The organism is Nonomuraea rhodomycinica, assembly GCF_013363995.1.
Taxonomy (GTDB): domain Bacteria; phylum Actinomycetota; class Actinomycetes; order Streptosporangiales; family Streptosporangiaceae; genus Nonomuraea; species Nonomuraea rhodomycinica.
Genome location: NZ_JABWGO010000001.1, coordinates 900,987 through 956,828, shown reverse-complemented (window position 1 = coordinate 956,828; position 55,842 = coordinate 900,987). Strand labels below are relative to the sequence as shown.

The following is a 55,842-nucleotide window of genomic DNA, read 5'->3' as shown; positions in this document are numbered from 1 at the left end:
CTGCACCTGGACCACTTCGGCAGCTTCCGCGAGCCGGTGAGCGTGGACTTCTCCGACACCGAGTACTTCGCGCTCGTCGGCCCGACCGGCGCGGGCAAGAGCACCATCATCGACGCGATCTGCTTCGCCCTGTACGGCACCGTGCCGCGCTGGGGCCGGGAGGGCGCCGTCGCCCACGCCCTGGCGCCGTCCGTCACGGCCGGCAAGGTGGCGATGGTGTTCGACAGCGACGGACGGCGTTACGGCGTGGTCCGCGCGATGGTGCGCGACGCCAAGGGCGCGGTGCGCACCAAGGAGGCCAGGCTCGACGAGCTGGACCCGGCCGCCCCGCTCCCCGAGGCGTTCGAGGCGGTGGTCAGGCCGCTCGCCGAGGGCGAGAACGTCACCGCCGAGGCCCAGCGGGTGACCGGGCTGGAGTACCGCTTCTTCACCCAGTGCGTGGTCCTGCCGCAGGGCCGCTTCGCCGAGTTCCTGCACGCCGCGCCCCGCGAACGGCAGGACCTGCTGGTGCAGCTGCTCGACGCCGACGTCTACGAGCGGATCCGGCAGCGGGCGGCCCGCGAGGAGGAGAGCGCCAAGCAGGACGCCTCCTTCGCCCGCGACCAGCTCACCAAGCTGTCCGGGGCGACGGCCGAGGCCGAGCGGGAGCTGACCGAGCGGCTGGCGGCGCTGCGACGGCTGGCCGGCACCATGGGCGCCGACCTGGACCTGCTGCGCGCCCGGGAGTCCGACATCCGCCTCGCCGAGCAGGAGCGGGCGGCCGTGGCCGAACGGCAGGCCGTCCTGTCCGAGCCGCGCATGCCCGCCGCGGTCCCGACCCTGGCCTCGGCCCGGCGCGCCGCTGCGGAGTCCGTCGAGACGCTGACCGCCGACGTGGCCCGGCTGGAGGCCGACGAGCACGAGGCGTACGAGGCGCTGGCCGCGCTGGGCGACCGCGGCGCTCCCCGGGCGGCGCTGGCCGCGCTGGACGCCCGCGAACGCCTCGCGGCCGGCGCCGCGCGGGCCCGCGCCGCCGCCACGTCGGCCGCCGCGTCCCTGGAGGCCGCGGCCGGCGAGCAGGTCGCGGCCGAACAGGCGCTCGCCGTGGCCGAGGACCGGCGCGAACGCCTGCGCGACGCGCACGCCGCCGCCCACCTGGTCAACCGGCTGGAAGTGGGGCTGCCGTGCCCGGTCTGCCGTCACCCGGTCGCCGAGCTGCCCCGCCACGAGCCGCCCGCCGACATCCGCGCCGCCGACCGCGCCCTGGCCGGCGCCCGCGAACGGGCCCAGCGCGCCAGAGCCGCCTGCGCCAAGGCGGAGACGTCGGCGTCGATGCACGCCACGGAGGCGACCCGGCTGGAGGCGGAGTTGGCCGCGCTGCCCGCCCCCGGCGACCGGGCCGAGCTCGAAGCGCGGCTCGCCGCCGTCGCCAAGGCCGACGAGCTGGCCGCCCAGGCGCGTGACGCCGTACGCGCCGCCCGGGGCCGGCTGGACCGGGCCCGCGCCGAGGCCGACAAGGTCGCCCGTCAGGCGGAGTCGGCCTGGCGCACGCTGGAGGCCGCCCGCGACCGGCTGCTCGTCGCCGGCGCCCAGGACGACCCGCCGCCGCCCCTCGCCCGTGAGGACCTGCACCGGGCCTGGAGCGAGCTGCTGGCCTGGCGCGACCGGGCCGCGCAGGCCGCCCGCGCCGCGCTGGCCGAGCGTGAGGAGCGGCTGGCCCAGGCCCGCGCCCGGCTGGCCGCCGACCGCGGCAGGCTGGCCGAGCGCCTGGCCGAGCACGGCGTCCACGCCCCGCGCGACGCCTCCCCGGACCAGTTCGGCGCCGAGGTCGCCGCGGCCGTCGCCCGCGCCGACAGCGCGCTCGACCGCCTCAAGGAGGAGCGCCGGCGCGCCGCCGACCTGGAGAACCGGATCACGATGAAGGAGCACGAGGCCAAGGTCGCCCACGAGCTGGCGCTGCGCCTGCGCGCCAACGCCTTCGAACGCTGGCTGTGCGCCGAGGCCCTCGAGGTGCTCGTCGCCTCGGCCTCCGACACGCTGCGCGAGCTGTCCGACGGCCAGTACGAGCTGGCGCTCGCCGACAAGACCGGCGACATCGAGGTCATCGACTACGGCGAGGCCGGCATGCGGCGCAGCGCCCGCACACTGTCCGGCGGCGAGACCTTCCAGGCCGCGCTCGCCCTGGCGCTGGCGCTGTCCGGCGCGGTCGCCAGGCGGCTGGACTCGATCTTCCTCGACGAGGGCTTCGGCACGCTCGACCCGGCCACCCTCGACACGGTCGCCACGACCCTCGAACGCCTCGCCGCCGGCCAGGAACGCATGATCGGCGTCGTCACCCACGTGCCCGCGCTGGCCGAGCGGGTGCCCGTGCGCTTCGAGGTCAGGCGCGACGGGAAGGGCTCCCACGTCCGGAAGGCCGGGATCGCATGACAGGCTTCACCGTCGACCCGTGGGATCCCGGCTACGCCGCCGCCCTGGCTGTCGAGAACCTCTCCGAGATGGGCGCCACCAGCGCCGAGCTGGTCCTCGACGTCGAGCGGCCGGCCGCCGACTGGAAACCCGTCACGCCCGGCGCGGACGCGTCCGCCCCCGAGACGCTGCTCGTCGCCGACGGCGTGCGCAGGATCGACGCCCGCGTCTGGGTGCACGACCCGGACACGCCCATGCCCGTGCCCGGCATCGCCGCCTCCTATGCGGCCGGGATCGTCCGTTGCGGGCCGGACGGCGCCGACCTGGCGGCGATCGAGGTCAACCGGTCGCTGATCTCCGCCTCGCCGCACGCGCCCGAGGTGAAGACCACCCACGCCGTCTACCAGCCGACCAAGGCCGCCGACGCGAGCTTCGAGGAGCTGTCGCTGGCGCTGCAGCGGCAGGTCACCCAGCTGGAGGTGGACCTGGCGGTGCGGCACCGCGCGCGGGGCGACGACCTGCTGCTGGTGGACGGGCCGCTGCGGGGCCGCACGCATCTGCCGCGCACCGTCGGCTACATCAAGACCCACCACACCGCCTATCTGCCGCCGCCGCAGTCGGCCGTGGTGGCCGCGCTCACGCCCGGCCAGCGCACGCCGGTGTTCCTCATGGGCACGAGCTGGCGGCGGCACTCCTGGTACGTGCGGCTCCCCGTCCAGTCGCCCGCGCCGTGGGCGGGTGTGGCGCGCTGCGAGGCCAGCGCGGACCTGGACCCGGCCCAGGCGGTACGGCTCGCCGACGAGGTCACCCTGGCCCTGCCTCCGCTGGCCGGCGTGGACTACAAGGACCCGCGCGCCCCGCAGAACCTCGTCCCGATCGGGGGACTGGAGAAGCTGCTGCGCCACCACCTGGGCGACGCCCGCCTGCTCTACCGCGCGCTCCGCACGGCCGCCGCCGCCGGATGAGGGCCCGCCGCCCACCGCTCGCGCGGGCCGCCCGAGCCGTTCACGGCTCCTCGGGCGGGCCGTCCGGGCCGCCGAGCGACCGGGCGGCGGCGGCCAGGCGGGCGGAGAGGACGAGGAGGCGGCCGGCCAGCTCGGGCGGCTCGTGCACGTCGAAGTCGACGTCCATCAGCGCCACCCAGACGGCGAGCTCGTCGAGGTCGTTCGCGCCGCTGGTCAGCGTGCAGGACCGCGCGTCGATCGGCTCGATCGCGGCGACGGTGGCCGGCATGCGCCGGGCGACGACCTCGGCCGGGGCGTGCATGGTGAAGCGGCCCCGGTACCGGTAGGGCGCGCTGGAGATCGACCGGGACAGGTAGGCCGCCACGTCGGGGTCGGGAGGGTCGCGGGGCACGAAGCGGGGGCCGTTCGGCGTCCGCAGGCTCAGGCGGTCGACCCGGTAGGTGCGCCAGCCGGCCCGGCCGGTGTCCCAGCCCAGCAGGTACCAGTGCCGCCCCGAATGGACCAGCCGGTACGGCTCGGCGGCGCGCGGACCCTCCCGCCCCTCGTGCGTGCGGTAGTCGAAGCGCAGGGTCTCGTGGTCGCGGCAGGCGGAGGCGATCGCGGTCAGGCACGCCGGGTCCACCGCCGAACCCGCCCCGCCCATCGGCACGGTCATCGACCGCAGCGCGTGCACGCGACGCCTGAGCCGTGACGGCAGCACCCGCTCCAGCTTGGCCAGCGCCCGTACGGACGTCTCCTCGATGCCCGTCACCGAGCCGCCGGCCGCCGTCCGCAGCCCCACCGCGACCGCGACCGCCTCGTCGTCGTCCAGCAGGAGCGGCGGCAGGTCCGTGCCGGCGCCGAGCCGGTAGCCGGGCGCGCCCGCGGTGGCGTGCACGGGATAGCCGAGCTCGCGCAGCCGGCCGACGTCACGGCGGACGGTCCGCGTGGTCACGCCGAGCCGTTCCGCCAGTTCCGCGCCGGACCACTGCCGGTGGGTCTGCAGGAGCGAGAGGAGCCTGAGCAGCCGGGCCGATGTCTCCAACACATCCTCCAGACTGCCCTACCGCTAGGACCGGCCCTGTCCTAGCCGGTCCCTAGCGTGTCTCCCATGACGTTCACCCCGCAGATCCGGCCGTTCCGCATCGACATCCCGCAGTCCGAGCTCGACGACCTGCGCGACCGGCTGGCCCGCACCCGCTGGCCCGACGAGCTGCCCGGCGTCGGCTGGTCGTACGGCATCCCCGTCTCGTACGTGCGGCGGCTGGCGGAGTACTGGCGCACCGGATACGACTGGCGGGAGCACGAGGCGGCGCTCAACGCCTACCCGCAGTTCACCACCGAGATCGACGGCCAGGACATCCACTTCCTGCACGTGCGCTCGCCCGAGCCGGACGCGCTGCCGCTGATCCTCACCCACGGCTGGCCCGGCTCGATCGCCGAGTTCATGAAGGTCATCGGCCCGCTCACCGACCCCCGCGCCCACGGCGGCGACCCCGCCGACGCCTTCCACGTCGTCGCCCCGTCCATCCCCGGCTTCGGCTTCTCCGGCCCCACCCGCGAGGCCGGCTGGGACCTGGGCCGGGTCGCCCGCGCGTGGGCGGAGCTGATGAGCCGCCTCGGCTACGAGCGCTACGGCGCCCAGGGCGGCGACAGCGGCTCGGTCATCTCGCCCGAACTCGGCCGCGTCGCCCCCGACCGGGTGGCGGGCGTGCACGTCAACGGCGCGCTCGGCTTCCCGGCCTTCGACCCGGCCGAGACGGAGGGCCTCAGCGAGGCCGAGCGGGCCCGCCTGCGCGTCTACGCCGACCACGACCGCTCCGGCTACGCGGTGATCCAGGCCACCCGGCCGCAGACCGTCGCCTTCGGCCTGCACGACTCGCCCGCCGCCCAGCTCGCGTGGATCGCGGAGAAGTTCAAGGAGTGGACCGACCCGGCCCACGACCTGCCCGAGGACGCGGTCGACCGGGACCAGCTGCTCACCGACGTGTCGATCTACTGGCTGACCCGCACCGCCGCCTCGTCCGCCCGGCTCTACAAGGAGGGCTCGGCGCAGTGGGGCAAGCCGGTCGAGCGCTCCGAGGTGCCGCACGGGGTCGCGGTCTTCCCCGGCGACGGCGGGGTCCGGCGGGTGGCCGAGCGCGAGCACAACGTGATCCACTGGTCGGAGTTCGACCGGGGCGGCCACTTCGCCGCCATGGAGGCCCCCGACCTGCTGGTCGGCGATGTCCGGGCCTTCTTCCGCAAGGTCCGCTGACCACGGGCTCGCGGGCGGCCGGTCACGACGGGACCCTGACGGTGCCGGGGCGTCCCGGAGGGCTCGGGGGCGGTGTGAAAGGATCTGTCCGCGATGGGTCCGTTCTCGGTGATGAGGTGGGTGCGCGCGGCCGGCTTCGCCGCCACGTGCGCCGTCCTCGCCACGCTCGGGCACCTCGCCGGTGGCGGCTCCTTCGACCCGAAGGCGGCGCTGGGCGGCGTGCTGCTGCTCATGGTCCCCGCGCTGGCGTTGACGGGCCGGGAGCGGGTGCTGGGCGAGATCGTGCCCGCGACCGCCCTGTCGCAGGTCGTCCTGCACGCCCTGCTCGGCCAGGGTGCCGCCGAGCACCCGATGCCCGCCCTGCCGGACATGGCGCACCTGCACCACCAGCCGCAGCCGATGTCCATGAGCACCGGGATGCTGGTCATGCACGCGCTCGGCGTGCTGGTGACCTCCGCCTGGCTGCGGTGGGCGGAGGCGGGCCTGTGCGCCCTGGTCCGGCAGCTGGCCGGCTGGGTGCTGCGCCCCCTGCTGGCCCTGCTGCTCCTGGCGGCCGGATGGGCGCACCCGCGGCCGGAGCCCGTCGCGTACGCGCGCGAGGACGAGACCGCCCGCGTCCGGCTGTTCCTCAGGCACGCGCTCGTCCGGCGCGGACCGCCCGGCCGCCGGACGGGACCCGCGGCGGTCGCGTGACGACCGGGTGACCACGGGCCGGCCCTCCGGCCCCTCCCAGACGTGCCTCCGGGGCGCGGCGCCATCGCCGCACGCCCGGGAACCGGCCGTCTCCCTCGGCATGCGCTGATCGCCTTTCTCGGCATGCGCTGACCGCCTGTCTCATCGCTGCTCGCCGCGGTCCCCTCCCACGACAAGCCGGGCGTCGCCGCGCCGGTCACCTCCGTGGCCGGCGCCGCGACGCGTACCTCCGAACCGTGGAGAGCACGAGAACCGATGAGACCTACCCGTTCGCCTCGCCTCGTGGCCGCCGCGCTGAGCGCGCTCGCGGTCCTGGCCGCCGCCGGCTGCGGCGCCGCCCCCGAGGCGTCCTCCGCCGGCGCGGCGCAGAGCGCCGCCTCCGGCGGCCGGACGAGCTACCCCCTGACCTTCGACAACTGCGGGACGAAGGTCACCTTCCACCGGCCGCCCCGGCGGGTGCTGATCCTCAACGGGACCAGCGTGGGAGAGGTGGAGAGCTTCATCCTGCTCGGCCTGGACAAGAGCGTCCTGGCCAACGCCCAGAGCTACGGCGTCTCCGACGACCCGTCGATGGTCGCCAGGATCAGGGCGCTGCCGACCGGCGGCCTGACCATGAACAAGAACTTCGACGTCCCCGCCGAGCAGGTGCTCAAGCTCAAGCCGGATCTGGTGGTGTCCACCTGGTCCGGCGGGTTCGACGCCAAGAAGGGCTTCGCCACCCGCGAGCAGCTCGCCGCGGCGGGCATCACCTCCCTCGTCAACCCGGTCAACTGCGCGATGGGCAAGCCGGAGGCGACCCCGGAGGAGCGGCGCGCCTACCGCAACCAGTCGATCAACTCCTCGCTGGAGTTCATCGGCCTGCTCGGGCGGGTGTTCGACGTGCAGGAGCGCGCGCTGGGCCTGATCGGCGAGCTGCGCGCCCGCGTCCAGGCCGTACGGGCCCGGGTGGCCGACCGGCCCGCCAGGAAGGTGCTCGTCGCCTATCCCGGCATGGCCATGATGAACGCCAACGGGCTGCCCGCCGTCATGACCGGCGGCATCTACGACGACGTCATCAGGGCCGCCGGCGGCGTCAACGCGTTCGCCGGCCAGACCGCCGACATGACCCGCACCCTCAACAAGGAGCAGCTCGCCACCGCCCAGGTCGACGTGCTCGTGGTGGGGCTGTTCACCCCCGAGGAGGACGCCGAGCGGGAGGCGGCCAAGCTGTTCGCCGCCTACCCGCACTGGGCCGCGTCGAGGTCCAGGACGTACACGGCGGTCTCCGACGGCGTGTACCTCGGCCCGCTCAACGCCTGGGCCGTGGAGAAGATCTCCAAGGTGGTGCACCCCGGTGACTGACACGCTGACCCGCGTCCAGGTCCGAGCCGCCCCGCCGCGGCGCCCGCACCCCGTCTCCGGCCCCGCGACCGGCCTGCTGCTGGCGGCCCTGGCCGCCGGGCTGGTCACGGCGCTGGTCGCCGGCATCTCCGCCGGCTCCGTCACCCTGCCCCTCGGCCAGGTCTGGGGGGTCGTCCTGGCCCACCTGAGCGGGCGGGGCGCGCAGGCGGACCCGCTGCTCAGCCAGGTCGTCTGGGACATCCGCACCCCCCGGGCGCTGCTGGCGGCGCTCGCCGGGGCCGGCCTGTCGGTGGCCGGGGTCGCGTTGCAGGCCCTGGTGCGCAACCCGCTGGCCGACCCGTACGTGCTGGGCGTGTCCTCGGCGGCCTCGCTCGGGGCGGTGCTGGTGCCCGCGCTGGGCGGCACCGCCCTGGCCGGGCTGACCGGCGCGCTCGGCGTCACCGGCGCCGCCTTCGCCGCCGCCATGCTGTCGGCGCTGCTGGTGTACGTCCTGGCCCAGCGTTCGGGACGGCTGCTGGACTCGTGGCTGGTGCTGACCGGGGTCGCCATCGGCTACCTGTGCACGGCGGCCACCACGTTCGTGCAGCTCCAGCTCAACCCGACCGAGCTGCAGGGCATGATGTTCTGGCTCATGGGCAGCGTCGCCGGCGCGTCCTGGACCGACCTCGGCGTGCCCGCGCTGCTCGTCGGCTCGTGCCTGGCCTGGCTGTGGCTGCAGGCCCGCTCCCTCAACGCGCTGCTGGCCGGCGAGGAGGCGGCCATCGCCATCGGGGTGCCGGTGGCGACCCTGCGGATCGGGCTGCTGGTGGCCGGGTCGCTGCTGACGTCCACGGTGGTGAGCGTCGTCGGCGGCATCGGTTTCATCGGGTTGATGGTCCCGCACATGGTCCGGTTCGTGGTCGGCGCCGACCACCGCCGGGTGCTGCCCGTGTCGCTGCTGACGGGGGCGCTGTTCCTGGTGCTGGTGGACCTGGCGGCGCGGGTCGCCGACCGGCCCGACGAGCTGCCGGTGGGGATCTTCACCACGGGGCTCGGCGTGCCGTTCTTCCTGTGGCTGCTGCGCCGCCGGGCGCGTGGAGGCTCCGATGCGGCTTGACCTCACGGGCGTCAGCGCCCACATCGACGCCCGGCCCATCGTGGACGGGGTCGACCTCACCGCCGGTCCGGGCGAGTTCGTCGCGCTGGTCGGCCCGAACGGCAGCGGCAAGTCCACGCTGCTGCGAACCGTCTACCGGTCGCTGCGGCCGTCCGGCGGCGTGGTCCGGCTCGACGGGCAGGACCTGTGGCGGATGCGGCCCCGCCAGGCCGCCCGCCACCGCGCCGTGCTCCCGCAGCACAGCCAGGTCGCCGAGGGGCTGTCGGTCGCGGAGGTCGTCGCGACCGGCCGCCACAGCCGCAAACGGCCGCTCGAACGGGACAACGACACCGACCGGGCGGTGGTCCTCACCGCTCTGCGGCGGGTCGGCATGGAGGGGACGGCCGACCGCCTGCTGACCGCCCTGTCGGGCGGCGAGCGGCAACGCGTGCTGCTGGCCCGCGCGCTGGCGCAGGAGGCCCCGCTCCTGGTGCTGGACGAACCCACCAACCACCTGGACGTGGGATCGCAGCTCCTCCTGCTGGACCTCATCCGCTCCCTCGGCCTGACCCTGCTGGCCGCGCTGCACGACCTCGACCAGGCCGCCGCCTACGCCGACCGGGTCGTCGTCCTGCGCGACGGCAGGGTCGCCGGGCACGGGCCGCCCCTGGAGGTGCTGACCCCGGCCTTCATCGAGGAGGTCTTCGGGGTCCGCGCCCACGTCGGCCCGCACCCGATCACCGGCCGCCCGCACATCGCCGTGGCCTCGGTCATCGGGACGTGAGCGGCGGCACCGCGGCCACACCGCCGCCACACCGCCGCTCCGTAGATTCGGATCCGCCAAGCGATCCGAGCGAACGGAGAACGACGCATGCCGACCCAGAACGTGGAGATCCCGCAGTTCACGCTGGCCGACAAGAGCGCGCCCAGCGTGACGACCGACGCCCCGCACGAGCGGGCCTGGCAGCCGGAATTCCTCTCCCCGCGCGGCGAGTGACGCGCTGACCGGGTGACGGAGTGACCGCCGGCCGGCGGCGGACGGTCCGCCGCCGGCCTCCCCCCTGGCTGAACCGAGGAGACGCCACGTGACCGCCGTACCTCCCGACGACCTGATCTCCCGCATCGACCTGGCCCTCGGCTCGGACCCCAGGTTCGCCGACGCCCCGGCCATCGAGGCCAGGAACCTGGCACGGTACCGGCTGGGCCTGCGGATCCTCGCCCGGCACCACCCGGGCGCCGCCGACCGGCTGGAGCTGCTGAGCCGGGCCGGGGACGACGAGCTGCGCCCCGTCATGTACGACCCGGTGCTGCGCAACGCGTTCGAGAACGACATGGTCGCGCTGGAGACCGGCAAGGGCCCGTCCGACGCGCTGGCCGGCTACCTCGTGAGCGGCGCGGCCGACCCGTCCGGCGGCGCGCTCGACGGCCTGGGGCCGTGCGAGCGCCTGTCCCGCCCGCACGTACGGCCGTGGCCCCGGCACTCCGGCTCGTGGGTGTGGACCGACCTCGACGGCGCCGCCCGCCCGCAGCAGGCGCTCACCGCCCGTCTGGAGGAACTGCTCGCCGGGACGCTCTCCAAGGACGGCTCGGACAACCGGGTCGTCCCGGACGCCGCGCTGCTGGCGGCCCTCAGCCGGGGTGCCGGCCTGCTCACCGAGCTGCTGCCCAGCGCGGGCACGGGCGTGCTGCCGCACGTCTCGCTCATCGGGTTCGCCCGCTACGACGACGGCGACGAGACCCTGAACTCGGTCTCCGGCGGCGACCCGCTCCCGTCGGCGCTCTTCCTGGCGCCGGCCCGGCTGGACGACCCCTGGACGGCCGCCGAGACGCTCTTCCACGAGGGCCTGCATCTGAAGCTGTTCGACGTCCTGCGCACCGGCTCCATGGTGGCGGACCCGGACCGGCTCGTCCCGATCCCGTGGCGGACGCGCTCGTGGACGCTGACGCGCGTGCTGTTCGCCATGCACGTCTACGCCCACCTGCTGCTGTTCCGCGCCGCCGCCGCCGAGGCCGGCCCCGGCCTGCGGGCAAAGTACGGGCCACCGCCCGCGACGGAGGACGTCGACCAGGCCACGCCGGGCAGCGAGGCGGCGGCGCGCGGCGGCTACACGACCAGCCTGGAGCGGGTGACGTACCTGGCGCGCCAGGCGGCCGAGGTGCACGGCGACATGCTGACCGCCGAGGGGCGGGACTTCATCGGCTGGCTCATCGGCGCCGTGACGCCGCTCGCGCCCGGCATCCTCTCCGAGGGCGGCCCCGTGGCGGGCCCGCCCGCCGCCGTCCCGGCCGTCGAGCCGCCGGCGCCGCTGGAGCCGCGCGGCTACCGGCAGGCGCGCCCCGTCCACGTGTGCCCGATCCCCGAGCAGCGCCGGCTCGTGGCCGTCTCGCCCGGCACGCCCAGGTTCCGCTGGCTGAACGACCACGCCTGGCTGATCTACGCCCTGTGCGACGGCCGGGACCTGGCGGCGCTGCGCGAGGGTTACCTGCGGGCCGCCGGGCAGGGCGCGGAGGACGGGCTGCGGCACGGGGTGGCCGGCCTGCTGTCGGCCGGCCTCATCGAACCCGTCGGCGCGTGAGCCGGCCCGCTGAGGCAAGCTCCCGAGCCGGGGGCTCGGCGTCGCTCCCAGATGGGCCGGTCAGGCGGTCACCCCCAGCTCGGTGAAGATCCGCCCGGCGGCGCCGCCGTGGTGGCGGGCGGCCACGTCGTCGCCGCGGCGAGCGTGCAGCTCGCCGAGGTCCCGGTGGGTCTCGGCGAGCCCCCTGCGGTCGCCGATCTCGGAACGGACGCGCAGCGCCTCGGCGTAGTGCGCGAGCGCCTCCTCCTCCCGGCCCAGCAGGTGGTACAGGCCGCCCAGGTCGTGGGCCACCTGGCCCTCGCCCCTGCGGTCGCCCGTCTCGCGGTGCGCGGCGAGCGCGCGCCGGAGGTGGCCGAGCGCGCGGTCGCGCCGGCCGAGATGGATCTCCATGAGGCCGATGTTGTTCAGGGCGCGCGCCTCGCCCCGCCGGCTGCCCGCGGCCCGGCGCAGCGCCAGCGCCCGCCGGTACAGGCCGAGGGCCACGGCGTGGCGGCCCCGCTCGGCGTGGATCACGCCCAGGTTGTTCAGCGCGTTGGCCTCGCCGTCGCGGTCGCCCGCCAGCCGGTGGGCGGCCAGGGCGCGCTCGTACCAGGAGACGGCCTCGTCCATGCGGCCCAGGGTGCGCAGCACGATGCCGATGAGGTTGTACGTCCGCCCCAGAGCGCCCTCGTCGCCGGCCGACTCCATGACGTCGCGGGCCTCGTACAGGTGGGCGAGGGCGTCGTCGTAGCGGCCGAGCAGCCAGTGGACGGTGCCGACGCTGCGCAGGGCGGCGCCCGTGCCGCGCCGGTCGCCCAGCCGCCGGTGCAGTTCCAGCGCCGCACTGTGCTCGGCGAGTGCTTCGGGGTAGCGGCCCAGGCGCTCGTACGCCTCTCCCAGATGGTTGTGGGCCGTGGCCGCCTCGCGCGGGCGGCCGGCCCGCCCGGCGGCGGTGACGGCGAGGGCGTGCAGCTCGGCGGCCCGAGCCGGGCTGTGGGCCAGCGCCAGCGTACGGGCGAGCGCGGCGGGCAGCCGCCAGGCCGCCTCCGCTCCGTCCTCGGCGGCGCGGCGGGTGACGGCCAGCACGTTGTCCAGGTCGTCGTGCAGGGCGAGCGGGTCTCCGATCGTGGCGTACCAGCTCAGCAGCCGGTCCACGGCCCGCTCCCTGACCGGCGCCGCGTCCTCCGCCTCGGCCCGGTGGCGGGCGTAGTCGAGGAGGAGGTCGTGCAGGTGGTACCGCTCGGCCCGCGCCCGGCCGGGGCGTGCCTGGACGAGGCTCGCCGCCAGCAGGGCGTCCAGCCGGGCGCGGGCCTCGGCGGGCGGCACGCCGAGCAGCGCGGCCAGCGCCCCGGCGGTGAACCCGCCGCCCGGCGCCAGGCCCAGCCTGCGGAACGCGGTCCGTTCGGCCGCGCCGAGCGCCCGGTACGACAGGTCGAAGGTGGCCTGCACGGCCGCGGCGGAGGCGTCGTCGTCCACGCCGCCGAACGCGTCGCGCAGCCGCAGCGCGGCCAGCCGTCCCCGCTCGGCCAGGTCGTCCAGGTAGACGGAGATCCGCCGGTGGGCGTTGCCCGCCAGGTGGGCGGCGGCGATCCGCAGGGCCAGCGGCAACCGCCCGCACTGGCGGGCCAGCTCCGCCACCGCGCCCGGCTCGGCGCGGGCGCGCGGGCCGATCACCTCCGTCAGCAGCGCGACCGCCTCCGGCTCGGACAGGACGTCGAGGCCGACGGCGCGCACGGCGTGGCGCAGCGCCAGGCCGGACAGCCGGCCGCGGCTGGTCACCAGCACCAGGCAGCCCTCTCCCGCCGGCAGCAGCGGCTCCACCTGCGCCGGTCCGGCCGCGTCGTCCAGCACGACGAGCACGCGCCGGCCCGCGAGCAGGGTCCGGTACGCGGCGGCCAGCTCGTCCTGCCCGGCTGGCACCTGCCCGGCGGGCAGGCCCAGGGCGCGGACGAACCTGTCGAGCGCCTCCCTCGGCGTCACCGCCTCCCGCGGCCGGTGCCCCCGCAGGTCGGCGTAGAGCTGGCCGTCGGGGAACCGCCCGGCCATCCGGTGCGCCCAGTGCAGCGCCAGCGCCGACTTGCCGACGCCCGGCATGCCGCTGACGACGGCCACCCGGGGCGCCCCGGGCTCGGTCAGCGCGGTCAGCTCCCGGAACGTCGTGGCGCGCCCGGTGAAGCAGGCCGGGGCGGGCGGCAACTGCCGCGGCACCACCGCCCCCGCGGGGCGCTCGCCGTCCCCGAGCCCCGGGGCCGCCGCCGCGGGCCGCTCCTCGCCACGCCGCAGGATGCGCTCGTGGACGTGGCGCAGCTCCGGCCCCGGGTCCAGGCCCAGCTCCTCGGCGAGCACCCGGCGTGCCCGGTCGTAGGCCGCCAGCGCCTCGTCGGGCCGTCCCGAACGGTCGAGGGCCACGATCACGCGCGTCCACAGCGACTCGCGCAGCGGATGCTCGGCCAGCACCTCGCCCAGCCGCGCGGCGACCTCTGCGGGCCGGCCCGCCTCCGCCAGCGCGTCGGCGTACTCCTCCCACACCGCCAGCCGCAGCGCCTCCAGCCGGGCCCGTTCCGCCGCGACCGCCGGCGAGTCCGGCACGTCCACGAGGGCGGCGGCCCGCCACAGGTCCAGCGCCTCCCGGTAGTGCCGCGCGGCCTCGCCGGGCGTCCCGCTCTCCGCCGACTCGCGGGCCCGCCCGGCGAGCCGCTCGAAGGCGTGGGCGTCCACGGCGGCGCCCTCCAGGCCGAGCCGGTAACCGCCCGGCTCCTTGGTGATCGCGCTCACACCCTTCGCGCGCAGCCTGGAGACCAGCGAGTGCAGCGTGCTGTCCACGCTGCGCGGCGGGCTGCCGCCCCACAGCTCGTCCACCAGCCGCCGCGCGGGGACCGGCCGTCCGGCGGCGATCAGCAGGACGGCGAGCAATGCCCGCTGCTTGGGCGCCGTCAGCCGCACCGGCGAGCCGTCGAGCCGCAGCTCCAGAGTCCCGAGGACGCGGAACTCCACGTCACCCCCTTCAGCTCTCCAGCCCGTCGGCGCTTCGCCGCGCAAGATCGGCGCAAGCCCGGCCTGGAAGTCTAGATCGCGTTTCGACCTGTCCGGTAGCGGTGTTTTCGCCGATCCAGTTCTGGAGGTGGTCGTCGATGGTCGTGTCCGTGTCCGGCGCCCGGGTGCGTCTCGGTCTGCTCGGCCCGCTCCAGGTGGTGCGCGGTGACGGCCCGGTCGCCATCACCGCGCCCAAGCATCGCGCCGTCCTCGCCATCCTGGCGATCAACGCCGGTCGGCCGGTCTCGGCGGAGCGGCTCACCGAGGAGCTGTGGCAGGGTTCGGAGCCGGCGTTCGCCCGCAAGACCGTGCAGGGCTACGTCTGGCGGCTGCGCAAGGTGGTCGGCGACGTCCTGCGCACCCGGGCGGGCTCGTACGAGCTGGACGGCGACGCCCCGGAGAGCGACGCCGCCCGCTTCGAGCGGCTGCTGGCCGACGGGCGGCACGCGCTGCACGAGCGCCGGCCGGAGCGGGCGCGGGCGTCACTGGAGGCGGCGCTGGCCCTGTGGCGCGGTCCCGCGCTCGCCGACGTGCCGGCCACGCCCGTGGTGCGGGCCCACGCCGACCGGCTGGAGGAGGCCCGGCTGCTGGCCCTCGAAGCCGTGCTGGAGGCGGACATCGAGCTGGGCGCCACCGCGGCGGCGCTGCCGCGGCTGCGCGAGCTGACCCGCGTCCACCCGCTGCGCGAGTCGCTGCACGCGCTGCTCATGCTCGGCCTGTACCGGTCGGGACGGCAGGCCGAGGCGCTGGCCGTGTACGGCGCGCTGCGGGCGACGCTGGTCGCCGAGCACGGACTGGAGCCCACCCCGGCCGTCCGCGACCTGCACCGGAGGATCCTCGCGGCCGACCCCGCCCTCACCGGGGCGCCCATAAGGTGATCGTCATGAAGATCCTGGCCGCCCTCGCCCTCCTCCTCGCGGTGTGCGGAGCGGACGCGCACGCGGTCCGGCCGGCCACGTGGCGGCTGACCTACGCGCTGCAGGGACCGACCGGCGAGGTGAGCTCCACGGACTTCGGCGCGATGGGCGTCACGGGACAGGGACAGGCGTGGGCCCTGCTCCAGGAGAACCGCGGCCGCCGGTGGACGATGCTCCACTGGGACGGGGCCTCCTGGCGCCGTGCCGCGCCGCCGGAGGGCGTCAGCGGCGGCGACGCCGAGTTCGCCGCCTCCCCGGCGGGCGACGACCTGTGGATGTTCGCCGGGAACCGGCCGTTCCAGCTGACCGGCGGCCGGTGGGTGCACCGTCCGTGGCCCGGCCGGTTCGCGCGCGGGTCCGTCGCCGCCGGGGCGAGGGACGACGTCTGGATCGCCGAGTACGGCGGCCCGGACGACTATTCCGAAGCCGGGCTCAGCCACTGGGACGGCCGCTCGTGGAGCCCGGTTCCCGGGCCGGGCTCCCATGACCACGAGCTGTCGCGCGTGGCCGCCTCCGGAGAGGGCGAGCTGTGGGCGGTGGCCGAGGCCATGGGACAGGCCAGGGTGACGCGGCGCGACGGCTCCGGCTGGGCCGCCACCCCGCTTCCGCCCGCGCCCGGCTGCCCTCCCGCGCCCGCCGGCGGCTTCCACGGCATGGCGGCCCGCGCCCGCGACGACGTGTGGCTGATCACGCAGGGCGCCGCCCGGAGGTCCGGGTCCTGCGCGGTGCCCGACCGCGGCCTGGTCGCGCGCTGGGACGGCGCCGCGTGGAGGTGGCTGGACCTGCCGCTGGCCGGCACGTGGCTGCCGACCGTGCGCGCCGACCGGGTCGGCGGCGTGTGGATCGCCGCCAACCCCGCCCACGGGCAGCCGTACGTGCTCAACTTCCGCCACGGCCGCTGGACCCGGTCGGCGCTGTCCGCGGACGGCGGGTGGGCGGGGTTCGTGGACGTCGTCCCCGTGCCCGGCACCACCCGGCTGTGGGCCCTGGCCCGCCGCGGCGACGGCACCCTGCTCATCTACGAACTGTCCTGAAGGGGGCTGGACTCAGGAGTGCGGGCGCTCGTCCACGACCTGCACGAGCTTGCCCGTGCGCGGGTGCGTGGCCAGCCCGGACGGCCGTACCCACTCGATGACCAGCGGGTGGACGAACCCCTGCTCCACGCAGTCCGGGTAGAGCGGCCGGGCCGCGTGGACCGCTTCGACCAGCCGCTCGGTCAGCCCGGCGGGCGGCTCCCCGGCGCAGGCCAGGCGCAGCACGAGCCCGTCCTTGCCGTCCCAGCGGCGCTCGACCATCTGCATCCCGGTCATCGTCCCGCCCGGGTCGGCGGCGGCCAGCGCGGCGCGGACGTCCTCGTAGGACATGGCGACGTTGGCCACCCTGGCGCCCTCGACGGTCCGGCCGACCAGGCGGAAGCGGCGGCACCCGGCGTCCACCCACTCGGCCAGGTCGCCCACCGGGTAGCGGATGATCGGCATGAGGGTGCGGAACAGGTTCGTGACGACCACGCGGCCGCGCACGCCCGGCCCGGTGACCGGCTCGCCGGTCACCTCGTCGACGAGCTCCACCACGGTCCGCTCGGGGAACGCCTCGTGCACCCGCACGTCGTCACCCGGCACCGGCCCGCCGACCAGGCCGGCGTCCACCGTGGCGTACCCCAGCGACGCGATCGCCGCGCCCGGGAAGGCCTTGGCCAGGCGCGGGCGCAGGTCGTCGAAGAGCAGGTCGCCGGCGAACAGCAGCAGCTCGACCGAGCACGCGTCCACCTCCCTGGCGAGCACCGCCTCGGCCACCCCGCCGAGCTTCATCGGCGTGCCGGCCAGCACGTTGACGCCGAAACCGGCGATCAGGTCGGCGACGTCCTCGTCCGGCGTGTGGCCGGCGACCGGCAGCCGCACGTTCTCCACCGGCGCGTTGTGCAGGGCGGCCTCGATGTAGAGGAAGCCGCCGTACAGGTGGCCGGCGAAGAACAGGTTCGCCACCCGGTGCCCGGGCCGGAGCCCGGCCCGGACCATGCCCGCGCCGAACGCGGAGGTGGAGTCGAAGTGCTCGGTGCGGGTCCACGGGGACACCTTGGGGGCGCCGGTGGTGCCGCCGGAGGTGTACACGCCGGCGTCGGTCAGCGGGCCGGTCAGCAGGCGGTTGTCCGGCCAGGTGTTGGCCGCCCAGAAGGCCGCCTGGTCGATGATCGGCAGCTGGGCGAGGTCCGCGACGCCCTCGGGCACGTCACGGTAGAGCTCGGCGTAGAAGGGCGAGTTGCGCCGGGCGAAGTCGATCAGGTCACGCAGTGGTCTTGCGGGCATCTGGTTCTCCTCGATGAGTTTCAGGCCGGATCCGGCTCCACGGCCTGCGGAAGGCGGCGCTACGGCCGGCCGGACACGGCGACGCTCTGGCCGCGGAACTCGGCGACGACCTCGCCGCCGGGACGGCGCACGGTGACGTCGTAGACGCCGTGCCTGCCGTGGCGGACCCGCTCCTCGGCCTCGGCCAGCAGGTCCTCTCCCGGCGCCGCCGGGCGGACGAAGGTCACCTGGGCGCTGTGCGCGAGGGTGACCGGGCCCCGGTTGTTGCAGGCGTGGGCGAAGGCGGCGTCGGCGAGCAGGAACACGTAGCCGCCGTGGGCGACGCCGTGCAGGTTGACCATGTCGTCGGTGATCCGCATGCGGGCCCGGGCCCGTCCGGGGCCGAGGTCCTCGAGCGTGATGCCGAGCGAGCGGCAGGCCGGGTCCTCGGTGGGGCGGCTCATTCGGCGGCCCCGATCCAGGTACGGGCCAGGGCGCGCACGGCCGAGCCGTCGGCGTCGGCGAGCTTGGCGGCCAGGTAGCCGGACACCCAGGCGCTGGTGGCGATGCGGAAGGGCGGGTCCTCGGCGGTCAGCGCGCCGACGATCACCTCGGCCACCTCCTGCTTGGACTGGCCGGCCCCCTCCCAGCCCGCGCCGCGCACCCAGTCGATGTAGCCGGCGAAGGTCCGGGCGTAGGGGCCGGAGGCGGCCTGGATGGTCTTCCGGTTGATGTCCGGAAAAATCCCGAACCGGGTGTCGGAGACGTAGCCGGGCACGACCACCGACACCCGCACCCCCTGGGAGGCCGCGACCGGTGCCAGGCTCTCCATGAACCCCTCGACCGCGAACTTCGCCGCCGCGTACGCCTCGTTGAACGGCTGCCCCACGACGCCGTGCACGCTGCCGACGCTCACCAGCCGCCCGCCCGAGGCCCGCAGCAGCGGCATCGCCAGCCGGCTGACGGCGATCACCCCGAAGAAGTTGACCTCCAGGTTGGCCCGCAGGGCCTCCATGGTGGACATCTCCATCGTGGGGTCGAAGTTGGACACGCCCGCGTTGTTGACCAGCGCGTCCAGCCGTCCGTAGTCCTCCCGCACGCCGCGCAGGCAGGACTCGGCCGACCCGGCGTCGGTGACGTCGAGCCGCCGGACGTCCACCTCGACGCCCGCCTTCCCGGCGGCCTCCAGCAGCTCGCCGGCCCGGCCCGGGTCGCGCATGGTCGCCACCGTGGCGAACCCGGCCCGCGCCGCGGCGACCGCGGTGGCCAGCCCCACGCCCGACGACGTCCCCGTGATCAGCACCGTCCTCATGAGGCGCTCCCCGCCCCCGCCGGCTCGCCCTCCCGCTCCGCCCGGTCGAGCAGCGGCTGGATGCCGAGCGCGGGCAGGAACGACAGCGCCGCGAGCAGCGTCCCGCCCGCCATGACGACCCGGGCGGCGTCGAGCACGCCCAGACCGGGTGTGAGCAGGGTGACCGCCGAGCCGCCCGCCAGGGCCGCCAGCGGGATCACGCCCCAGGTCGCGGTGCGGAACGCGGCGTGCATCACGCCCTGGTTCTCCGCCGGCATCCGCGACTGGCGGATGGGCGCGCTGCAGACGTTGATGCAGGACATGAAGAAGCCGTAGCAGCCGATCGTCACGCCGATCACGAGCGGCGGCGGCAGCGCGGGCGCGGCCAGCACGCCCAGGCCCACCAGGCAGTGCAGCAGCAGCGCCCACGCCATGGTGCGGCCCAGCCCCAGCCGGCCGCCGATCCTGGGCGCCGCGAGGGCGCCCAGCACGGCTCCCACGGCCGCCGCCGACATCGCCGCGCCGTACGCGGCGACCTGGACGCCCAGCCCCTGGTAGGCCAGGACGGGCAGGACGGTGACGAAGACGGGGCCGCCCGAGTTCAGCGTCACGGCGGCGACGACCACCCGGCGCAGCACCGGATCCGCCCAGTTCAGCCGGAACCCCAGCGCCAGCCGCGAGCGGACCGAGCCCTGGTGGACCGTCGCGGCGCCCCACGGGCGCATGGAGGTGAAGCAGGCGGCCGAGACCAGGTAGGTGGCCGCGTCGACGAGCAGCGCCGCCGCGCCGAGCGCGTGGTAGAGCCCGGCGGCGATCGACGGCCCGGCCACCTCCGACACCGTCCGGCTGCCCTCCAGCCTGGAGTAGGCGTGGACGAGCCGGTCCTGCGGCACGGTGGCGGGCACGGCGACGAGATAGCCGACGTTGAAGAAGATCGTCGCCCCGCTGACCAGCGCCACGCAGACGAACAGCAGCGGCGTGGTCAGCGCCCCCGCCCAGTAGGCGATCGGGACGGCCGCGATCGCCGCCAGCCGCACGAGGTCGCAGACCAGCATGGTGACGCGTTTGTCCCACCGGTCCACCAGCACGCCGGCGATCGGCCCGAGCAGGGGGATGCCGAGGTACTGCGCCATGGAGACCACGCCCACCTCGAACGGCGAGGCGTCCAACGCGAAGATCATCAGCGTCGGCACGACGAACACGGTGATCCGGTCGCCGACGAGGCTCACCGTCTGGCCGGACCAGAACAGCGCGAACTCGCGCCCCAGGGACAGCCTCACTCCGCCTCCCTGACCACGAAGCTCGCGGTCTTGCCGGTGCGCTCGTTGCTGACCAGCGCGTCGACGACCCGCACGCGGAAGGACTCCGGGTCGTGCTGGAAGGCCGTGCTCAGGGTGAAGGTCGCGGCCATCAGGTCGCGCCGCAGCCGCTCCGCCAGGCCGGGAGGCGCGTCGCCGCCGGCCAGCAGCAGCACCTCGACGGCGGAGACCCGGCCGCGCTGCTCGGTGATGACGATCTGCGCCCGCGCGACGCCGGGCTCCCGCTCGGCCTGGGCCACGATGTCGTCCACGTGCAGGCCGAGGCCGCGCACCTGCACCACGGAGTCGCGGCGGCCGAGGATCCGCAGCGCCCTGCCCCCGGCCCCGCACGGGCAGGCGACGAACCGGCCGGCGTCCCCGGTGCGGTAGCGCAGCACGGGGTTGAGCATGTCCGGGTTCAGCGTGGTGAAGTCCAGCAGCTCGTCCTCGCCCACGTGCACGAGCTGCTCGGGCAGCGGGTGGAACACGTCGGCCGGGCAGTCCGGCGTGTTCGTGCCCGCCACCCAGGTCTCGGTGCTGCCGAACATGCCCCACCGGCGCGCGTCCGGCGCGACCACGGCCAGGTCCTCGTCGAGCTGCGGATGCCACGCCTCGCCCAGCCAGAGCACCTTGCGCAGGCTCGGCAGGCGGACGCCGGTGGCGCGGGCGTGGGCGAACCACAGCCGCAGCACGCTGGGCGTGCCCCCGAACGCGGTCACGCCCCGGGCCGCGAGGAACGCCAGCCAGTCGCCGTACTCGTCCCGGGTGACCGAGCCGAGCGCGATGACCTGGCAGCCGGACAGGTCGGCGAACGCGGCGGCCAGGAAGTGGGCGCCCCACATGCGCCCGGCGCCCCAGCCGTTGACGAAGACGTCGTCGCGGTCCAGCGGCCGCCACTGGGCGTGCACGCCGGCCATGTAGAAGCCGGTGGGTGCATGGCCCACCTTGGGCGCGCCGGTGCTGCCGCCGCTCTGGAACAGCCAGGTGGCGCCGCGCTCGGCCCTGGGGTTCAGGTGCGCCAGCGCCACGTTCAGGTCGTCCTTGACCAGCGTGGGCAGCGCCGCCAGGTCCCGCAGCGAGAGGATCTTGTCGTGGGCGGCGTAGCGGAGGGCGAGCGCGGGGACGGTCTTCAGGCGCTCCAGCGCGCGCTGCGCGACGCGCAGGTCGGGGTCGTGGGACAGCGAGAAGTCGGTCATGATCTCTCCAGCCATCGGGTGTGGGCGTCGCGGTAGGCGCTCCAGCGGGCGCGGGTGACGTCGCGCTGGAGGGTGCGGGCGGGATCGCCCCAGTCGGGCGCGATCACGCCGTCGGGCTCCAGCTCCGAGAACCAGAACCGCTCGCCGTCGAAGAGGAAGTCGACGCAGAAGAACGGGATGGGCAGCCGGTCGGCGAAGTACGCGGTGGCCGCGGCCAGCTCGGCCGGGACCTCCGGGAACTCCATCGCGCCGCCCCTGCTGGCGTTGGCGACCGGCGAGCCGGGCTGCGGGATCCGTTTCATGACGGCGTACGGCTCGCCGTCCACGACGTAGACGCGGTAGTCGACCGTGCCGTCACCCAGGTAGGGCTGGACGACCAGCGCGGTGTCGCCGCCCTGCGCCAGGCTGGCCAGGCCGCGAATCTCCTCGGCGTCGCGCGCCAGGTTCACCCCGCCCCCGCCGCACCACCCGGACGGTTTGACGATGACGGGGTACGTCAGCTCGCCCAGCGCCGCCTCGTACAGGTACTTGCCGGTGTCCCGGCCGGTGCCGATCCGCACGGTGGGGACGGGCGGCACGGGGGAGTCGCGCAGGAACAGCACCGTGGCCAGCTTGTCGTTGGCGATGGGCGACAGCCACGCCGGGAACGGCAGGTAGAAGCCGGCCTGCTCCAGCACGGCGTAGAGCGCGTACTGGTTGAAGACGTCCATCGACTGGTACGGCAGGGAGTACAGGGCGGTGATGAACAGCGTGTCCTCGGGCGTGACCCGCTCCTGATCCACGTAGACGCGCGGCTTGCCGGTGTCGAGGCCGTCGACCGTCACCGCGTCGGGCGCGTGCCGGCACCAGGTCAGGCCGAGCTCCGCGGCCACGTCGGCGTACAGGTCCCAGAAGAAGGGGTGCCACATCGCCTGGGCCCGCGTGGACTCCCGGTCGGGGAAGATCCAGCACATGCGGCGCAGCGAGCTCATCGTTGTCCTTTCCACCAGAGGCGGCCGGGCTCGGGCAGCGTGTCGATCGGGTCGTAGAAGGGGAAGCGACGCCCGGGGCCGGGCGGCTCGCCCAGGCCGATGCCGTGGTTGACGGTCCAGTAGGAGATGCCGCGCGCGCGGTCGTAGCCGGTCACCTGGTGCACCCATCGCTTGCCGACGTACGGCACGTCGCACACGACGCGCGGCGTCGCGTACCCCGGCAGGTAGCCCATGATCGCTTCCTGGAGGCGCTGGCCCTGGTGGAGCGGGATCCGCCAGTGCTCGGCGTTGGGGATCATGTCGCAGAGGTAGAAGTAGTACGGCAGGATGCCGGCCTCCCCCTGCAGGGCGAAGCACAGGTCGAGCAGGTCGGCCGCGGTCGTGTTCACTCCCCGCAGCAGCACGCCCTGGTTGCGCACGTCCCGCACCCCCGCCTCGAACAGCGCCCGGGACGCCTCGGCCACCAGCGGCGTCACCGACTGGGCGTGGTTGGCGTGGGTGTGCACGGCGAGGTTCACGCCGCGGCGGCGGGCGAGCCGGGCCACCCGGCCCATCCCCTCCACGACGCGCGGCTGGAGCCAGTGCTGCGGCAGCCCGACCAGCGCCTTGGTGGCCAGCCGGACGTCGCGCACCGACTCCAGGTCCAGCAGGCGCAGCAGGAACGACTCCAGCCGCGGCCAGGGCACGTTCGCCACGTCGCCGCCGGAGACCACCACGTCGCGCACCTGCGGGGTGCGCTTGAGGTAGTCCAGCATCAGCTCCTCCCGGTCCACCGGCTTGAGCGTCAGCCGCGCCTTGGTGACCTGCGGGGTGGAGGAGCCGACCAGGTCCATCCGGGTGCAGTGCCCGCAGTACTGCGGGCAGGTGGACAGCAGCTCGGCCAGCACCTTGGTCGGGTACCGGTGGGTCAGCCCCTCCACCGCCCACATCTCGGCCTCGTGCAGGGAGTCGCGCCGCGCCCGCGGATGGCTGGGCCACTCGGGGTGCCGGTCCGAGGCCACCGGCAGCAGGTACCGGCGGACCGGGTCGGCCAGGAACGCCTCGGTGAAGGCGGCCGGCCGCGTCGGCGCGCCGGGCGCCATCACGTTCAGCAGTTGCGGCGTGACCAGCATGGACATGGTCGCGAAGCGCTCCGCGTCGGCCTGGAGGTCGGCGTAGAAGGAGTCCTGGAGCAGGTCGCCGGCCACCGCGCGGAGCTGGCCGGCGTTCTTCACGCAGTGGGCGCGCTGCCACTGGGCGTCGCGCCACTGCGTCTCGGTGACGCCGCGCCAGCCCGGCAGCCGCCGCCAGTCCGGCTCCACGAGGGGGCGGCGCGCGTACCTGTAGAGCGGGACGGCGGCGCCCTGGAGCCGGCCGCCGGCCTCGTGGAGCGGGTCGCCGGCCTCGCGGGGCGGGCCGGCGGCGCCGGCAGGCATCGGGTGGCTCATGCGGCGAACAGCGCCGCGTGCCGGGTGCGGAGCTCGCGCTTGAGCACCTTGCCGGTGGGGCCGAGCGGGTAGTCCTCGCCCGTCCTGGCGATGACCACCGCGGCCAGCGTGGCCAGGCCCGCCTCGGCCAGCGCCTTGTTGGCCCGGTCCCGCACCTCCTCGGCGGTGGCGTCCGCGGCCTGCGCCTGCGGCCGCACCACGGCGATCGGCCGCTGTCCCTCGCCCGGCGGCCCCGGCACGCCGACGACCGAGCAGTCCTGCACCAGGTCCGCGCAGTCGGCGATGAGGACCTCCTCCAGGGGCAGGCTGTAGACCGGCCCGGCCAGGGTGTCGATGACGTCCACGGTGCGGTCGAGGTGGTAGAACCTGCCCTCGGCGTCCCGGCGGGCCACATCGCCGGTCAGCCAGAAGCCGTTGAGCTCGAAGCTCTCGGTCAGGCGCCGGTCGTTCCAGTAGCCCGGGGTGCGGGAGGGGGTGATCACCCCCAGCAGCCCGACGGTGCCGTCGGGCACCTCCTCGCCGTTCTCGTCCAGCACCGCGGCCCTGATGACGGCCTCCTGCGCCCTGCCCACGCAGCGGTCGTCGCGCGGCGTCTCGGGCGTGAACACCATGCCGAACAGCGCCATGCCCATCTCGGACGAGCCCAGCCCGTCGATGAACTGCGAGCCCGGCAGCGGCCCGTCGGCCGAGGCGCCGGCGGGCAGCAGCCACGGCTTGATCAGCCCGGCCGGACGCTCGCCGAGCTGCACCAGGCGCCGGATGTGCCCGTAGTGGGCGGCGTCGCCGGTGTTGAACCAGGAGTGCACCCGGGCCGCGCCCTCGACCGGCGGCTCGCCGGTGGCCAGCTCGACGAACGTGCGCGGGAACGAGGCGACCATGGTGGGCTGGAACGCCTCCATCACCGGCTCCACCACGGCGCGCCGCCAGTCCGACATGACCACGGTCGGCAGGCCGAGCAGCACCGCGGTGAGGAAGTAGCTCAGGCCGCCCGCGTGCGTGTGCGGCATGAGCGACATGAGCCGGTCGTACGGCTCCGCCGGGAAGCGCTCCATCCTGGCCTGCTTGCCGTCCCAGAAGGACCGGTGGCCGATCGTCGTCGACTTGGGCACCCCGGTGGTGCCGGAGGAGTGGATCAGCCCCACGATGTCGTCCGGCTCGTGCCGGTGGGGATAGGAATCCGGCAGCGTGCCCGAGGCGGCGTCGAAGGCGCGGACCTCGGAGGCGAGCGCGACGAACCGCGGCCGGTTCTGGGGGTCGTCGCGGTAGGCGAGCTGGAGCCGGGTGGTGTCGTCGGCGACGACGCCCACCACGCCCACGTGGTTGAGGTAGCGGACCATGACGTCCGGCCGCATCGCGTCGTTGACCATCGCGGGCACGGCGCCGAGCGCGGTGAGCGCCAGGAAGTGGATCAGCGGCTCCAGGCCCTCGGCCACGACGATCCCGACCGGGTCGCCCGGCCGCACGCCGTTGGCGTGGTACCAGCGGGCGTAGCCGTCGCGCATCCGGGCCAGGTCCAGCAGGCTGTGGCCGCGCAGCACGACCCGGCCGCGGTGGTCGGTGCGGTGGGTGTGGACGAAGGGCACGTCCCGGTGGGGGTTGCCCTCCAGAGCGTGATCGAGGAAGTTGCCCGCGCCCAGGCCGGGCTCGGTCATGAACCGCCGGCGGACGGGCAGGGGGGCGATCGAGGTCATGGTGTTTCCCTCCAGGTGATCTCTGCGGCCACGCGGTGACCTGACCGGATGGCGCCTTCCATGAGGCCGAAGAACTCGGTGCTGGTCTCGGTGCCGGCCCAGTGCACGCGCCCGTGCGGCGCGGTCAGCCCGGGGCCGAGGCGCAGCCAGTCGCCCGGGCCGAACAGGGCCGCGTAGCAGCCCCGGCTGTACGGCTCGTGGACCCAGTCGGTGAGGTGGAACGCGGTCGGCGGCGGCAGTTCGGGGAACAGCCGCGCGGCCTGCGCCACCGCCAGTTCGCGCTGCCCGGAGGCGGGCAGCGCGGCGTAACGGACGGCCTCGGCGCCGGTGACGAAGCCGGTGAGCACGCCCGCCCGCCCGCCGGCGGGCGAGTCGTCCACGGTGGACAGCAGGGGACCCTCGGCGCTGACCGACCAGCCGGACAGGCCCAGCCCCCGCCAGAGCGGCGACGGGTAGACCAGGTGCACCTTCACCGCGCAGCCCGGGCCGGTCACCGGGGTGGAGCGGGGCGCGGGCGGCCCGGGCCGGTGGTCGATCGCGTCGGCGAGCACCGGGGGGACCGCCACCACGGCGTGGGCGCCCCGCACCCGGCCGCGCGGGGTGACGGCGGTGACGCCGCCGGCGTCCTGGTGGAGCGCCAGGACCGGCTCTCCCAGGCGCACCCGCTCGCCCAGCCCGGCGGCCAGCCGTTCGCAGAGCTGATGCGCGCCGCCGGCGATCCGCCACTCCTGCGCGCCTCCCTCGAACGCGTTGAGGTAGCGGATCCCGCCGCCCGAGCGCAGGTAGAAGGCCATGTGCAGGACCGACACGCGGGCCGGGTCGGCGGCCATCATCTCGCCGAGGAACAGCGGGAGGAACAGCCGCGCGTCCGGGTGGCGCAGGCGCTCGGCCGCCCACCGCTCCACGGTCACGCCGTCGAGCCGGGCGGCGTCCTCCGTCAGCCAGGGGGCGTCCGGCCGGACGAGCCGGGTGACCTCCTCCAGCGCGTCGAACATCTCGCCCAGCGCCACCGCGGACAGCGGCGGGAACCGGCCGGGCCGGGTGCGGCCGGCGTCGCGGAGGGCGAACCGGCTGGCTCCCGCCACGGTGGCCGGCGTCGTCTTCAGGTCCAGCTCGGCGAGCAGGGCGGTGAGCGCGGTGTGCCGCTCGCCCAGGTACGCGGCGCCCGCGTCCACCCAGCCGCCCGGCTCGACCTCCAGGCCGCGCGTCCGGCCGCCCACCCGTTCCCGCGCCTCCAGCACGGTGACCTCGGCGCCGCGCGCGACCAGCTCGGCCGCCGCGGTCAGGCCGGCCAGACCGGCTCCCACGACGACGACGTTCACGCCGCCCCCGCGATCTTCTTGGAAAGGGCGCCGGGAGTGGGCGCGTCGAGGAGGTCGTCGAATTCCAGCTCCACGCCGCTCGCTCGCGCGACGGCGCTCAGCACGCGGGTGGCGAGCAGCGAATCCCCGCCCATAACGAAAAAGTCAGAATCAGCGTTGATCTCGGAAATTTCCAGAACTTCGCGGAATACCGCGGATACGGCGTCGACATTCATGGAAGGGGTCTCCTTAAACGGCGGCCGACCGGTATCGCCGGTGCGATCCGGCGCGGTCGACTTTCCCGCTCGCCGTGTGGACGAGCTCGGGTACGACGGTGATCCGGTGCGGAACGAGATGAGCCGGGACGTGCTCGCGCAGGTAGTCCAGGACCTCCCTGGCCAGGGACCCGGTCATGGCGGGGGACGCCGGCCCGGCGGGGGAGCGGGGCACCACGTAGGCGGCGAGCGTCGTGTGGCCGGCGACCGGGACGCCCACCACGGCCACCGCCCCGACCCGCGGATGGCTGGCGATCTGGGCCTCCACCTCGCCCGGGTCCACCCGGACGCCGCGGACCTTGAGCTGGTGGTCCAGCCGCCCCTCGTGGACGAGCGCGCCGTCCGGGCGCCGGCTGACCCGGTCGCCGGTGCGGAAGTACCGGCGCGGCCCGTCGCCGCCTGGGGTGAGGTCGTCCAACTCGACGAACCGCTCGGCGGTGGCCTCCGGCCGGTCCCGGTACCCCAGGGCCAGCGCGGGGCCGCCGACCAGCAGCTCGCCCTCCTCGCTGATCCGCTCGACGACGTGGGGGAGGGGCCGGCCGATCGGCACCCGGTCGTCCGGCGCGCCGGCCGCGGCGTGCGGGCCGTGCAGGTCGACGGCGTGCGTGATGAGCGTGGTCTCGGTGCACCCGTACGTGTTGAGCAGGCGGACGCCGTCCAGGCCGAGGGCGCGCCAGTCGGCCAGCCGTACCGGACTGACCGCCTCCCCGCCGACGACGACCAGCCGCACCGACGGCGGCAGGGCGGCGCGCTCGGCCGTCAGGTGATGGACCAGCTCGTGCCAGAACGCGGTGGGCAGGTCCAGGACCGTGACGCGCTCGGCGTCGATCATCCGCAGCATCCGGTGGAGCGACCCCGCGTACGCGTGGTCGTGGAAGACCAGCGTCGCGCCCGAGGTCAGCGCGGGCAGGATCTCCTCCAGGCAGGTGTCCCAGTTCAGGGAGGCGAACTGGAGCACCCTGTCCTCCGGGGTGATCCCGAACAGCTCGCGCAGCCCGGCCGTCACGACCGAGATCGCGCCCCGTGGCGTCACCACCGGCCGGGGCTCGCCGGTGGAGCCGGAGGTGAACAGGATGTACGCGGGGTCGTCCGGCGAGACCGCCACGCGGCCGGCGACGGCGCTGCCGCCCGGCTCCTCGCCGCGCCCATCCGCGTCGAGCAGGCCTGCCGGGCCGGGGAGCGGCGTCAGGCCGACCCCGGGCGGCACGGCGGAGCCCGGCTCGCCGATCACCACGCGGCAGCCGCTCGCCGCCATCAGCGCCTCCCGCCGCGGCCACGGGTACGCCGGGTCGATCGGGCAGTAGACCCCGCCGGCCGCCAGCGTGCCGAGCAGCGCGGCGACGGTGCCCGCCGAACGCGACGTCAGCACCCCGACCACCCCGGGGTCCGGGCCCAGCCGGCGCGCCGTCGCCCGGACCCAGGCGTCCAGCTCCGCGTACGTGACCGTCCGGTCATGCCGCGTCACGGCCGGGCGGTCCGGATGAAGGCGGGCTGTTTCGGAAAACGCTTCCATCACGTCACGAAATGGATAGGACACGCTTACCCCTTTCCAGAGATGGCCGCATACGGCGCGATACGCAATCCGAAGGCTGTTGCGGTACGAATGCGGGGAAATCGTGTTCATGGTGTTGGAGAGCACTGGATGCGAGCTTGTTTTGGACAGGATGCGCGCTGGACTTCGTCCGGTATCTCCCGCATCACGCGCTGTTACAACGATGTTTCAGACGGAGAGCGATATGTCAGCTGAAACAGACCTGGCAGGTCTGGAGCAGGCCGTGAGAATCGGACTCCTGGGAACGGTCCGGGCGTCGCGGGGACGCCACGAGATCCCGCTCGGCACGCCACGCCAGCGCGCCGTGCTGGCGCTGCTCGCCCTCGACGCCGGACGCACGGTGTCGATGGAGCGGCTGATAGCGGCGTTGTGGGGGGAACGGCCGCCGGCCGGCGCGCGGGGCCTGGTGCAGGGCTACGTGTCGCGGCTCCGGCAGGTCCTGGCCCGGGCGGGCGTCACGATCGTCCACGGCCCGCAGGGCTACCTGCTGGGCCTCGCGGCCGAGCAGGTCGATCTGCACGAGTTCCGGCTGCTGGTGGCGCGGGCGCGCACCATGGAGACGGACGAGGCCCAGGCGGCCGGGATGCGCAGCGCGCTGGCGCTGTGGCGCGGTGAGCCGCTGACCGGCATCACCGGCGGGGAGCTGCTGGACCGGCTGCGCGACACGCTGAGCGAGGAACGGCTGGCCGTCACCGAGGAGTGCCTCAACGCCGAGACCCGCGCCGGACGTGACGCGGTGCTCATCCCCGAGCTGATCGCCCTGGTGGCGACGCACCCCCTGCGCGAGGGGCTGGTGGGCCTGCTCATGGTGGCGCTGTGCCGGGTCGGACGCCGCGCCGACGCGTTGGAGCGTTACGAAAGCACCCGGCGGCACCTCAGCGAGGAGCTGGGCCTGGACCCGGGGCCCGAGTTGCGCCAGCTCCGCCAGCGCATCCTGCGCGGTGACGTGCGCATGGCCCGCGTCCCGCGCCCGGCGGCCGCGGCGCACGCGGCCGTGCCCGCCCAGCTCCCGCCCGAGGCGGGCCCGTTCACCGGCCGCCACCAGGAGCTGAGCGTGCTCGACGAGATCGCGGTCCGCGGCGAGACGGCCGCCGTCGCCATGGTCACCGGCGCGGGCGGCGTCGGCAAGACCGCCCTGGCCGTGCACTGGGGCCACCGGGTCCGCTCGCTGTTCCCCGACGGCCAGCTCTACGTCAACCTGCACGGCTGCTCGCCGGAGCGCCCTCTGCCGCCCATCGAGGCGCTGGGGCGGCTGCTGCGCGCGCTCGGCGTGCCGCCGGAACGGGTGCCGGACACCGTGGAGGAGGCGAGCGCCGCCTACCGCAGCCTGCTGGCCGACCGGCGCGTGCTGGTGGTGCTGGACAACGCCGGCGGCGTCGACCAGGTCCGCCCGCTCCTGCCCGGCGGCCGGCGCTGCGTCACCGTCGTCACCAGCCGCGACCGGCTGACCGGCCTGGTCGCCCGCGACGGCGCGATCCCGGTGCCGCTCGGGATGCTCATGCCCGACGAGGCGGTCTCGCTCTTCGACGCGATCCTCGGCAGCCGCCGATTAGCGGCCGAACCCGCCGCCGCGCTGGAGCTCGCCAGGCTCTGCGGGTACCTGCCCCTGGCGCTGCGGATCGCCGCCGCCGCCATCGTCGCCGCGCCGGGCAGGGACATCGCCGGACAGGCGCGCCGGCTCACCCGGGCCCGGCTGTCCATCCTCGACCTCCACGACGACCCCCAGGCAGCGGTCCGCGGCGCGTTCGCCCTGTCCTACCGCCGCCTCGACCCGCCGTCCCGGCGGCTGTTCCGGCTGCTGGGCCTGCTGCCCTGGCCGGCCTTCACCCGCGAGGAGGCCGCCGCGCTGATCGGCGCCGGCGCCGAGGCGGCCGACCGGCTGCTGGGCCGGCTCGCCGCCGCCCACCTGATCGAGGAGTGCGGGCCCGGCCGCTACACCTTCCACGACCTGATCAGGGAGTACGCGCGCGAACGGGCCTTCGCCGAGGACAGCCCCGTCGCCCGGGACCACGCCCTGGCGGCCCTGCACGCCCTGCTCGGCGAGGAGCCGCCCGCGCCCCGCGCCGGCGACGGCCGGCTCACCGTCGTCGCGGGCATCGCGCCGGAGGCACCCGTACGGCCGCCCGCCCTGACGGACGGCGCCCTGTCGCTCGCGGAGGCGCCGCCGGCGGTTCGGGCGGACGGCGCCCTGTCGCTCGCCGAGGCGCCGCCCGCCGCCCGGGCGGCCGGGCATCACGCCGGCGGGAGCGTGGACCCGCTGGCGCGGTGGGTCGCCATCCGGCGGGCCGGGGTGAGAATGGTCTTCTAGCCGATCAGCGCACGGCCCGTCCGGCGGCGGCGCCGCTCGTCCGAGGGGACGGGCGAGACCGGGCGGGCCCGCCGCTAGATTGCAGGAGTGACGTCCCGGCTGCGGGAGTGACGTCGGTGGTGCGGTGATGGGGGGAGACGGTGCGCGACTCGGCCGCCGGACGGCTGTCCGTGGACTCGGCCGCCGGACAGCTGTCCGTGGACGATCCGGTGGTGGAGGCGGTGCTGACCGCGAGCCGGGCGCTGGTGGCCGTGGCGGCGCGCTCCATCGCCGCCGCCGGCGGCGAGGTGACCCTTCCCCAGTACCGCACCCTGGTCCTGATCGCCGCGCGCGGGCCGCAACGGCTGGCCACTCTGGCCGAGGCGCTCGACGTGAACCAGTCGACCGCCTCGCGCATGTGCGACCGGCTGGTGGCCAAGCGCCTGGTGCGGCGCAGCCGGTCCGCCACCGACAGGCGCACGGTCCGCATCGCCCTCACATCGGAGGGACGAGCCCTGGTCGACGGGGTGACCCGGCACCGCCGCGGCGACCTGGCGCGGATCCTGGCCCAGCTCACCCAGGAGCAGCGAGACGCCATGGTGGCGGCCCTCAACACCTTCAGCCTGGCGGCGGACGAGCAGCCCATCGCCGACAGGCAGTTCCTGGAGGAGCTCTGAAGCCGGGCCGCCGTCTAGGGGAGGTCGCCGCGGCGGGGCGGCCGGGCCAGCTCGCTCAGCGCCTCGTCCAGGGTGGGCGTCATGGCGTCGGCGACGTACGCCTCGACGTGCTCGCCCCCGCCCGCCACGACGAGCCGGCCGCCGGCCTGCGCGGCGTACCGCACCGCGTGCGCGAGCAGGTCGCCGCCCGCCGCGTCGACGGCGCTCAGCCGGTTCGCGTCCACCACGACCAGCGGCGGGACGCGCCGGGCGAGGGCGCGCACCAGGGGCCGCTCCAGCGCGTGCGCCGTCGCCTGGACGAGGGCGCCGCCGAGCGTGAGCACGATCACGGGGCCGGCCTCCCACTCCTGGACCCGAAGGGAGGGCGGCTCCGGCGGGCGTGGCGGGTTCGGGCTCACGGTTGTCCTTCGAAAGGGCGCGACACGACGATGCCGACCAGACTTCCCGGCTCACCGTCGCCGACGGTAGCAGATCCTTGCCCTGTGCAAGAAATGTAGTGGGACATCACCAAGGGCGCGGGCACGGGTAGAGACGGGGGACGACTTCGCCGAAGGAGGCCGCCATGGTGGCTCACGCCGGGGAGAAGGCCCAGAAGACGGGCGTCTTCCACTGCGCGACATGTGACGCGAAGGTCTCGGTCAAGGAGGGGGAGAAGATCCCGAAGTGTCCGAACGGGCACACCCGGTTCGACACCCGCACCCATGAGCCGGGCAACAAGTAGCCGCCGTTGGGCCGGCTGGCGAGTAGCCGCCGTTGAGGCCGGACGGCGAGCAGCCGCCGTTGAGCCGGACAACTAGTAGCCGCCGTTGGGCCGGGCAACGAGCAGCCGCCGCGGGGATCCGGCGCCGCGGCCCCGTCCGGTGGCCGCCGTACCGTGATTGCTCCGTGCAAATCTTGCACACTGCGCTGAACCCTCGGCTGCGGCGCGGGCGTATCCCGGAGTGACCAGCATCACTCGGCAGGGCCTCCCGCGAGGCCCCGGAAGGGATGACGCGCATGAGACTCGGCCGAAGCCGCGGGGTCCTCGTCAGCTGCGCCGCCGTCGCGCTGTGCGCGCTGGCCGCCTGCGCCCAGTACACGCCTACGCCGCGCTCCGGCGCCGCGGGGCTCGGCACGGCGCCGCCCGCCGCCGGGACCGGTCCGGCCGGCTCGCCCGTCCCCGCCCCGGTCGCGGCGGAGGCCGCCGCCGACGCCGGCACCCGGGAGACCAGGTGGGGGCCGTTGTCGGAGACCGACCGCGACCTCATCAAGAAGGTCCGGCTGGCGAGCCTGTGGGAGATGCCCATGGCCCAGGACGCGATGCAGCGCGCCAGCAGGGCGAAGGTCCGCGAGGTCAGCAGGCGGATCGCGGCCCAGCACCACACGCTGGACGAGCAGGTCCGCGACCTGGCCGCGAAACTGGACGTCACGCTGCCGGTGAAGCCCACGGACGAGCAGCAGACATGGATGAGCGACATAACCGGCAGATCCGGATCCGCCTATGACGTGACCTACGTCAAGTGGCTCCGCCTGGCCCACGGCAAGATCTTCACCCTGATCGGCACCGTGCGCGGCACCACGCAGAACACCCTGGTCCGCCGCTTCTCCGAGCAGGCCAACGCCGCGGTGCTCAACCACCAGCGGCTGCTGGAGAGCACCGGCCTGACCACACCCGAGAGCTTTCCCGCGCCGCCCGCCTGACGGGGCCGCGCGGCCGGTGATCGTTCCGGCTCGCCAGGGCGGCCCGTTGTTGGCATAGTGGACAACAACACTGTTGGCAGAGTGGACAACAACTCTCGCCCGTCCTGGAAGGGAGCGACGTGGCCGAACGACGGCGCCGACGGCGGGCCCCCGAGCAGTCACGCGAGGAGATCCTCGACGCCGCGACCGAACTGATCGCCCGGCACGGGCCGAACGGCGTGGGCCTGCGCCGGGTCGCCGACGCGGTCGGCGTCACGCACGGGCTGGTGACCCACTACTTCGGCACCTACGACGCGCTGGTCCAGGCCGTGCTGCGGCGCGAGAACGAGCGTCAGCGCGAGCGGTTGCGCGAACGCATGCGCGCCGACCAGGGCGTGCCGTACTCCGAGGGCATGACGCGGGTGCTGTTCGAGACGCTGGCCGACGAGCGCTACGTCCGCCTGTGGGCCTGGTCGATGCTGCACGCGGAAGGCCCGGGCAGCGTGTCGGAGGGATTGTCCGGTTTCGTGGACGCGATGGAGGCCGGCATCCGCATCGTCCTGCCCGCGGACCGGATGCCGGACCGCGCCCGGATCGAGGCGGTGGTGCTGCTCGGGCTGTCGGCGTCCTACGGGTTCGCGCTCGGGAAGCGGTCCTGGCTCACCGGGCTCGGCCACGACCCGGCCGAACCGGCGCACGAGGCCGCATTCCGTACGGCGCTGGCCTCGGTGCTGGCCGGCCACCTGGAAGGGAAGTCCTGATGGCGGGGTTCGCGGCGTTACTCGCGGCCGGAACGGCGGTGGCCGGATCGGTGGCCGAAGACGCGGACGGCGCCGGGCGGCTGCCGGTGTTCGTCGGCCTGTTCGTGGTCGTGGTGGTCGTGGTGACGAGGACGCGCGGACGGGAGCTCCGGCCCGTCAAGCTGCTGGCGCTGCCGATCATCCTGCTGGCCGCCGGTCTCGCGCCGGTCCTCCCGCTCCTGCCGGAGGTGGAGCTGCACGGCATCGACTACCAGCTCATCGCCGCCGACCTGGCGGTGTCGGTCGGCCTGGGGGTCGTCCGCGGGTTCACCGTGCAGATCTACCCCAAGCTCGCCGCGACGTGGTACCGGTACGGGCCGGCGACCGTCGCCCTGTGGTGCCTGTCCATCGGCCTCCGCTTCCTCCTCGGGGGCTACGGCGCCGGCCACGCCGCCACCGCGCTGTCGACGAGCGCGAGCGTCATCTTCATGCTCGGCCTGACCTTGTTGTCGCAGAACGTGGTCGTGATAGCCAGGCGTCGATCCGGCGTGGGCGTGGGCGTGAGCGTGAGCGGGTAGCGAGGTCGGCCCGGTACGGGTGCGGGGCCCGTCCGGAAATGGCATGGCCGCCGGCGACGCCGTTTCCGGACGGGCCGCCTCGGTGGCGTCGGCGGCCTCGGTGGTGTCGGCGGCCTCCCGCCGGGAGGCCGTCTCCCCGGCCTCGGCCGGCGCCTCCCTGCGGGCGAACCCGCCAACTACGCCCACGCCCGCATGACGGCCCTGTGGTTCATGCCGGCGGGAGTCGCCCCTTCGGCCTCGGACCGCTCGCCAGGAGAACGGTGATCAGCGCCGGTGCGCCGCCCGCCGACACCGGGGTGGGCTGCCTAGCCGACATCCGATGGACTCGCCTGGTGCTCGGCGTCCAGATCTCACCCCTGGATCCCGTGTCAGGGAGGCCGGCCGTTGATCGTCCTGGGAACGCCGGCGCCGGCGGCCACGCGAGACCGGTCGTCCTGATCCGGACGATCCACGCCGCCCGTCCGCGCCGCTGTGCCCGTCCGCGCCGCTGTGCCCGTCCGCGCCCGCTGTGCCCGTCCGTGTCCGCCCGCGCCCGCCCCCGCCGGTCCGCGCCCGCCGTGCCCGTCCGCGCCAGCGCTCGCCCGCGTCGGCGGCCCCCTCGGCCGACCCGGGACCAGTGCCGGTGCCGGTGCCGGTGGCTGTCAGGTCTCCGTGGCGGGGCAGGTGGCGCAGCAGGCGTCGCCGCGCCAGCTGTCGCGTCCCTCCTTCACCGCCACCGCGGCGATGACCAGCGCGGCGACGGGATCAGCCCAGCTCAGGCCGAAGAGGCTGTTGAGCGCCAACCCCGCCAGCAGCACGGCGGACAGATACGTGCACAGCAGGGTCTGCTTGGAGTCGGCCACCGCCGAGGCGGAGCCGAGCTCGCGGCCGGCGCGACGCTGCGCGTATGACAGGAACGGCATGACGACCAGCGAGAACGCGGCCAGGATGAGGCCGGGCGTGGAGTGCTCGACCGTGGCGGCGCCGAGCAGGGCGCGGACGGCGTCGAAGGTCACGTACGCGGCCAGAGCGAAGAACGACAGGGCGATGACGCGCAATGCCGCGCGCTCCCGGCGCTCGTGGTCGGTTGCCGAGAACTGCCAGGCCACCGCGGCTGCCGAGGCCACCTCGACGACGGAGTCGAGCCCGAAACCGATCAGCGCGGCGGACGAGGCGGCCGCGCCGGCGGTGAGGGCCACCACGGCCTCGATCACGTTGTAGGTGATGGTCGCCGCCACCAGCAGCCGGATCCGGCGGCGCAGCGCGGCCCGCCGGGCCGGGGCGGGGCCGAGAGTGATGCCGGGCAGGTCCGAGGCGCTCATGACACCGGCTCCCCACCGACCGGGGGCTGCTTGTCGGCCAGCGACTCCCCAGCGGCGAGCGGCTCCCCAGTGGTGAGCGGCTCTCCAGGGGCCAGCGGCTCCCCACCGTCGAGCGGCGCCCCGCTGGTCAGCAACTCGCCGCGGTCCCCGCCGGACACCGCCTTCTTCGCGCCGCGTCCCCGCCGGACACCGCCTTCCCGCCTGGCACGGTGCACGGCCTTCCCACCAGACGCCATCTCCCCGGCGGGCGCCGGCTCGGCTCTGTCGCCAGTGAGCACGTGGACGGGGCGCAGAGCGACCGTGTGCCCGGTGGCGGCCAGCAACTGCTCGGCCGAGGCGAGCATGTCCAGCAACTCCGGACGCGTGAGGGAGTAGAACGACTGGCGTCCCTCGGCGCGGTAGTCGATCAGGCCGCAGTCGCGCAGGCAAGCCAGGTGCTTGGAGACCGTGGACTGGGCGAGGCCGAGTTGGGTGGTGAGGTCCACCACGCGGGCCTCGCCACGGGCCAGCCGCCGCACGATCCGCAGCCGGGTCTCGTCGGCAAGAGAGTGGAACAGCGCCGCCGCGGGCAAGACCCCGGCCGCGATCTCCGCACTGACACACCGGCCGCCGTCGTCGGTATTCATCGCCATATGGCGATGATAGCCCGGGTTTGTGATTTATAGCGGCACCGCGCACATGTTCACTTTTTGTCACGGATTTCGTAACGCAAGGCGCTTTGCCCCGAACGGGAGCGCGCTTACTCCCCTGATCGCAGCTCTATGATGTGTTTATGATGTACACGCAAGAGCTCGGCGGGCGGTGCTGATGCACGAGACCGTCATCCCGATCCTCCCGTGCCGGGACATCGACGAGGTGGCCGCGTTCTACGGCATGCTCGGCTTCGACACGACCCACCGTCAGACCCGCCCGAACCCGTACCTCGCTCTCCGGCGCGACGGCATCGAACTGCACTTCGCCGGCATCGCCGGCTTCGACCCGGAGCAGTCGTACGGCTCCTGCATCGTCGCCGTGGACGACACCGCGGGCCTGTTCGAGGACTTCGCCGCGAGCATGCGGGCCGCCCACGGAAAGCTGCTGCTCACCGGCATCCCGCGCATCACCCGGCCGCGGAAGCGGAAGAACACCGGCGACGTCGCGGGGTTCACCGTCGTGGACCCGGGCGGCAACTGGATCCGCATCTTCCGCTCCAAGGCCGAACCCGCCCCCGCGGACTCCGGCGACGCGGCGAGCGGGCCGTTGGCGCGGGCGCTGGAGAACGCCATCGTCCAAGGGGAGGCCAGGGGCGACACCCGTCAGGCCGCGAAGATCCTGGACGGCAAGCTCGCCGGGGCCGACGACGCCACCCCGGTCACCACCCTGGTCGAGGCCCTCGTCTACCGGGCCGAACTGGCGGTCCGGCTCGGCGACCTCGACACGGCCGAGCGCCTGCTGGCCCGCGTCGCGGCCACGCCCCTGGACGACTCACAACGGGAGCGCCTCTCTGACGCCCTGGCCAACGCGGCGGACCTGGAGCTCGCCGTACGGCCCGCAGTTCTCTGACCTGGTCGCCGCCTTCCGCCACCGGCTCCGTTGCGGGGGTCTGTCGGCTGGCGGACCGGGAAGTGCCCAGACCGGCGAAGAAGCGGTGGGTGTCGAGCATGGCGAGCATGTGGTCCGCGGTGGGGCCGCGCTCGGTCATCCGGCGGCCGGTGGTGAGGTCATGCGCGTCCAGACGGTGCCCGTGGTGGGGGCACGGGCACCGGTGCGGTACGCCGTCCCTGCGCGGCGGGGTGCAAGACGGCCAGATAGCGGCCAGATATACGATGTGCCTCTCTGAAGCGTCATTCGCCGCAAAAGCCGCAAAGGAGGGCAGTGGATCTCGTCGAGCAGGGCGACGCCTTCGCCGCCTTCTGGCAGGAGCGGCATCTGTGCACGCTCTCCACCGCCCGTCCCGGCGGCCCGCCGCACGTCGTCCCGGTGGGTGCGACGCTCGACCTGCGGACCGGTGTCGCCCGGGTGATCACCTCGGGCGCCTCGGTCAAGGCGCGGCTCGTCGGTGAGGAGGGCGCGTCGGTGTCGCTCTGCCAGGTGGACGGCCGCCGCTGGTCCACGCTGGAGGGCAGGGCGGTGCTGCGTACCGGGGCGGAGGAGGTGGCCGACGCCGAACGGCGCTACGCCGCCCGCTACAAGCCGCCCCGCCCCAACCCGTCGCGCGTGGTGCTGGAGATCAAGGTGACCCGTGTGCTGGGCAACGTGTGACCACCGTCGTCGCGTCGGGGCGGACGGCTGAGACGGGCACGGGCCTCCGACTTCAGGAGTACCGCTCGCACACGGTGAAGCTGGTGCTCTTGGCGGCCTTCGTAGGGGTGAGCAGGCGGAAGACGACGGTGTGCCTGCCCGGCTCGAACGCGCCGAACGGGTTGCGCTGGTTCTTGGCCGTCCCTTTCACCCAGTCCGTCTTCCAGCCCTCGTCCTGGCCGTCCACGATCCACCGGTAGCCGTACTCGGTCAGTTTCCCGGACGGCCCCTGGAGCACGGCGACCGGGAAGAGACTCGGGGACCAGCAGCCCTTCTCCGTCTTCAGGCCGTCCAGCGTCAGGGACACCAGGCGGACGCCGCCGCTCGCGGCCGCGGTCGCGCTCCTCGTGGGAGTGGCCCGCTGTCGGGAGGCCGTCGGCGCGGGGGTGGTCGGTTCAGCGGTGGTGGGCTTGGCGGTGGTCGGCTTCGGGGTCCTGGAGGTCGGCCTGGGGGTCGGCTTCCGTCCGGTGGGCGTGGTCTTGGGGCGGACGGCCGGGGTGGAGCCGGTCGTCGTGGCCGTCCCGTCCTTCGTCCCGGCCGTGGCGGTCGGGGTCTTCGTGCCGGTCGTGGCGTTCACGGACGCCGTGGCGCCGGACGGGCGGGCCGGGGACGCGGTCGTCGCCGGAGCGGGCATCCAGATGATCGCCCCGGCCACCAGGGCAGCGGACACCGCCAGCGCCCCGGCGCCCGCCAGGATCGCCCTGCCGGGCCGGCGGTTCACGCCACGGGTCGCCGCACCGTCATGACGTCCGGCCGCGAGGGGCGCAGGAGCGTAGCCTCCGGCCGTCAGCTGCGGGGGAGGGTGGCCTCCGGCCGTGAGGTGCGGGGGAGGGTGGCCTCCCGCTGCGAGCTGCGCGTCGGCGTGGCCTGCCGCCGCCGGGTGCGGGCGAGGGTGAGGTCCCGGCGCCGGGCTCGCGGGAGGGGCGGGCCGGGACCCGATGAGCCAGAGCAGCACGTCCTGCATGGCGGGCCGGGCGGACGGGTCCTTGGCCAGGCACGCGAGCACGACCGGGCGCAGCGGCGCGGGGAGGTCGCCCAGGAACGGCTCGTCATGCAGGATGCGGCGGATCACCGCGGGCAGCGAGTCGTCGCCGAACGGCGGCGACCCGGTCGCGGCGAACACGATCACCGACGCCCAGGCGAAGACGTCCGCCTCCGGACCGACCGGCGCTCCGGCGAGCTGTTCCGGAGCCATGTAGGCGGGCGTGCCCACGACGCTGCTCGTCACGGTCAGCGACTGTCCGGCCGTCCGCGCGATGCCGAAGTCGATGACGCGCGGGCCGTCGCGCCCGAGCAGGACGTTGGCCGGCTTGAAGTCACGGTGCACCACCCCGGCGCGGTGGATGGCGGCCAGCGCGGTCGCGGTCGCGACCGCGAGCCGTTGCAGGTCGGCGCCGGCGTGGCGGCCCGCCTGCCGGAGCGTGGGTCCTTCGACGTACTCCGTCACGATGTACGGCCGGCCGCCCAGCGACGCGTCGAGAACCTGCGCGACGCAGAACGGCTCCACCCGGCGGGCGGCGTCGATCTCCTTGGCGAAGCGGTGGTCGCCCGTCAGCCCGTCCTGCAGGACCTTGACGGCGACCCGCCGCCCGTCGGGCGCCTGGGCCAGGTAGACCACGCCCTGTCCGCCCGCCCCGAGCCGTCCGAGCAGGCGGTAGGGGCCGACGGCGGCCGGGTCGTCGGGCTGGAGCGGCGGGGCCGTCACTGGTCGTCGTCCGGGCAGATGGTGAACCTGAGCGTCTTCGACGAGGTGGTGGGCCCGGTCACGCGCAGGATGACGGTGTGCGGCCCTTCGGTCTTGACGAGCGGGCCGACGAGCTGAAAGGTGTGGGACTCCGCGATGGGTGCCTCCGAACGCTCCTTGACCTGGCCGTCGAGGACCCATTCGTAGCGGAACGTGGTGGCCAACCTGGTCCCCTCCACGACGCCGAAGGTGTTGGTGTCGTTGATGTGGCAGCCGCGGGCGGTGTCCGTCCCGGGGCTCTGGGCGCGGATCGACAGGACCCTGAACGACCCGCCGCCGCTCGGCCCGGCGGACCGGGTGGGTCTCCCCGTGGAAGCCGTCGAGGTGGCCTTGCGCGTCGGCTGCCTGGACGGTTCGAGGGTCGGCCGCCGTGCCGCTGCCGACGTGGACTTGCGACCCGGCCGGGGAGTGGACGGCTTGCCCGTCCGTTTCGCGTGCCCGGGGGTCGCTGTCGGAGCCGGTGTCGTGCCGGTGGAGAGCGCGAGCGCCTCCGCGGGCGGGCGCCGCCGCTCGATGACCCAGCCGTTCATGGCGGCCCAGACGACGCCGCCCGCCACCGCCAGCGCCACCGCGGCGGCCCCGGCGACCCACCGCCCCTTGCTTACCCGGCGCCCCGGCCTCCCGAGAGCCGATCCCGGCCCGCCGTCGCCGGGATCCGCCGCCGGGCGTGCCGCTGCATGCCCGGGACCGGCGGCGGCGACCGCCCGGCCGCCCAGCAGGCGCAGCAGCACCTGCTCCATGGACGGGCGGCGCGCGGGATCCTTGGCCAGGCACTCGAGCACGATCGCGCGTAACGGCTGCGGCAGCTCGCCGAGCTGCGGCTCGTTGTGCAGGATCCGGTTGATCACGGCGGGGAGCGTGTCCTCGCCGAACGGCGGCGACCCGGTCGCGGCGAACCCCATCGCCGAACCCCAGGCGAACACGTCGGCGGCGGGCCCGACCGGCGCCCCGGCGAGCTGCTCGGGCGCCATGTAGGCGGGGGTCCCCACGATGCCGCCGGCCCCGGCCGCCCCCGCTTCGGCGGACCGGGCGATCCCGAAGTCGATCACCCGGGGGCCGCCGTGTCCCAGCAGCACGTTGGCGGGTTTGAAGTCGCGGTGGACGATGCCCGCCTGGTGGATGGCCGCCAGCGCGGTCGCGGTCGCGACCGCGAGCCGTTGCAGGTCGGCGCCGGCGTGGCGGCCAGCCTGCTGGAGCGAGGGCCCTTCGACGTACTCGGTCACGATGTACGGCCGGTCCCCGGGCGAGGCGTCGAGCACCTGCGCGACGCAGAACGGCTCCACCCGGCGGGCGGCGTCGATCTCCTCGAGGAAGCGCCCGCCGGCCTGCCCTTCCCGCAGGACCTTGACCGCGACCGGCCTGCCGTCGGGCGCCGACGCGAGATAGACGACGCCCTGCCCGCCCGCGCCCAGACGGCCGAGGAGCCGGTAGGGGCCCACGGCCGCGGGGTCGCCCTCCCGGAGGGGTTCGGCTCGCGGCATGGCACTCCTGTGACGGCGGATGGATCATCAGCACCCTAGCGAGGATGTCTGACTCGCATTGACCACTCACGGCAAACAGCGCCATCCGGGCGGTCCGCTTGTTTCCCCGGCATGCGCGACGACACCGCAGAAAACGCCGCCGTTGCCCGCGCCGATCCTTGGTGCCGGAACCGTCGCCGTGGCCGGGTGCGCCCGGCCGTTCGGGGAGATCGCAGGAGTCCGTGTCGTACGACCTCATCCGGCGCGACCGGCCGGCCTTCCTCGTGGCCGGCGGCACGTGGCTCGCCCACCACAGGCTCTTCCGCTTCATGGCCGCCGCCGACGCCTGGTGCCGTGGTCGAGCAAGACGTTCCTGACATGGGGGATCTTCACCGCCGTTGTCATGATCTTCGCGCTGCCGCCGTTGTATCGTGCTGCCCCTGATCTGCCGTGGTCGTCGATTGGAGCACTGTGCGAGGAAGATCCTCTCTGCTCGCCGCCGCCTTCGTGGCGATGGCGACGCTGTTACCCGTCTCGTCGGCCGCCGCGGCGGGCTCTGGAGAGGGAGCCACGGCGACACCGACCCCGACGACCACCCCGACGCCCTCGGCGAGCCGGAGCCCCAGCGCGAGCCCGAGTCCGAGCCCGAGCGCGAGCCGGACTCCCGCGCCCGGGAAGGGCCGCATCGCCTGGGCGCCCTGCGAGGAGGAGCCGTCCGCCGAGTGCGGCAAGCTGACGGTGCCGATCGACTGGTCGCGTCCGAACGGGCCCACCGTCGACCTGGCCGTCGCCCGCCGCAAGGCCACCGACCCCGCGGCCCGCGTCGGATCCCTGGTGATCAACCCCGGCGGCCCCGGCGGTTCGGGCGTGGAGGCCGCCTACGGCGCGCCCGGCTTCTTCACCGAGGAACTGCAGAAGCACTTCGACATCGTCGGCTTCGACCCGCGCGGCGTCGGCCGCAGCCACCCCGTCATCTGCTCGGCGTCGGTGTACAACCAGATGCCGTACGCCGTCATGAAGAGCCAGGCCGACTTCGTCCGGTGGAGCGCCTACGCCAAGCGGCTGCGCGCCGACTGCCGGGCCCGTACCGGACCGCTGTACGACCACGTGGACTCGGTCGACGTCGCGCGCGACGTGGACGCCCTGCGCGCCGCGCTGGGCGAGGAGAAGCTCACCTACTACGGGATCTCCTACGGCACGCTGATCGGCCAGATGTACGCCGAGCTGTTCCCGAACCGGATCCGGGCCATGGCCCTGGACAGCAACATGGACCACAGCCTCGGCGTGAAGGCCTTCCTCGACTCCGAGGCGGCGGCCGTCGAGGACGCCTTCGACGAGTTCGCCGGCTGGTGCGCCCAGGACACCGCCTGCGCCCTGCACGGCAAGGACGTCCGGGCCGTGTGGGAGAGGATCCTGGCCAAGGCACGCAGTGGCACGCTGTACTACCCGGGCGTCACCGACCGTCCGATGACCGAGATCCAGGTGCTGTGGCAGGGCGTGCTGGGCACCGAGGGGCCCGCCTGGCAGCTCCTGAGCGAGCTGCTGCGCGCCCTCGACGGCGGGGAGCCGCCGGCGTGGGTGCCTCCGCTGCCCGGCCGCGGGCCCGTCTCGGGTGACGTCGCCCAGCTCCCCACCGCGATCCTCTGCCAGGACTACCGGCTGCCGGTGCGCGACTACCGCGAGTACGCCGCGCTGCTGCGCAGCTCCAACCGCCGCGCCCCGGACATGCGCTTCAACCCGATGCCCATGGAGGACCTGCCCGTCTGCCTGAACCACCCCACCACCAACCCGCAGCACCGGCTGCGGTACACGGGCAGCGCGCCGATCCTGCTGGGCACCTCCCTGCACGACCCGTCCACCCCGTACTCCTGGTCCGCCGACGCGGCCCGTCAGCTCGGTCCCAAGGCGCGACTGATGACGTACGAGGGCTGGGGTCACCGCATCTACGGCAAGGACGAGTGCAGCACGGTCCCGATCGACGACTACCTGATCTCGCTGACCGTGCCCCCGCGGGGTTTCCGCTGCCCGGTGGGCGGCCGGGTCGAGACCCTGCGCAAGAAGTCGCAGCGTGAGCTGTGGCCGACGGACGGGCTGCCCTGGGGCGGTTCGCTCCTGAGCTCCGGCCGGCGCTGATCAGGCCGGCCTCACGCAGGGGGGAGGGGCGGCGCCCGCAGACGCGCGGGCGCCGCCCCTCCGGTTCTTCAGTTGCGCTCCGCGCCGGGACGGGCGCGCAGCTCGCGGCGCGCCTGGCGGCGGCCGCGGCGGCGCGTCTCACGCCGGAAGTGGCGCCACTCCCGGTTCCCGCCCTTGGTGAGCGATCCGAGCACGTAGTGGGCGGGGGAGCCCCAGTGGCAGGTGCCGGTGCGGCGGCTCCATACGCACCATGATCACCTCCGGCCTGGAAGACCCGGGCGTCACTGGACGGCGCCGGACTGGGTGAGCAGGTTCTCGTACCAGGCGTCGTACGGGTGGTTGGTCGCCGGGTAGTTGGCCGGCGGGGTCGTCGCCCGGGAGGCCGAGTCGAAGTCCCAGCCGCGCACCAGCCGCCCCGCCTGCCGGGCCGCGACGATGAAGGCCGACTCGGTCGCCGGCGCCCCGTAGAACAGGGCGCCCTGCTGGAGCTCGGCGCTGTCGCCCTTCTGGTACTCGACGAAGGCCGTCTGCGGGTAGCGGATGCGGTCGCCGGCGAACCGGTCGGTGTCCACGCGCAGGGTCTGCGCCGGGGTCGGGCCGTCCGCGCCGGTCCACACGTGCACGCGCGCGGTGCCGCGCACGGAGGTGGTCTTGTCGAAGCGGGGGTCGGAGGTCTTCGCGTTCCCGGTCCACGACACCGCCGAGGCGCCGGTGTCCAGCACGCCGTCCCACGTCCAGTTCTGGCTGTTGCTCTGGCTGCGGTGGATCTCGCGCAGCCGCGTGCCGGCCGGGTCGGTGAAGGCGACCGTCGGCTGGACGCCGTCGTCGTACTGCCGGCTGGACGACCAGGTGATCTCGCCGTCCGCGTCGAGGCGGCCGACGCGGTACCACAGCGTCGTCGCGCTCTGCGACTGGTGGACCTCGACCAGGTCGCCGTTGTCGTTCAGCGCGACGGCGGGCGTCTGGCCCGTGTCGTACCTGCCGTGGCGCCGCCAGGTCACCCGGCCGTCGGCGTAGGTGCCGGTCCAGTACCAGAGCACGCCCGCGCCCGAGTCGTGCACCTCGACGACCTGCCCCTTCGCGTTGATCGCGATCGCCGGGTTGTGGCCGAGGTCGCGCTTGTACTCCGCGCGGCTCTTGCCGTCGCCGGACAGCAGGGGCAGGACGCGGCCCCGCAGCGTGTCGACCGTCGGCGGGCCGGCCGGGTAGTCCTCGGCCCGCAGCAGGCGCGGCCCGAAGGCGGAGGTGAGCTCCCGGTTGAGCGCGGCGAGGTTGCCGGCCGCGTACGACGGGTTGTCGGTCAGGTTGTCCTTGAGGTCGAGCATGACGACGACCGGCGCGGCGGTCGGGTGCTGCGCCGACCAGGAGTCGATCACGCCGAGCCAGTCGCGCAGCAGGTTCGACGCCGGGTTGCCGGAGTGGTCCACCTGGTCGCCGGGGGAGTCGTGGCCGACGGCGTAGTCGCGCGCGCTCGCGTACCCGTTGTCGTGCACGTCGAGCTCGATGAAGCGGACGCCGTGGTCGAGCTGGTAGGTGAGGGACTGGCGGGCGCCGTCGATGCCGCCGGAGTAGCTGTTGTGCGTGGCGCGGAAGATCGCCGACGGTAACGGCACGTCCGCGTCGGCCTGGGCGGCGCCGCCGGTCAGCAGCACGGACACGGCCACGGCGGCCATGGGGAGCAGGGCCCTGGAACGGGTCATCCTCGGATCCTCACGTCGGGGGGTGGTGGTGACGAGGGAGTTCCCGATCATGATCCGGAGCCGTCCGGGGTTTGTCCAGCGTTCCTGCCGCGGAGCGGCCGGCCGCTCCCGGCGGCGGGCTCACTCGTTGAGGCCGGACTCCAGGCGCGCCAGTGCCTTGTCGATCTCGGCGGGCCCGTCCATGGCCGGGTCGCCCGCCCACTGCCACCACACGAGGGTCACGACGCCGAAGACCGCTCCGAGCGCGTCGCGGATCCGGGGGTCGTCCGCGTCGCGCCCGGTCTTGTCCGCGAGGAGCCCGGCGACCTCCCGCAGGAGGCCGGGCGTCCTGCGCAGGTTGGCCGCCACCAGTTCGGGGACGGTCACCGCGAACACCTCCCGCGCGTGCCCGGCGGCGATCTGCTCCGCGGTGAGGGAGGCGAAGGCCGCGCGGAACGCGCGGCGCAGGACGGTGACCGGCGCACCCGGCGGCTCGGCCGCCAGCGCCTCCACGAGCGGGGGGAACCGGTCGAGGGTGACCAGGTCCTCCTTGGTCGGGAAGTAGCGGAAGAACGTGGCGGGGGAGACCTCGGCGGCCTCGGCGATCTGCTCGGTGGTGGTGGCGGCGTAGCCGCGCTCGCGGAACAGGCGGAACGCCTCGCGCAGGATCGCCTCCCTGGTCCTGGCCTTCTTGCGCTCGCGCAGGCCGCCGCCGTTGGTCATGCGCTCATTCTGCCGCATCCGGAAAATCGACGATGTACTCTCAAATGAGAGTGAACTCTCAAAGGAGACGACCTGTGAGCGATGAGCGGCCCGTGACCCTGCCCACCCGGCGCGACCCCCGCTGTCCGTTCGCCCCGCCGCCCGAGCTGGAGCGGCAGCGCGCCGCCCGGCCGCTGGCCCGCCTCGCGTTCCCCGACGGGCACGCCGGCTGGCTCGTCACCGGCTACGACCTGGCCCGCGCGATCCTGGCCGACCCCCGCTTCAGCGCCCGGCCGGAGCTGCGCCACTCTCCTCTGGCCCGCCCGAACGTCCGTCCGGGCGGCCACGACCGGCCGCCCGCGCCCGGCTGGTTCCCCAGCATGGACCCGCCCGGCCACACCCGGTACCGGCGGCTGCTCACCGGCCAGTTCACCGTCCGCCGGATGAGACGGCTCGAACCCAGCGTCACGGAGATCGTCGCCGACCGGCTGGACGCCATGGCGGCGGCCGGGCCGCCCGCCGACCTGGTGGCGGCCTTCGCGCTCCCCGTCCCCTCCCTGGTGATCTGCGAGCTGCTCGGCGTCCCGTACGCCGACCACGCCTTCTTCGAGGCGCAGACCCTCGTGATCGTCGACATGGACCACGACGAGGCCCGCGCCATGAGCGCCATGGGCGCCCTGTCCGGCTACCTGGGCGACCTCGTCCGCCGCAAGCGCGCCGAGCCGGCCGACGACCTGCTCGGCGACCTGATCGCCGACGGCGACCTGACCGACGAGGAACTGGCCAACATCGCCCTGCTCCTGCTGGTCGCCGGGCACGAGACCACCGCGAACATGCTCTCCCTCGGCGTCTACGCCCTGCTGCGGCACCCGGACCAGCTCGCCGCCCTCCGCGCCGACGCAACGCTGACCGACAACGCCGTCGAGGAGCTGATGCGCTACCTGACCATCGTCCACCTGGGCGTGCCCAGCCGCGCCGCCCTGGAGGACGTCGAGATCGGCGGCAGCGTGATCCGCGCGGGCGAGACCGTGGTCGTGGGGCTGCCGGCGGTCAACCGCGACCCCGGGCGCTTCCCCGACCCGGGGACGCTGCGGCTCGACCGCGCCGGGGCCGGGCGTCACCTGGCCTTCGGTCACGGCGTCCACCAGTGCCTCGGGCAGCTGCTCGCCCGGATGGAGCTGCGCATCGGCTTCCGTGCGCTGTTCGAACGCTTCCCCGCCCTGCGCCTCGCGGTCCCGGCGCAGGAGGTGCCGCTCCGTGAGAACGCCCTCGTGTACGGCGCGTGGCGCCTCCCGGTCACCTGGTGAGACGCCGCGCCCTCGCGATCGGCCGCTCGGTCAGCCGGACAGCCGCCGGCGCAGGTGCTCCTTGCCCTGCTCGGCGCCCTTGCGGCTCTCGCCCTGAGCCCTCCGGAAGAAGTCCGCGAGCTCGGTGTCGCCGTTCCGCTCGGCGTCGGAGATGTAGGTCTCCAGCCGGAGCGTGTTGCTCAGACACTGCTCGACGAACCAGATGAGGTTGTAGTCCTTGTCCTTGGTGCCCGTGACCGCACCGGTTTCCTGAGTCGACGGATCCATCAGTGCCTCCACTCCAAGACTCGGAGATACCCCGCGGCACCTGACATACGGACCCGTACCCGGGCCGCGGCGGATGTACCACCCGGACGCTGCCAGCCGGCCGCTCCAGGGCACGACCGACGACTCAGGCGGCGGTCCGCCGGCGTCTCAGGTGGCGGCGGACCAGGAGGGCGGCGCCCGTGGCCAGGAGCGCCAGCGCCCCCGCCGCGGCCAGCCCCCACGCCAGCGGTGAGTCCAGGCTGGCGGCCAGGCCGATGGCGCCGGCCTGGGCCGGGAACGACAGGGTGCCCGTCGCGGTCCGCCTGAGCTCCCCGCTGCGCAGCGTGAGCCGGAACCGCCACGGGCCGTTCGGCAGGTCCTCGCCGAGGGTCACGGTGATGCGGCCGCGGTCGCCGGGCGCCAGGGTCGTGCCGCGCTCGATGGGGAACGGCCCCGCGCTCAGCGCGCTCGGCCCGCCGGACAGCGCCACCTGCCCTTCGAGGTCGACGGCCCGGTGGCCGGTGTTGGCGACGTCCGCCACGATCGCCGGGCGGCCGTCCGCGGTCCTGCGCGGCACGATTTCGCCGATCTCGAAGTCGGACGGCAGCTCCCCGCCGGGGCCGACGTCCAGGTACGCGCGGATGCCCACCCGGTTGACCAGGGCGACGTTGCCCTTCGGGCCGGGGTCGGAGGACGACACCTCCGCCCAGATGACGGCGTACCGTTCGCCCTCCGTGGCCTGCTCCGGCACGCGGACGGTGGCCTTCACCTCCGCGTGGCCGCCCGGCCCGAGGCGGACCCTGGAGCGGTCCAGCGTGATCCACGAGCTGAGCTCGTTGGTGGCGCCGAAGGGCGCGAACGTGAAGCGCCCCTTCTCGATGCCGGCGGCGCCCGTGTACAGCCGCGCGCGGACGGGCCGGGTCGCGTTGGTGACGACCTCGAAGCGCCTGGTGAAGGTGGTGCCGGGATTGACGTGGTCGACGATGTAGCGCTGGGCGCGTGGGTCGGCGACGCGGCTGGCGGGCACCTCGACAAGCCTGATGCCGATGGTGCTCCCGCCCGCCGCGTCGTTGTCTCCCGCGCTCCCGCGGCCGGCCGCGGTGGCCGGCGGCGTCGCCCACGTCCCGAGCGAGGCGAGCGCGAGGAGGGTGGCCAGCGCTGCTCGGAGGAGGGGGCGGCTAGGCAACGGAGTGTCTCACCGTCCCGGTGTAGGTGCCGGCCACCGCCTGGGCCGGGACGTCGACCACGATGGTCGGCGCCCAGGCGGCGGAGTTGTTGCCCGACCCGGTGGTCTTGCTGAACGCGACGCGGACCTGGTCCAGCACGACCGCCGAGGCGGCGTTGGCCTGGCCGGGGACGAAGGTGCCCGTGCCGGTGGTGGCGGTCGCGGGGCCCGACCAGTAGCTGATCCGGCTGTTGGCGATGGTCTCGGCCGGTGTGCCGCCGCCGGTGGTGAAGTCGGTGGCCGACACCTGGGCCACCCACGTGGCGGTGAGCGCGGTCCGCGCGTCGGACACGGTGACCGTGCCGATCTGCCCGCTGATGCTGCCGCCCGGCGAGCCGGTGCCGACGCTGACCGGGCCGTCGGGCACCGTGATCTGCAGGCCGGCGCCGGCGCTCACGGTGAAGAGCACCGTCGTGGAGCACGTCGTCGACGCGGCACAGGTATCGGCCCGGGCGGGCTGCGCGGCCACCGTGGCGACGGTCACCACGGCGGCGGCTGCCCACAGGGCACCGTAACGGCTGTTGAACACTGCCGATCCCTTCGAAGAAGCGCCCCAGAGCGCGGGGCCCCGACACACGGAGCCACATTCTGCGCGTGACCCGAGAGTCCGGAACGTGACCCCACGCGGCGACTGGCGACTTTTTGCCGCGATCTGGCAGTTCTCGAAAAAGATCCGCCGGGGGTTCGGAAAGGTGCCGACCGGGCCGGTCCGAGACCGAAACAAGGGCGATACCCCATTCTCCGGCGGCCACATCGATAATGTGCCGCGTTGGCGGTGAATTTGCCACCGGAAAACACGGCCCGCCGATGTGCCAAACCGTTTCCGATCTAGGATTCCCTCGGCCCTTCCAGCCCCGCCGGACGAGAGACCCGAGGAGTCGCCACGTGAGGAAAGCGGCCGCCGTCATCCACGCGCTGATGATCCCCGTCGCCCTCGCGCACGGACCGGCCGTTCCCGGCGCCCATGCCGACGTGAGCACGGCCGTCCACGCGACGGTCGCGGCGCGCGCGTTCCCGCTGGAGATCATCGTGCCCAACACGGCCGACCTGGGCACCGGCAGCAGGGGAGGGACCCTCAGCGCCTCGCTCGGCACGGTCACCGTCAACGACACCCGGTCGGGCAACCGCACCTGGACCGCGACCGTGTCGGCCACGGACTTCACCACCGGCAGCGGCTCGGGCCTGGAGACCATCACCAAGGCCAACATCGCCTACTGGTCCGGCCCGGTCACCTCGCAGACCGGCACCGGCACCCGCACCCCCGGACAGGCCACGGCCGCGCAGCGCGTCGCCCTGACCGTCCCGGTCGTCGCGTTCCGGGCGACCAAGGGCCCGACGAACACCTCCACGAGCTGGCAGCCCACGATCGTCGTCAGCGTTCCGCAGGGCGCGATCTCGGGCTTCTACACGGGGACCATCACCCATTCGGTGGCCTGACCACATCGCGGGCCGTTCAGCCGATGAATTGAGGGAGACGTGACCCGCCACTGGCGAAAAGGCCGTCAGGGGGCGGTGGCGCGCACAGGATCATTCGGATCGCCGGGCGGAATTCTTTTCCCCGGCCGCCGGGCCGTCGGCGGGACGGCTCGTCACCACGCGACCGTCCTTTCCGCCGCCCGCGCTCTGTCTTCGATCTGGAAGGATGTCATGCCTTTCCGCAGTCGATTCGTCGCCTCCCCGCTCGCGGCCCTGGCGCTGCTCGCCGGGTCCGGCCTGCCCGCCTCCGCGTCGGCCGACCCACCGGACCAGGGCGTCCACCTGCGGCCGTGGGTGAAGCTGTGCCTGACGCTCAAGCGCATGCCGGGACATCGGCACATCCGGTGCAAGTACCCGCCGGCCAACCGCGACCCGCGCGCCGAGCGGCGCGCGCACGCCCTGCGCACGCCGTCGATCAGCGAGATCTCCATCCCGACGTACCCGGCCACGCCGGTCGGCATCACCGGCGGGCCGGACGACAACCTGTGGTTCACCGAGAACTACGCCAACAAGATCGGCAAGGTCACCACCGGCGGGTTGTTCACCGAGTACTCGCTGCCGAATGCCGTCTCCGAGCCGGCGCACATCACCACCGGCCCGGACGGCGCGCTGTGGTTCACCGAGGCGATCGGCAACCGGATCGGCCGCATCACCACCAGCGGCAGCATCACCGAGTACGAACTGCCCACGGAGAACGCCTATCCCTGGGGCATCACCGTCGGCCCCGACGACGCCCTGTGGTTCACCGAGATCGACGCCAACAAGATCGGCCGCATCACCACCAGCGGCAGCATCACCGAGTACAGCCTGCCGACCTCCGGCGCGTACCCCTGCCTGATCACCACGGGCCCGGACGGCAAGCTCTGGTTCACCCAGGCGCTGGCCCAGGGCGTGGCGAAGATGACCACCTCCGGGACGGTCACCGAGTACACCGCGCCGAGCAACGACGCGATGCCGATCGGCATCGTCACGGGCCCCGACGGCAACCTGTGGTACACCGACGGAGCCGGCCGGGTCGGCAACGTGACCACCTCGGGCAGTTTCACCGAGTACTCGGTCACCGACCCCAACAGCTTCCCGTGGGGCATCACGCTCGGGCCGGACGACAACCTGTGGTTCGCCGAGCAGGTCGGCGGCAGCATCGCCAGCGTGACCACCACGGGGACGATCAGCGAGTACTCGACCCCGACCTCTAACCCGGGGCCGTTCCAGCTCGCCGTCGGCTCCGACGACAACCTGTGGGCGACCCTGGACTACGTCGACAAGCTCGCCGTCATCACCCCCTGACGCCCGCCGTCCCGCGAACGCCCGTCGTCCGCCGCCCCTTCAGAGGTCCTGACGCGCCTGCGCGGCGAGGAAGTCCTCCCAGGTGCGGCGGCCGACCGCGCGGTCCGGGGCGAGGTTCGCGCCCTCCCGGAACGCGGCGGCGGCCCGGCCGGGCGTGCGCATGGGCACGACCAGCCGGCGCCGGCCCGCCGCCCGCAGGTAGTCGCGGGCCAGGTCCTCCATCGCGTGCACGCGCGGCCCCGCCAGGTCGGGCACCAGCCCGGCCGGCTCGCCGAGGGCCAGCTCCGCCAGCCGGGCCGCCACCTCGCCGGTGTCGACCGGCTGGAAGCGGACCCCGCTCCAGGTCGGCAGCACCACCGGCAGCTTCGCGAGCTGCCGCAGCGTCATCAGGACCCAGTCGTGGAACTGGGTGGCGCGCAGCGTGGTCCACGGGATGCCCGACTCGGCCACGATCCGCTCGGCGGCGCGCTTGGCGGCGAAGTAGCCGAACATCGCCCGGTCGACGCCGCTGACGACGGGCACCCGGTCCACGCCGACGACCGAGATGTACACCAGGTGCCGCGCACCCGCGGCCGTCGCCGCCCGCACCAGGTGCCGGGCCTTGTCGTCGTCGCCCTTGGCGCTTCCGGCGCAGTGCACCACCGTCCCGGCGCCGCGCATCGCGGCGTCGAGCCCCTCGCCGGTGGACACGTCGCCCTTCACGTACGCGACGCCGTCGCGGGGCTCACGGCCCGCGCGGCTGAGCACCCGCACCTCGCGGCCCGCCGCGCGCAGAAGGGGGACGACCAGGCGTCCCAGCGTGCCGGTACCGCCGGTGACCAGGATGGATGACGTCATGACTGCCCCGCTCTCGTGTCGTTGTCTCAGGTCTCTGCCTGCTCGACACGCGGCGGCACGCGAATGTGACACGGGCCCGGCCGGGCCCGCCCGCGCTACCCGCTCACGCAGGTCAGGACCGGGGCGGTGTCGACGCCGTTCCACGACGCCAGGAACCCGGACGTGGCCGTCCCGCCCGCGGCGAGCGAGCCGTTGCAGCCCGCGTCGCGCACGGTCACGGCCGCGCCGTCGGCGCTCGGCGCCCCGTTCCAGATCTGGGTGATCCGCCGGCCGTCGGTGAGAAAGCCCGTCCACTGGTCCACGACCACCACCGGCGACTGCTGCGTGGAGATGCCCGCCGCCCAGCCCGGGATCGCGGCGTCGAGGTCCACGACGCGCTGCCCGCACGCGGGGCAACTCGCCGGCGCCACCGGGATGATCTTCGCGACGAGCACCTTCACCCCGAGCGGCGGGTCGCGGCGCGGCTCGGCGAACTGCGCCGCGAACGCGGGCTGACGCTGACCGTGCTCGCCGAGTGGACCGGCATCTCCGCCGCCCACCTGTCCCGGATGGAGAAGGGCGAGCGACAGCCGTCCATCGGGTCGCTGTTCCAGCTCGCGCGGGCGTACGGCATCTCGGTGGGGGCCCTGCTCGGCGACGAGCACCCGCGCGAGCACCACGTCGTGCGGGGCGCCACGGCGCCCGTGCACGAGGGACTCGATGGGCCCTACGCGACACTGAGCGGTCTCGGCCCCCGCTCGGCCTTGGAGGCGGTGCGGCTGGAGCTGACCGCCGACCGCCTCCAGCGCACCGCCGTCCACACGGGCGAGGAGTGGGTGTACGTCGTGAGCGGCGGTGTCGTGGCCCGCGTCGGGGACGAGGAGATCGCCCTGACCGCGGGGGACGCGCTGCACTTCGACGCGGCGGCCCCCCACGCGTTGTGGTCCCGGGGCGGCCCCGCCACCGTCGTCATCGTCTCCGTCGCGCTCCCGCCCGCCCGCCCCGCGCACGGCACGCCCTCGGCACCGGGCTAGCGCCGGCCGGGTCACGGGCGGCGGCGGGTGGCGAGCGCCCGGCGCGCGGCGGCGGCCAACGAGGCGTCGTCCGTCTCGGTGCCGGCCCAGGCGACATGCCCGTCGGGGCGGATCAGGGCGGCACGCACCCCGGCCCAGACGGCCGGGGGCCGGTCGAGGGCGGCAGTGAGTACGGTCAGCCGTCGCCCCGCCAGGCCGGCGAGTGCGCGGTCGGGCGTCAGGTCGAGCAGGACGTACCCGTCCGCGCGCAGCCGGGCGAACAGGCCGTTCGCGGAGCCGGTGAAGGTCAGGTCGGGTGCGCGGGTGCCGGTGAGCGGGTGGGCCACCGGGTCCGCCGGAGGGTAGGCGACGGCGAGCGCGGTGAGGCGTTCGGACAGCGCCCTGTTGAACGCCGGCTGGGTGGCGATCATCCCGCTGAGCAGCGAGCGCAGGTCAAGGCCCTCGGGGGTGAAGCCGGTCATCAGGGCGGTCTGCGCGCGGCTGTGTTCCATCAGCTGCGCGCCGACGGGGTGCCGCTCAGTGTGGTAGGTGTCCAGCAGGCCGTCGCAGGCCCAGCCGCCGAGGGCGGCGGCGAGCTTCCAGCCGAGGTTGTGCGCGTCCTGGATGCCGACGTTCATGCCGACGCCACCGGCGGGGAAGTGTTGGTGGGCGGCGTCACCGGCGAGCAGAACCCGCCCGCGCCGGTACTGCGCGGCGAAGCGGGTGGCGTTGCCGAAGCGGGAGAGCCACTCGGGATCGCGCATGCCGAAGTCCTGGCCGGTGACGGCGACGACCTTGGCGCGCAGCTCCTCCATGCCGAGGTCGCCGGGCCACTCGGTGGTGAGGCCGTCGGGGCTGACGCCGACCACGCGGTGCCGTCCGCCGGGCAGCGGAACGGCCATCACCCCGCCCTGGGGGCCGAAGGCGCTGAAGCCCGGCCGGGGCGGGTCGTCCAGGACGACGTCACCCAGCCAGCCCACGACGGTGGCAGGAGTGCCGGGGAAGTCGATCCCGGCGGTGGTGCGCACGGTGCTGCGGGAACCGTCGCAGCCGACGATGTACGCCGCCCGCAGCTCGTAGGGCACGCCGTCCCGCCCCTCCACCCGCACGGTCACGGAGTCCGCGTGCTCGGTGAACCCGGTGACGCGGTGCCCGCGCGCCATCCGCGCGCCGAGCGCGAGCGCGCGCTCCTCCAGCAGCTCCTCGGTCCGGGCCTGCGGCAGAGAGAGGGTGTAGGGGAACGGGGTGTCCAGCACCCGGAAGTCGAGCCGGTCGTCGAGCATGGCGAAGTGGCCGCCCGGAATCGGCGTCCCCTCGGCGAGGAACGCCTCGTGCGCGCCGCGCGAGGCCAGGACCTCGATGGTGCGCGGGTGGACGGTGAGCGCCTTGGAGCGCCGGTCGATCTCCATGCGCTCCTCGACGACGGTGACCGACACCCCGCCCAGCCTCAGCTCGGCGGCGAGCCACAGCCCGACCGGGCCTCCTCCCGCGATGACGACCTGCTGTTCCACGTGACCCCCTTGGTCGGTGACCAATTGCTGTTGCCGGCAGTAAACTAGGTCAATGACCAATACGCAACCGCGTGGAGACCGTGGCCCTCGGCTGGACACGGGCACGGTGGTCCGTGCCGCTCTGGAGCTGCTGGACGAGAAAGGCCTGGAGGCCCTGTCCGTCCGGGCGGTCGCCGACCGGCTCGGCGTGCGGATGAACACCGTGCTGTGGCACGTGAAGACCAAGGCCCGGATGCTGGAGCTGATGGCGGACGCCGTCGTCGGCGAGATCCCCCTCGACGACCTGCCGGATCCTTGGGACGAGCGCGTCCGTGAGCTGGCCCGCCGCTACCGGGGCGCCCTGCTCGGCCACCGTGACGGCGCCTCGCTCGTCGTCGGCACCTACGCCGCCGAACCGCACACCCTGCGCTTCGCCGACGCGCTGGTCGGCGCGCTGCTGGACGGCGGGCTGGAGGAGCGCGCGGCCGCCTGGACCACGTGGTCGATCGTCTACTTCACCCTCGGCCTCACCCAGGAAGAGCAGGCGACCGCGCGCCATCCCCTGGACGGCCGCCTGGCGGGCGCGGTCTCCGAGACGCTCCATCCGGCCCTGCACCGAGTCCTCGGCCACCTCGACGCGGATTCCTTCGGCGGGCGGTTCGAGTTCGGCCTGTCCGCGATCCTCGCGCGGAGGTGAGCGAGCCGGAACCGGCGACGGCGAGGGCAGGGTCACGCACGGCCGGGCCGCGCCGGAGAGGCTCCGGCGCGGCCACGCAGGTCACGGCATGCCGGAGACGCGCGCAAGCCAAGATCGCTGTCCGGTACGGCACCAACACCGTCCACGGTTCCCCGAACGCACGCTGTGCGGCGTGACCGGCACCCTGGCCGAGGTCGTGGTCCGCACGATGCATCACAGTGCGGGCAGGGGCTTGGACCGCTCGTTGTCGGCAGTCGCCCAGAACGCTGCCCGCCACGCCGCGGCGAGACCGTCGCGGCTCGCCTCGACGGCAGCGGCGGTGTTGCCGCCGGGAACCGCGACGCGGTCCACGATCTCGGCCAAGGGCGTCCCGTGCTCCAGCAGCCGGCTGACGGCGTCGATGCTCTGCGCGAGGAGTTGTTCGGCCAGACCCGGGGGTAACGGCGCGCCGCGCTCGATCTGCGCTGCGATCATCGATTGGGCCGCACTGGCCAGAAGTGCCGGACCGCACGATGCCAGGTCGGTGGCTGCCCGGCCCTGTCGCTCGCTGATCACGAA

The 55,842-nt window shown here is 74.5% G+C and carries 53 protein-coding genes and 1 pseudogene (2 of these 54 running past the window's edge); 26 read left to right on the top strand and 28 right to left on the bottom strand.

Annotated features, from left to right (window positions below):
* Together HT134_RS04490 and HT134_RS04485 are read left to right on the top strand one after the other, a co-directional pair.
* On the top strand, nucleotides 1-2,409 hold the 3' portion of the coding sequence (locus tag HT134_RS04490) for an AAA family ATPase (RefSeq protein WP_175598943.1). 15 nt of this gene lie to the left of the window's left edge; only the last 2,409 of its 2,424 coding nucleotides appear in the window; its start codon lies off the left edge, out of view; the stop codon is at nucleotides 2,407-2,409.
* A complete protein-coding gene (locus tag HT134_RS04485; RefSeq protein WP_175598942.1) occupies nucleotides 2,406-3,353 on the top strand; it encodes a hypothetical protein in 948 nt (315 codons plus the stop codon). The genes HT134_RS04490 and HT134_RS04485 overlap by 4 nt, the downstream gene beginning before the upstream one ends.
* A gap of 40 nt (nucleotides 3,354-3,393) precedes the next feature.
* On the opposite strand, the gene HT134_RS04480 is transcribed toward HT134_RS04485, so the two are convergent.
* Nucleotides 3,394-4,380 carry a helix-turn-helix transcriptional regulator gene (locus HT134_RS04480; protein ID WP_175598941.1) on the bottom strand — a complete coding sequence of 329 codons (987 nt, stop codon included), beginning with the start codon at nucleotides 4,378-4,380 and terminating at the stop codon, nucleotides 3,394-3,396.
* A gap of 63 nt (nucleotides 4,381-4,443) precedes the next feature.
* On the opposite strand from HT134_RS04480, the gene HT134_RS04475 reads away from it, so the two are divergent.
* The 7 genes from HT134_RS04475 to HT134_RS04450 all read left to right on the top strand — a co-directional run bounded on the left by HT134_RS04475 (nucleotide 4,444) and on the right by HT134_RS04450 (nucleotide 11,274).
* Complete coding sequence (locus tag HT134_RS04475; protein ID WP_175598940.1) at nucleotides 4,444-5,589, top strand: epoxide hydrolase family protein; 1,146 nt, start codon at nucleotides 4,444-4,446, stop codon at nucleotides 5,587-5,589.
* Nucleotides 5,590-5,682: 93 nt separating this feature from the next.
* Entirely contained in the window at nucleotides 5,683-6,282 is a 600-nt protein-coding gene (locus tag HT134_RS04470) for a hypothetical protein (RefSeq protein WP_175598939.1), read from the top strand.
* 255 nt (nucleotides 6,283-6,537) lie between these two features.
* Nucleotides 6,538-7,623, top strand: a complete 1,086-nt coding sequence (locus HT134_RS04465; protein WP_175598938.1) for an ABC transporter substrate-binding protein — start codon at nucleotides 6,538-6,540, stop codon at nucleotides 7,621-7,623.
* A complete protein-coding gene (locus HT134_RS04460; protein ID WP_217707174.1) occupies nucleotides 7,616-8,719 on the top strand; it encodes a FecCD family ABC transporter permease in 1,104 nt (367 codons plus the stop codon). Before HT134_RS04465 ends, HT134_RS04460 begins: the two co-directional genes overlap by 8 nt.
* Nucleotides 8,709-9,482 (top strand): ABC transporter ATP-binding protein, encoded by a 774-nt coding sequence (locus tag HT134_RS04455; RefSeq protein WP_175598937.1) that lies wholly within the window; start codon nucleotides 8,709-8,711, stop codon nucleotides 9,480-9,482. The genes HT134_RS04460 and HT134_RS04455 overlap by 11 nt, the downstream gene beginning before the upstream one ends.
* An 87-nt stretch (nucleotides 9,483-9,569) precedes the next feature.
* Entirely contained in the window at nucleotides 9,570-9,695 is a 126-nt protein-coding gene (locus tag HT134_RS46720) for a hypothetical protein (RefSeq protein WP_281387369.1), read from the top strand.
* A gap of 88 nt (nucleotides 9,696-9,783) precedes the next feature.
* Entirely contained in the window at nucleotides 9,784-11,274 is a 1,491-nt protein-coding gene (locus HT134_RS04450; RefSeq protein ID WP_175598936.1) for an aKG-HExxH-type peptide beta-hydroxylase, read from the top strand.
* Nucleotides 11,275-11,334: 60 nt separating this feature from the next.
* Here HT134_RS04450 and HT134_RS04445 read toward each other — a convergent pair whose 3' ends face one another.
* Complete coding sequence (locus HT134_RS04445) at nucleotides 11,335-14,247, bottom strand: AfsR/SARP family transcriptional regulator (protein WP_175598935.1); 2,913 nt, start codon at nucleotides 14,245-14,247, stop codon at nucleotides 11,335-11,337.
* 137 nt (nucleotides 14,248-14,384) lie between these two features.
* On the opposite strand from HT134_RS04445, the gene HT134_RS04440 reads away from it, so the two are divergent.
* A complete protein-coding gene (locus tag HT134_RS04440; protein WP_175598934.1) occupies nucleotides 14,385-15,164 on the top strand; it encodes an AfsR/SARP family transcriptional regulator in 780 nt (259 codons plus the stop codon).
* A 5-nt stretch (nucleotides 15,165-15,169) separates the two neighbouring features.
* Nucleotides 15,170-16,237, top strand: a complete 1,068-nt coding sequence (locus tag HT134_RS04435) for a hypothetical protein (protein ID WP_175598933.1) — start codon at nucleotides 15,170-15,172, stop codon at nucleotides 16,235-16,237.
* 12 nt (nucleotides 16,238-16,249) lie between these two features.
* Here HT134_RS04435 and HT134_RS04430 read toward each other — a convergent pair whose 3' ends face one another.
* The 11 genes from HT134_RS04430 to HT134_RS04380 are packed head-to-tail and all read right to left on the bottom strand — an operon-like array spanning nucleotide 16,250 to nucleotide 28,448.
* Nucleotides 16,250-17,506, bottom strand: a complete 1,257-nt coding sequence (locus tag HT134_RS04430; RefSeq protein ID WP_175598932.1) for a phenylacetate--CoA ligase family protein — start codon at nucleotides 17,504-17,506, stop codon at nucleotides 16,250-16,252.
* Nucleotides 17,507-17,565: 59 nt separating this feature from the next.
* Entirely contained in the window at nucleotides 17,566-17,949 is a 384-nt protein-coding gene (gene paaI / locus HT134_RS04425; protein ID WP_175598931.1) for a hydroxyphenylacetyl-CoA thioesterase PaaI, read from the bottom strand.
* A complete protein-coding gene (locus HT134_RS04420; protein WP_175598930.1) occupies nucleotides 17,946-18,797 on the bottom strand; it encodes an SDR family NAD(P)-dependent oxidoreductase in 852 nt (283 codons plus the stop codon). The genes paaI and HT134_RS04420 overlap by 4 nt, the downstream gene beginning before the upstream one ends.
* Nucleotides 18,794-20,056 (bottom strand): MFS transporter, encoded by a 1,263-nt coding sequence (locus HT134_RS04415; RefSeq protein ID WP_175598929.1) that lies wholly within the window; start codon nucleotides 20,054-20,056, stop codon nucleotides 18,794-18,796. The genes HT134_RS04420 and HT134_RS04415 overlap by 4 nt, the downstream gene beginning before the upstream one ends.
* Nucleotides 20,053-21,270 carry a phenylacetate--CoA ligase family protein gene (locus tag HT134_RS04410; protein WP_175598928.1) on the bottom strand — a complete coding sequence of 406 codons (1,218 nt, stop codon included), beginning with the start codon at nucleotides 21,268-21,270 and terminating at the stop codon, nucleotides 20,053-20,055. Before HT134_RS04410 ends, HT134_RS04415 begins: the two co-directional genes overlap by 4 nt.
* On the bottom strand, nucleotides 21,267-22,241 hold the full coding sequence (locus HT134_RS04405) for an ATP-grasp domain-containing protein (RefSeq protein WP_175598927.1): 975 nt from the start codon (nucleotides 22,239-22,241) through the stop codon (nucleotides 21,267-21,269). The genes HT134_RS04410 and HT134_RS04405 overlap by 4 nt, the downstream gene beginning before the upstream one ends.
* Nucleotides 22,238-23,656 carry a KamA family radical SAM protein gene (locus HT134_RS04400; RefSeq protein ID WP_217707173.1) on the bottom strand — a complete coding sequence of 473 codons (1,419 nt, stop codon included), beginning with the start codon at nucleotides 23,654-23,656 and terminating at the stop codon, nucleotides 22,238-22,240. Before HT134_RS04400 ends, HT134_RS04405 begins: the two co-directional genes overlap by 4 nt.
* Nucleotides 23,657-23,664: 8 nt before the next feature.
* Nucleotides 23,665-25,359 (bottom strand): class I adenylate-forming enzyme family protein, encoded by a 1,695-nt coding sequence (locus tag HT134_RS04395; RefSeq protein WP_175598925.1) that lies wholly within the window; start codon nucleotides 25,357-25,359, stop codon nucleotides 23,665-23,667.
* Nucleotides 25,356-26,681: a flavin monoamine oxidase family protein gene (locus HT134_RS04390; protein WP_175598924.1), complete on the bottom strand. Its 1,326-nt coding sequence runs from the start codon at nucleotides 26,679-26,681 to the stop codon at nucleotides 25,356-25,358. Before HT134_RS04390 ends, HT134_RS04395 begins: the two co-directional genes overlap by 4 nt.
* Nucleotides 26,678-26,896: a phosphopantetheine-binding protein gene (locus HT134_RS04385; protein ID WP_175598923.1), complete on the bottom strand. Its 219-nt coding sequence runs from the start codon at nucleotides 26,894-26,896 to the stop codon at nucleotides 26,678-26,680. Before HT134_RS04385 ends, HT134_RS04390 begins: the two co-directional genes overlap by 4 nt.
* Nucleotides 26,897-26,909: 13 nt before the next feature.
* Nucleotides 26,910-28,448 (bottom strand): amino acid adenylation domain-containing protein, encoded by a 1,539-nt coding sequence (locus HT134_RS04380; protein ID WP_246363536.1) that lies wholly within the window; start codon nucleotides 28,446-28,448, stop codon nucleotides 26,910-26,912.
* Between the two features lie 262 nt (nucleotides 28,449-28,710).
* On the opposite strand from HT134_RS04380, the gene HT134_RS04375 reads away from it, so the two are divergent.
* Nucleotides 28,711-30,795 (top strand): AfsR/SARP family transcriptional regulator, encoded by a 2,085-nt coding sequence (locus tag HT134_RS04375; protein ID WP_175598921.1) that lies wholly within the window; start codon nucleotides 28,711-28,713, stop codon nucleotides 30,793-30,795.
* A 140-nt stretch (nucleotides 30,796-30,935) separates the two neighbouring features.
* Nucleotides 30,936-31,451 carry a MarR family transcriptional regulator gene (locus HT134_RS04370; protein WP_312887967.1) on the top strand — a complete coding sequence of 172 codons (516 nt, stop codon included), beginning with the start codon at nucleotides 30,936-30,938 and terminating at the stop codon, nucleotides 31,449-31,451.
* A gap of 14 nt (nucleotides 31,452-31,465) precedes the next feature.
* On the opposite strand, the gene HT134_RS04365 is transcribed toward HT134_RS04370, so the two are convergent.
* Nucleotides 31,466-31,780, bottom strand: coding sequence for an STAS domain-containing protein (locus HT134_RS04365; protein WP_175598920.1), 315 nt, complete (start codon nucleotides 31,778-31,780; stop codon nucleotides 31,466-31,468).
* A gap of 233 nt (nucleotides 31,781-32,013) precedes the next feature.
* On the opposite strand from HT134_RS04365, the gene HT134_RS04360 reads away from it, so the two are divergent.
* From HT134_RS04360 to HT134_RS04345, 4 genes are all read left to right on the top strand, one after another.
* Entirely contained in the window at nucleotides 32,014-32,172 is a 159-nt protein-coding gene (locus HT134_RS04360; protein WP_175598919.1) for a zinc ribbon-containing protein, read from the top strand.
* 275 nt (nucleotides 32,173-32,447) lie between these two features.
* Nucleotides 32,448-33,131, top strand: a complete 684-nt coding sequence (locus HT134_RS04355) for a DUF4142 domain-containing protein (RefSeq protein WP_175598918.1) — start codon at nucleotides 32,448-32,450, stop codon at nucleotides 33,129-33,131.
* Nucleotides 33,132-33,250: 119 nt separating this feature from the next.
* Nucleotides 33,251-33,871, top strand: coding sequence for a TetR/AcrR family transcriptional regulator (locus HT134_RS04350; protein ID WP_312887966.1), 621 nt, complete (start codon nucleotides 33,251-33,253; stop codon nucleotides 33,869-33,871).
* Nucleotides 33,871-34,428: a hypothetical protein gene (locus tag HT134_RS04345; RefSeq protein WP_175598917.1), complete on the top strand. Its 558-nt coding sequence runs from the start codon at nucleotides 33,871-33,873 to the stop codon at nucleotides 34,426-34,428. Before HT134_RS04350 ends, HT134_RS04345 begins: the two co-directional genes overlap by 1 nt.
* Nucleotides 34,429-35,069: 641 nt before the next feature.
* On the opposite strand, the gene HT134_RS04340 is transcribed toward HT134_RS04345, so the two are convergent.
* Entirely contained in the window at nucleotides 35,070-35,729 is a 660-nt protein-coding gene (locus tag HT134_RS04340) for a cation efflux transmembrane domain-containing protein (RefSeq protein ID WP_175598916.1), read from the bottom strand.
* A gap of 284 nt (nucleotides 35,730-36,013) precedes the next feature.
* Nucleotides 36,014-36,355, bottom strand: a pseudogene (locus HT134_RS04335) (ArsR/SmtB family transcription factor); the annotation flags it as partial.
* A 181-nt stretch (nucleotides 36,356-36,536) separates the two neighbouring features.
* Here HT134_RS04335 and HT134_RS04330 point away from each other — a divergent pair.
* Nucleotides 36,537-37,271: a DUF8817 family protein gene (locus HT134_RS04330; RefSeq protein WP_217707171.1), complete on the top strand. Its 735-nt coding sequence runs from the start codon at nucleotides 36,537-36,539 to the stop codon at nucleotides 37,269-37,271.
* A 312-nt stretch (nucleotides 37,272-37,583) separates the two neighbouring features.
* On the top strand, nucleotides 37,584-37,970 hold the full coding sequence (locus HT134_RS04325) for a pyridoxamine 5'-phosphate oxidase family protein (RefSeq protein WP_175598915.1): 387 nt from the start codon (nucleotides 37,584-37,586) through the stop codon (nucleotides 37,968-37,970).
* Nucleotides 37,971-38,022: 52 nt separating this feature from the next.
* On the opposite strand, the gene HT134_RS04320 is transcribed toward HT134_RS04325, so the two are convergent.
* Both HT134_RS04320 and HT134_RS04315 read right to left on the bottom strand, forming a co-directional pair.
* The gene (locus HT134_RS04320) at nucleotides 38,023-39,714 is read right to left on the bottom strand and encodes a serine/threonine-protein kinase (protein WP_175598914.1); all 1,692 of its coding nucleotides are present in this window, start codon (nucleotides 39,712-39,714) and stop codon (nucleotides 38,023-38,025) included.
* Nucleotides 39,711-41,234, bottom strand: coding sequence for a serine/threonine-protein kinase (locus HT134_RS04315; protein ID WP_175598913.1), 1,524 nt, complete (start codon nucleotides 41,232-41,234; stop codon nucleotides 39,711-39,713). The genes HT134_RS04320 and HT134_RS04315 overlap by 4 nt, the downstream gene beginning before the upstream one ends.
* Before the next feature lie 221 nt (nucleotides 41,235-41,455).
* On the opposite strand from HT134_RS04315, the gene HT134_RS46715 reads away from it, so the two are divergent.
* Nucleotides 41,456-41,590 carry a hypothetical protein gene (locus HT134_RS46715; RefSeq protein ID WP_281387366.1) on the top strand — a complete coding sequence of 45 codons (135 nt, stop codon included), beginning with the start codon at nucleotides 41,456-41,458 and terminating at the stop codon, nucleotides 41,588-41,590.
* Nucleotides 41,591-41,684: 94 nt separating this feature from the next.
* Nucleotides 41,685-43,346, top strand: a complete 1,662-nt coding sequence (locus HT134_RS04310; RefSeq protein ID WP_217707170.1) for an alpha/beta fold hydrolase — start codon at nucleotides 41,685-41,687, stop codon at nucleotides 43,344-43,346.
* Between the two features lie 68 nt (nucleotides 43,347-43,414).
* Here HT134_RS04310 and HT134_RS46710 read toward each other — a convergent pair whose 3' ends face one another.
* The 3 genes from HT134_RS46710 to HT134_RS04300 form a co-directional block, all read right to left on the bottom strand.
* Nucleotides 43,415-43,540, bottom strand: coding sequence for a hypothetical protein (locus HT134_RS46710; protein WP_281387365.1), 126 nt, complete (start codon nucleotides 43,538-43,540; stop codon nucleotides 43,415-43,417).
* 87 nt (nucleotides 43,541-43,627) lie between these two features.
* The gene (locus HT134_RS04305) at nucleotides 43,628-45,046 is read right to left on the bottom strand and encodes a phosphatidylinositol-specific phospholipase C domain-containing protein (RefSeq protein WP_175598912.1); all 1,419 of its coding nucleotides are present in this window, start codon (nucleotides 45,044-45,046) and stop codon (nucleotides 43,628-43,630) included.
* A gap of 120 nt (nucleotides 45,047-45,166) precedes the next feature.
* The gene (locus HT134_RS04300) at nucleotides 45,167-45,748 is read right to left on the bottom strand and encodes a TetR family transcriptional regulator (protein WP_175598911.1); all 582 of its coding nucleotides are present in this window, start codon (nucleotides 45,746-45,748) and stop codon (nucleotides 45,167-45,169) included.
* 44 nt (nucleotides 45,749-45,792) lie between these two features.
* Between HT134_RS04300 and HT134_RS04295 the strand changes: the two genes are divergently transcribed.
* Nucleotides 45,793-47,034 (top strand): cytochrome P450, encoded by a 1,242-nt coding sequence (locus HT134_RS04295; protein ID WP_175598910.1) that lies wholly within the window; start codon nucleotides 45,793-45,795, stop codon nucleotides 47,032-47,034.
* A 30-nt stretch (nucleotides 47,035-47,064) separates the two neighbouring features.
* Here the strand turns inward: HT134_RS04295 and HT134_RS04290 are convergent, their stop codons facing one another.
* The 3 genes from HT134_RS04290 to HT134_RS04280 form a co-directional block, all read right to left on the bottom strand.
* Complete coding sequence (locus tag HT134_RS04290; RefSeq protein WP_175598909.1) at nucleotides 47,065-47,301, bottom strand: hypothetical protein; 237 nt, start codon at nucleotides 47,299-47,301, stop codon at nucleotides 47,065-47,067.
* 124 nt (nucleotides 47,302-47,425) lie between these two features.
* A complete protein-coding gene (locus tag HT134_RS04285) occupies nucleotides 47,426-48,466 on the bottom strand; it encodes a hypothetical protein (RefSeq protein ID WP_175598908.1) in 1,041 nt (346 codons plus the stop codon).
* Entirely contained in the window at nucleotides 48,459-49,034 is a 576-nt protein-coding gene (locus HT134_RS04280) for a hypothetical protein (RefSeq protein WP_312887964.1), read from the bottom strand. Before HT134_RS04280 ends, HT134_RS04285 begins: the two co-directional genes overlap by 8 nt.
* Nucleotides 49,035-49,390: 356 nt before the next feature.
* On the opposite strand from HT134_RS04280, the gene HT134_RS04275 reads away from it, so the two are divergent.
* Together HT134_RS04275 and HT134_RS04270 are read left to right on the top strand one after the other, a co-directional pair.
* Nucleotides 49,391-49,942: a hypothetical protein gene (locus HT134_RS04275; protein WP_175598907.1), complete on the top strand. Its 552-nt coding sequence runs from the start codon at nucleotides 49,391-49,393 to the stop codon at nucleotides 49,940-49,942.
* A gap of 210 nt (nucleotides 49,943-50,152) precedes the next feature.
* Nucleotides 50,153-51,268 carry a Vgb family protein gene (locus HT134_RS04270; protein ID WP_175598906.1) on the top strand — a complete coding sequence of 372 codons (1,116 nt, stop codon included), beginning with the start codon at nucleotides 50,153-50,155 and terminating at the stop codon, nucleotides 51,266-51,268.
* Between the two features lie 39 nt (nucleotides 51,269-51,307).
* On the opposite strand, the gene HT134_RS04265 is transcribed toward HT134_RS04270, so the two are convergent.
* Together HT134_RS04265 and HT134_RS45235 are read right to left on the bottom strand one after the other, a co-directional pair.
* The gene (locus HT134_RS04265; RefSeq protein ID WP_175598905.1) at nucleotides 51,308-52,105 is read right to left on the bottom strand and encodes an SDR family oxidoreductase; all 798 of its coding nucleotides are present in this window, start codon (nucleotides 52,103-52,105) and stop codon (nucleotides 51,308-51,310) included.
* A 95-nt stretch (nucleotides 52,106-52,200) separates the two neighbouring features.
* The gene (locus HT134_RS45235) at nucleotides 52,201-52,644 is read right to left on the bottom strand and encodes a cellulose binding domain-containing protein (protein WP_312887963.1); all 444 of its coding nucleotides are present in this window, start codon (nucleotides 52,642-52,644) and stop codon (nucleotides 52,201-52,203) included.
* On the opposite strand from HT134_RS45235, the gene HT134_RS45230 reads away from it, so the two are divergent.
* On the top strand, nucleotides 52,609-53,118 hold the full coding sequence (locus tag HT134_RS45230) for a helix-turn-helix domain-containing protein (RefSeq protein WP_312887962.1): 510 nt from the start codon (nucleotides 52,609-52,611) through the stop codon (nucleotides 53,116-53,118). The genes HT134_RS45235 and HT134_RS45230 overlap by 36 nt on opposite strands.
* Nucleotides 53,119-53,129: 11 nt before the next feature.
* On the opposite strand, the gene HT134_RS04255 is transcribed toward HT134_RS45230, so the two are convergent.
* Complete coding sequence (locus HT134_RS04255) at nucleotides 53,130-54,608, bottom strand: FAD-dependent monooxygenase (protein ID WP_175598903.1); 1,479 nt, start codon at nucleotides 54,606-54,608, stop codon at nucleotides 53,130-53,132.
* A 52-nt stretch (nucleotides 54,609-54,660) separates the two neighbouring features.
* On the opposite strand from HT134_RS04255, the gene HT134_RS04250 reads away from it, so the two are divergent.
* The gene (locus HT134_RS04250) at nucleotides 54,661-55,284 is read left to right on the top strand and encodes a TetR/AcrR family transcriptional regulator C-terminal domain-containing protein (RefSeq protein WP_175598902.1); all 624 of its coding nucleotides are present in this window, start codon (nucleotides 54,661-54,663) and stop codon (nucleotides 55,282-55,284) included.
* A gap of 213 nt (nucleotides 55,285-55,497) precedes the next feature.
* Here the strand turns inward: HT134_RS04250 and HT134_RS04245 are convergent, their stop codons facing one another.
* A protein-coding gene (locus HT134_RS04245; RefSeq protein WP_175598901.1) for a pyrroline-5-carboxylate reductase family protein crosses the window boundary here: on the bottom strand, nucleotides 55,498-55,842 show its 3' end. It continues 462 nt past the right edge of the window; the window shows 345 of its 807 coding nt (coding positions 463-807); the start codon falls outside the window, past its right edge — the gene reads right to left on this strand; the stop codon is at nucleotides 55,498-55,500.

Bases quoted from the DNA above. Each gene is read 5' to 3' on its own strand.
- HT134_RS04300 (WP_175598911.1), bottom strand. From the start codon at position 45,748: ATGACCAACGGCGGCGGCCTGCGCGAGCGCAAGAAGGCCAGGACCAGG.
- HT134_RS04485 (WP_175598942.1), top strand. From the start codon at position 2,406: ATGACAGGCTTCACCGTCGACCCGTGGGATCCCGGCTACGCCGCCGCC.
- HT134_RS04395 (WP_175598925.1), bottom strand. From the start codon at position 25,359: ATGACCTCGATCGCCCCCCTGCCCGTCCGCCGGCGGTTCATGACCGAG.
- HT134_RS04270 (WP_175598906.1), top strand. From the start codon at position 50,153: ATGCCTTTCCGCAGTCGATTCGTCGCCTCCCCGCTCGCGGCCCTGGCG.
- HT134_RS04465 (WP_175598938.1), top strand. From the start codon at position 6,538: ATGAGACCTACCCGTTCGCCTCGCCTCGTGGCCGCCGCGCTGAGCGCG.
- HT134_RS46720 (WP_281387369.1), top strand. From the start codon at position 9,570: ATGCCGACCCAGAACGTGGAGATCCCGCAGTTCACGCTGGCCGACAAG.
- HT134_RS04290 (WP_175598909.1), bottom strand. From the start codon at position 47,301: ATGGATCCGTCGACTCAGGAAACCGGTGCGGTCACGGGCACCAAGGAC.
- HT134_RS04250 (WP_175598902.1), top strand. From the start codon at position 54,661: ATGACCAATACGCAACCGCGTGGAGACCGTGGCCCTCGGCTGGACACG.
- HT134_RS04355 (WP_175598918.1), top strand. From the start codon at position 32,448: ATGAGACTCGGCCGAAGCCGCGGGGTCCTCGTCAGCTGCGCCGCCGTC.
- HT134_RS04405 (WP_175598927.1), bottom strand. From the start codon at position 22,241: ATGAGCTCGCTGCGCCGCATGTGCTGGATCTTCCCCGACCGGGAGTCC.
- HT134_RS04295 (WP_175598910.1), top strand. From the start codon at position 45,793: ATGAGAGTGAACTCTCAAAGGAGACGACCTGTGAGCGATGAGCGGCCC.
- HT134_RS04470 (WP_175598939.1), top strand. From the start codon at position 5,683: ATGGGTCCGTTCTCGGTGATGAGGTGGGTGCGCGCGGCCGGCTTCGCC.
- HT134_RS04430 (WP_175598932.1), bottom strand. From the start codon at position 17,506: ATGCCCGCAAGACCACTGCGTGACCTGATCGACTTCGCCCGGCGCAAC.
- HT134_RS04340 (WP_175598916.1), bottom strand. From the start codon at position 35,729: ATGAGCGCCTCGGACCTGCCCGGCATCACTCTCGGCCCCGCCCCGGCC.
- HT134_RS04265 (WP_175598905.1), bottom strand. From the start codon at position 52,105: ATGACGTCATCCATCCTGGTCACCGGCGGTACCGGCACGCTGGGACGC.
- HT134_RS04380 (WP_246363536.1), bottom strand. From the start codon at position 28,448: ATGGAAGCGTTTTCCGAAACAGCCCGCCTTCATCCGGACCGCCCGGCC.
- HT134_RS04440 (WP_175598934.1), top strand. From the start codon at position 14,385: ATGGTCGTGTCCGTGTCCGGCGCCCGGGTGCGTCTCGGTCTGCTCGGC.
- HT134_RS04455 (WP_175598937.1), top strand. From the start codon at position 8,709: ATGCGGCTTGACCTCACGGGCGTCAGCGCCCACATCGACGCCCGGCCC.
- HT134_RS04475 (WP_175598940.1), top strand. From the start codon at position 4,444: ATGACGTTCACCCCGCAGATCCGGCCGTTCCGCATCGACATCCCGCAG.
- HT134_RS04345 (WP_175598917.1), top strand. From the start codon at position 33,871: ATGGCGGGGTTCGCGGCGTTACTCGCGGCCGGAACGGCGGTGGCCGGA.
- paaI (WP_175598931.1), bottom strand. From the start codon at position 17,949: ATGAGCCGCCCCACCGAGGACCCGGCCTGCCGCTCGCTCGGCATCACG.
- HT134_RS04305 (WP_175598912.1), bottom strand. From the start codon at position 45,046: ATGACCCGTTCCAGGGCCCTGCTCCCCATGGCCGCCGTGGCCGTGTCC.
- HT134_RS04400 (WP_217707173.1), bottom strand. From the start codon at position 23,656: ATGCCTGCCGGCGCCGCCGGCCCGCCCCGCGAGGCCGGCGACCCGCTC.
- HT134_RS04420 (WP_175598930.1), bottom strand. From the start codon at position 18,797: ATGAGGACGGTGCTGATCACGGGGACGTCGTCGGGCGTGGGGCTGGCC.
- HT134_RS04330 (WP_217707171.1), top strand. From the start codon at position 36,537: ATGCACGAGACCGTCATCCCGATCCTCCCGTGCCGGGACATCGACGAG.
- HT134_RS04360 (WP_175598919.1), top strand. From the start codon at position 32,014: ATGGTGGCTCACGCCGGGGAGAAGGCCCAGAAGACGGGCGTCTTCCAC.
- HT134_RS04315 (WP_175598913.1), bottom strand. From the start codon at position 41,234: ATGCCGCGAGCCGAACCCCTCCGGGAGGGCGACCCCGCGGCCGTGGGC.
- HT134_RS04385 (WP_175598923.1), bottom strand. From the start codon at position 26,896: ATGAATGTCGACGCCGTATCCGCGGTATTCCGCGAAGTTCTGGAAATT.
- HT134_RS04435 (WP_175598933.1), top strand. From the start codon at position 15,170: ATGAAGATCCTGGCCGCCCTCGCCCTCCTCCTCGCGGTGTGCGGAGCG.
- HT134_RS04410 (WP_175598928.1), bottom strand. From the start codon at position 21,270: ATGACCGACTTCTCGCTGTCCCACGACCCCGACCTGCGCGTCGCGCAG.